General features: G+C 62.3%; 50 protein-coding genes, 1 tRNA gene and 2 pseudogenes (2 of these 53 running past the window's edge). 25 read left to right on the forward strand and 28 right to left on the reverse strand.

Annotation, left to right across the window (positions count from 1 at the left end; genetic code table 11):
* From pyrE to rpoZ, 3 genes are all read right to left on the reverse strand, one after another.
* Nucleotides 1-197, reverse strand: partial view of an orotate phosphoribosyltransferase gene (gene pyrE / locus X773_RS59145; protein WP_023677771.1) — the start only. 382 nt of this gene lie to the left of the window's left edge; 197 of the gene's 579 nt are visible here — the first part of the coding sequence; it begins with the start codon at nt 195-197; its stop codon lies off the left edge, out of view.
* Nucleotides 198-285: 88 nt separating this feature from the next.
* The gene (locus tag X773_RS59150) at nt 286-2,514 is read right to left on the reverse strand and encodes a bifunctional (p)ppGpp synthetase/guanosine-3',5'-bis(diphosphate) 3'-pyrophosphohydrolase (protein ID WP_023677772.1); all 2,229 of its coding nucleotides are present in this window, start codon (nt 2,512-2,514) and stop codon (nt 286-288) included.
* A gap of 111 nt (nt 2,515-2,625) precedes the next feature.
* The gene (gene rpoZ, locus X773_RS59155) at nt 2,626-3,027 is read right to left on the reverse strand and encodes a DNA-directed RNA polymerase subunit omega (protein ID WP_023677773.1); all 402 of its coding nucleotides are present in this window, start codon (nt 3,025-3,027) and stop codon (nt 2,626-2,628) included.
* A gap of 278 nt (nt 3,028-3,305) precedes the next feature.
* On the opposite strand from rpoZ, the gene X773_RS59160 reads away from it, so the two are divergent.
* Both X773_RS59160 and X773_RS59165 read left to right on the forward strand, forming a co-directional pair.
* Nucleotides 3,306-3,887, forward strand: a complete 582-nt coding sequence (locus tag X773_RS59160; protein ID WP_023677774.1) for an NYN domain-containing protein — start codon at nt 3,306-3,308, stop codon at nt 3,885-3,887.
* A complete protein-coding gene (locus X773_RS59165; RefSeq protein WP_245274739.1) occupies nt 3,884-4,561 on the forward strand; it encodes a uracil-DNA glycosylase in 678 nt (225 codons plus the stop codon). The genes X773_RS59160 and X773_RS59165 overlap by 4 nt, the downstream gene beginning before the upstream one ends.
* Before the next feature lie 30 nt (nt 4,562-4,591).
* Here the strand turns inward: X773_RS59165 and X773_RS59170 are convergent, their stop codons facing one another.
* The 4 genes from X773_RS59170 to dapA all read right to left on the reverse strand — a co-directional run bounded on the left by X773_RS59170 (nt 4,592) and on the right by dapA (nt 7,441).
* Nucleotides 4,592-5,113, reverse strand: coding sequence for a hypothetical protein (locus X773_RS59170; RefSeq protein ID WP_031212018.1), 522 nt, complete (start codon nt 5,111-5,113; stop codon nt 4,592-4,594).
* A 106-nt stretch (nt 5,114-5,219) separates the two neighbouring features.
* Entirely contained in the window at nt 5,220-5,948 is a 729-nt protein-coding gene (locus X773_RS59175; RefSeq protein WP_023677777.1) for a GH25 family lysozyme, read from the reverse strand.
* A 106-nt stretch (nt 5,949-6,054) separates the two neighbouring features.
* Entirely contained in the window at nt 6,055-6,534 is a 480-nt protein-coding gene (smpB, locus tag X773_RS59180) for an SsrA-binding protein SmpB (protein ID WP_023677778.1), read from the reverse strand.
* Nucleotides 6,535-6,559: 25 nt separating this feature from the next.
* Complete coding sequence (dapA, locus tag X773_RS59185; protein WP_023677779.1) at nt 6,560-7,441, reverse strand: 4-hydroxy-tetrahydrodipicolinate synthase; 882 nt, start codon at nt 7,439-7,441, stop codon at nt 6,560-6,562.
* A 327-nt stretch (nt 7,442-7,768) separates the two neighbouring features.
* Between dapA and X773_RS59190 the strand changes: the two genes are divergently transcribed.
* Nucleotides 7,769-9,808: a lytic transglycosylase domain-containing protein gene (locus tag X773_RS59190; RefSeq protein WP_023677781.1), complete on the forward strand. Its 2,040-nt coding sequence runs from the start codon at nt 7,769-7,771 to the stop codon at nt 9,806-9,808.
* 230 nt (nt 9,809-10,038) lie between these two features.
* Nucleotides 10,039-10,926: an alpha/beta hydrolase gene (locus tag X773_RS59195; RefSeq protein WP_023677782.1), complete on the forward strand. Its 888-nt coding sequence runs from the start codon at nt 10,039-10,041 to the stop codon at nt 10,924-10,926.
* A 271-nt stretch (nt 10,927-11,197) separates the two neighbouring features.
* On the opposite strand, the gene X773_RS59200 is transcribed toward X773_RS59195, so the two are convergent.
* The 4 genes from X773_RS59200 to X773_RS59215 all read right to left on the reverse strand — a co-directional run bounded on the left by X773_RS59200 (nt 11,198) and on the right by X773_RS59215 (nt 14,510).
* On the reverse strand, nt 11,198-12,259 hold the full coding sequence (locus tag X773_RS59200) for a site-specific integrase (RefSeq protein ID WP_023677783.1): 1,062 nt from the start codon (nt 12,257-12,259) through the stop codon (nt 11,198-11,200).
* 237 nt (nt 12,260-12,496) lie between these two features.
* Entirely contained in the window at nt 12,497-13,780 is a 1,284-nt protein-coding gene (locus X773_RS59205) for a porin (RefSeq protein WP_023677784.1), read from the reverse strand.
* Between the two features lie 134 nt (nt 13,781-13,914).
* Nucleotides 13,915-14,157, reverse strand: a complete 243-nt coding sequence (locus X773_RS59210) for a GIY-YIG nuclease family protein (protein WP_023677785.1) — start codon at nt 14,155-14,157, stop codon at nt 13,915-13,917.
* A gap of 262 nt (nt 14,158-14,419) precedes the next feature.
* A tRNA-Ser gene (locus tag X773_RS59215) sits at nt 14,420-14,510 on the reverse strand.
* Between the two features lie 449 nt (nt 14,511-14,959).
* Here X773_RS59215 and X773_RS59220 point away from each other — a divergent pair.
* Entirely contained in the window at nt 14,960-16,183 is a 1,224-nt protein-coding gene (locus tag X773_RS59220; protein ID WP_023677786.1) for a porin, read from the forward strand.
* Nucleotides 16,184-16,446: 263 nt separating this feature from the next.
* Here the strand turns inward: X773_RS59220 and X773_RS59225 are convergent, their stop codons facing one another.
* Both X773_RS59225 and X773_RS59230 read right to left on the reverse strand, forming a co-directional pair.
* Nucleotides 16,447-18,099, reverse strand: a complete 1,653-nt coding sequence (locus X773_RS59225; protein WP_023677787.1) for a sulfotransferase — start codon at nt 18,097-18,099, stop codon at nt 16,447-16,449.
* A gap of 80 nt (nt 18,100-18,179) precedes the next feature.
* The gene (locus X773_RS59230) at nt 18,180-19,832 is read right to left on the reverse strand and encodes a sulfotransferase (protein WP_023677788.1); all 1,653 of its coding nucleotides are present in this window, start codon (nt 19,830-19,832) and stop codon (nt 18,180-18,182) included.
* Nucleotides 19,833-19,953: 121 nt separating this feature from the next.
* Here X773_RS59230 and X773_RS59235 point away from each other — a divergent pair, with 121 nt between their 5' ends.
* Complete coding sequence (locus tag X773_RS59235; protein ID WP_023677789.1) at nt 19,954-21,060, forward strand: pyridoxal phosphate-dependent aminotransferase; 1,107 nt, start codon at nt 19,954-19,956, stop codon at nt 21,058-21,060.
* A 32-nt stretch (nt 21,061-21,092) separates the two neighbouring features.
* Here X773_RS59235 and X773_RS59240 read toward each other — a convergent pair whose 3' ends face one another.
* A complete protein-coding gene (locus tag X773_RS59240) occupies nt 21,093-21,593 on the reverse strand; it encodes a MarR family transcriptional regulator (protein ID WP_023677790.1) in 501 nt (166 codons plus the stop codon).
* A 199-nt stretch (nt 21,594-21,792) separates the two neighbouring features.
* Between X773_RS59240 and X773_RS59245 the strand changes: the two genes are divergently transcribed.
* The 10 genes and pseudogenes from X773_RS59245 (at nt 21,793) to X773_RS59295 (ending at nt 30,520) form a co-directional block, all read left to right on the forward strand.
* The gene (locus X773_RS59245; protein ID WP_023677791.1) at nt 21,793-22,071 is read left to right on the forward strand and encodes an acylphosphatase; all 279 of its coding nucleotides are present in this window, start codon (nt 21,793-21,795) and stop codon (nt 22,069-22,071) included.
* 150 nt (nt 22,072-22,221) lie between these two features.
* Complete coding sequence (locus X773_RS59250) at nt 22,222-22,884, forward strand: TetR/AcrR family transcriptional regulator (protein ID WP_023677792.1); 663 nt, start codon at nt 22,222-22,224, stop codon at nt 22,882-22,884.
* Nucleotides 22,885-22,932: 48 nt separating this feature from the next.
* Nucleotides 22,933-24,096: an isovaleryl-CoA dehydrogenase gene (locus X773_RS59255; protein ID WP_023677793.1), complete on the forward strand. Its 1,164-nt coding sequence runs from the start codon at nt 22,933-22,935 to the stop codon at nt 24,094-24,096.
* An 82-nt stretch (nt 24,097-24,178) separates the two neighbouring features.
* Nucleotides 24,179-24,571: an AbrB/MazE/SpoVT family DNA-binding domain-containing protein gene (locus X773_RS59260; RefSeq protein ID WP_023677794.1), complete on the forward strand. Its 393-nt coding sequence runs from the start codon at nt 24,179-24,181 to the stop codon at nt 24,569-24,571.
* Nucleotides 24,568-24,951 (forward strand): type II toxin-antitoxin system VapC family toxin, encoded by a 384-nt coding sequence (locus tag X773_RS59265; RefSeq protein ID WP_023677795.1) that lies wholly within the window; start codon nt 24,568-24,570, stop codon nt 24,949-24,951. The genes X773_RS59260 and X773_RS59265 overlap by 4 nt, the downstream gene beginning before the upstream one ends.
* Before the next feature lie 4 nt (nt 24,952-24,955).
* Nucleotides 24,956-26,568 (forward strand): annotated as a pseudogene (locus X773_RS59270) (carboxyl transferase domain-containing protein).
* Between the two features lies 1 nt (nt 26,569).
* Nucleotides 26,570-27,100 carry an O-acetyl-ADP-ribose deacetylase gene (locus tag X773_RS59275; RefSeq protein WP_023677796.1) on the forward strand — a complete coding sequence of 177 codons (531 nt, stop codon included), beginning with the start codon at nt 26,570-26,572 and terminating at the stop codon, nt 27,098-27,100.
* Nucleotides 27,101-27,621: 521 nt separating this feature from the next.
* The gene (locus X773_RS59285; RefSeq protein WP_245274740.1) at nt 27,622-28,002 is read left to right on the forward strand and encodes a hypothetical protein; all 381 of its coding nucleotides are present in this window, start codon (nt 27,622-27,624) and stop codon (nt 28,000-28,002) included.
* A gap of 43 nt (nt 28,003-28,045) precedes the next feature.
* Nucleotides 28,046-28,420, forward strand: coding sequence for a hypothetical protein (locus tag X773_RS59290; protein WP_023677798.1), 375 nt, complete (start codon nt 28,046-28,048; stop codon nt 28,418-28,420).
* 111 nt (nt 28,421-28,531) lie between these two features.
* Nucleotides 28,532-30,520 (forward strand): acetyl/propionyl/methylcrotonyl-CoA carboxylase subunit alpha, encoded by a 1,989-nt coding sequence (locus X773_RS59295; protein ID WP_023677799.1) that lies wholly within the window; start codon nt 28,532-28,534, stop codon nt 30,518-30,520.
* Between the two features lie 98 nt (nt 30,521-30,618).
* On the opposite strand, the gene X773_RS59300 is transcribed toward X773_RS59295, so the two are convergent.
* Nucleotides 30,619-31,740, reverse strand: a complete 1,122-nt coding sequence (locus X773_RS59300) for a branched-chain amino acid ABC transporter substrate-binding protein (RefSeq protein ID WP_023677800.1) — start codon at nt 31,738-31,740, stop codon at nt 30,619-30,621.
* A 379-nt stretch (nt 31,741-32,119) separates the two neighbouring features.
* The gene (locus X773_RS59305; protein WP_010915070.1) at nt 32,120-32,386 is read right to left on the reverse strand and encodes a sel1 repeat family protein; all 267 of its coding nucleotides are present in this window, start codon (nt 32,384-32,386) and stop codon (nt 32,120-32,122) included.
* Between the two features lie 455 nt (nt 32,387-32,841).
* On the opposite strand from X773_RS59305, the gene X773_RS59310 reads away from it, so the two are divergent.
* The 4 genes from X773_RS59310 (at nt 32,842) to X773_RS59320 (ending at nt 36,484) form a co-directional block, all read left to right on the forward strand.
* Entirely contained in the window at nt 32,842-33,186 is a 345-nt protein-coding gene (locus tag X773_RS59310; RefSeq protein WP_023677801.1) for a DUF2147 domain-containing protein, read from the forward strand.
* A gap of 210 nt (nt 33,187-33,396) precedes the next feature.
* On the forward strand, nt 33,397-33,549 hold the full coding sequence (locus X773_RS77390) for a hypothetical protein (RefSeq protein WP_023677802.1): 153 nt from the start codon (nt 33,397-33,399) through the stop codon (nt 33,547-33,549).
* Between the two features lie 314 nt (nt 33,550-33,863).
* Nucleotides 33,864-35,366 carry an AMP nucleosidase gene (locus tag X773_RS59315; RefSeq protein ID WP_023677804.1) on the forward strand — a complete coding sequence of 501 codons (1,503 nt, stop codon included), beginning with the start codon at nt 33,864-33,866 and terminating at the stop codon, nt 35,364-35,366.
* Between the two features lie 80 nt (nt 35,367-35,446).
* On the forward strand, nt 35,447-36,484 hold the full coding sequence (locus X773_RS59320; protein WP_031212023.1) for an endonuclease/exonuclease/phosphatase family protein: 1,038 nt from the start codon (nt 35,447-35,449) through the stop codon (nt 36,482-36,484).
* Between the two features lie 30 nt (nt 36,485-36,514).
* Here X773_RS59320 and X773_RS59325 read toward each other — a convergent pair whose 3' ends face one another.
* From X773_RS59325 to X773_RS77395, 3 genes are all read right to left on the reverse strand, one after another.
* Complete coding sequence (locus tag X773_RS59325) at nt 36,515-37,111, reverse strand: DUF922 domain-containing protein (RefSeq protein ID WP_023677806.1); 597 nt, start codon at nt 37,109-37,111, stop codon at nt 36,515-36,517.
* Nucleotides 37,112-37,222: 111 nt separating this feature from the next.
* Complete coding sequence (locus X773_RS59330; RefSeq protein WP_023677807.1) at nt 37,223-38,902, reverse strand: electron transfer flavoprotein-ubiquinone oxidoreductase; 1,680 nt, start codon at nt 38,900-38,902, stop codon at nt 37,223-37,225.
* A 106-nt stretch (nt 38,903-39,008) separates the two neighbouring features.
* Complete coding sequence (locus X773_RS77395; RefSeq protein WP_198023574.1) at nt 39,009-39,191, reverse strand: hypothetical protein; 183 nt, start codon at nt 39,189-39,191, stop codon at nt 39,009-39,011.
* Between X773_RS77395 and X773_RS59335 the strand changes: the two genes are divergently transcribed.
* The 3 genes from X773_RS59335 (at nt 39,142) to X773_RS59345 (ending at nt 41,626) form a co-directional block, all read left to right on the forward strand.
* Nucleotides 39,142-39,786 (forward strand): hypothetical protein, encoded by a 645-nt coding sequence (locus X773_RS59335; RefSeq protein ID WP_023677808.1) that lies wholly within the window; start codon nt 39,142-39,144, stop codon nt 39,784-39,786. The genes X773_RS77395 and X773_RS59335 overlap by 50 nt on opposite strands.
* A 37-nt stretch (nt 39,787-39,823) precedes the next feature.
* Entirely contained in the window at nt 39,824-40,705 is an 882-nt protein-coding gene (locus X773_RS59340; protein ID WP_023677809.1) for a uracil-DNA glycosylase, read from the forward strand.
* Between the two features lie 105 nt (nt 40,706-40,810).
* Entirely contained in the window at nt 40,811-41,626 is an 816-nt protein-coding gene (locus tag X773_RS59345; protein ID WP_023677810.1) for a helix-turn-helix transcriptional regulator, read from the forward strand.
* Here the strand turns inward: X773_RS59345 and X773_RS59350 are convergent, their stop codons facing one another.
* Both X773_RS59350 and X773_RS59355 read right to left on the reverse strand, forming a co-directional pair.
* Entirely contained in the window at nt 41,627-42,580 is a 954-nt protein-coding gene (locus X773_RS59350) for a DMT family transporter (protein WP_031212024.1), read from the reverse strand.
* A gap of 20 nt (nt 42,581-42,600) precedes the next feature.
* Nucleotides 42,601-42,825 (reverse strand): hypothetical protein, encoded by a 225-nt coding sequence (locus X773_RS59355; RefSeq protein WP_023677812.1) that lies wholly within the window; start codon nt 42,823-42,825, stop codon nt 42,601-42,603.
* Nucleotides 42,826-42,979: 154 nt separating this feature from the next.
* Between X773_RS59355 and pepN the strand changes: the two genes are divergently transcribed.
* Nucleotides 42,980-45,625: an aminopeptidase N gene (gene pepN / locus X773_RS59360; RefSeq protein WP_023677813.1), complete on the forward strand. Its 2,646-nt coding sequence runs from the start codon at nt 42,980-42,982 to the stop codon at nt 45,623-45,625.
* A 189-nt stretch (nt 45,626-45,814) separates the two neighbouring features.
* Nucleotides 45,815-48,139 (forward strand): PAS domain-containing sensor histidine kinase, encoded by a 2,325-nt coding sequence (locus X773_RS59365; RefSeq protein ID WP_023677814.1) that lies wholly within the window; start codon nt 45,815-45,817, stop codon nt 48,137-48,139.
* A 50-nt stretch (nt 48,140-48,189) separates the two neighbouring features.
* Here the strand turns inward: X773_RS59365 and X773_RS59370 are convergent, their stop codons facing one another.
* The 7 genes and pseudogenes from X773_RS59370 to X773_RS0138215 form a co-directional block, all read right to left on the reverse strand.
* Nucleotides 48,190-48,669, reverse strand: coding sequence for a hypothetical protein (locus tag X773_RS59370; protein WP_023677815.1), 480 nt, complete (start codon nt 48,667-48,669; stop codon nt 48,190-48,192).
* A gap of 144 nt (nt 48,670-48,813) precedes the next feature.
* Nucleotides 48,814-51,780 carry a bifunctional [glutamine synthetase] adenylyltransferase/[glutamine synthetase]-adenylyl-L-tyrosine phosphorylase gene (locus X773_RS59375; protein ID WP_198023572.1) on the reverse strand — a complete coding sequence of 989 codons (2,967 nt, stop codon included), beginning with the start codon at nt 51,778-51,780 and terminating at the stop codon, nt 48,814-48,816.
* On the reverse strand, nt 51,780-53,249 hold the full coding sequence (locus X773_RS59380; RefSeq protein WP_023677817.1) for an ATP-binding protein: 1,470 nt from the start codon (nt 53,247-53,249) through the stop codon (nt 51,780-51,782). The genes X773_RS59375 and X773_RS59380 overlap by 1 nt, the downstream gene beginning before the upstream one ends.
* Before the next feature lie 6 nt (nt 53,250-53,255).
* Entirely contained in the window at nt 53,256-53,930 is a 675-nt protein-coding gene (locus X773_RS59385) for a response regulator transcription factor (protein WP_023677818.1), read from the reverse strand.
* Nucleotides 53,931-54,329: 399 nt separating this feature from the next.
* On the reverse strand, nt 54,330-55,886 hold the full coding sequence (locus X773_RS59390) for a Do family serine endopeptidase (RefSeq protein WP_023677819.1): 1,557 nt from the start codon (nt 55,884-55,886) through the stop codon (nt 54,330-54,332).
* Nucleotides 55,887-56,002: 116 nt separating this feature from the next.
* On the reverse strand, nt 56,003-56,467 hold the full coding sequence (locus X773_RS78160; RefSeq protein WP_084641257.1) for a cytochrome c-type biogenesis protein: 465 nt from the start codon (nt 56,465-56,467) through the stop codon (nt 56,003-56,005).
* Nucleotides 56,468-56,587: 120 nt separating this feature from the next.
* Nucleotides 56,588-57,671: pseudogene (locus tag X773_RS0138215) on the reverse strand (heme lyase CcmF/NrfE family subunit) (its annotated part continues 854 nt past the right edge of the window); the annotation flags it as partial.

Here is a 57,671-nt window from a genome sequence, read left to right on the forward strand (position 1 = left end):
TAGTCGATTCTGCCGGGCACGCCAGTGCGGATCTTTTCGGCGAGCGCCTTGCACAAGCGCTCGGTCTTGTCGGCATGCATGAAAACGCGCGCCTTCTGCAGGAAGACCGGGCTGCGCAGGCCCGACGTCAGGATGAAATGCCCTTCGAGAACGGCGCCGGCCTCGCGGAAAATGCCCAGCACTTCATCGGTGTTCATCGTTCACTCCATGTCCATGGTGAATGGTGAATGGTAGTAGGGTAGTGAGAGCACCCTCTTTCACTATTCACTGTTCACTGTTCACTATTCACCCATTCACGCGCCTTGCATCGCTGACGCTCGAATTGTCCTTTAGCTGCGACAGCAGCCGGTTCAAGTGCTTGAGGTCCCACACTTCAAGATCGATCAGCATTTCGGTGAAATCGGGCGCGGTGCGCACCATCGACAGAGTGTGGATATTGGCGTCGTTGGATGCGACGACCTGTGCAATGTCGGCCAGCGAACCCGGCGCGTTGATGGCGGTGACCGAGACGCGCGCCGGGAACCGCTCCTTGGTGCGCTCGTCAATATCCCAGCGCACGTCGATCCAGCGCTCGGGCTGGTCGTCAAAGGCCTGCAGCGCCGGCGACTGGATCGGATAGATGGTGATACCGGTTCCCGGCTGCACGATGCCGACGATGCGATCGCCTGGCACTGCCCCTTCCGGCGCGAAGCGCACCGGCAGATCGCCGCGCACACCGCGGATCGGCACCGCGTCGTCGCGCGGCTGGTTCTTGTCCTTGCGTGCGGCGCGGCCCGGAATCTGGAACAGCATGCCGGCGGCGTTGCGGATCTTCGACCAGCCCTCCTCGCGCTGCTTGGGCGCGACCAGCGTGACACGCTCGTCCTTGTAGTCGGGAAACACCGCCTTCATGACATCGGTGGAGGCAAGTTCGCCTCGGCCGACCGCGGCCAGCACATCCTCGATGTCCTTGCGCGCCAGCCGGTGCAGCACCGGCTTCAGGCTTTCCTTGGTGAAGGTCTTGCCGGAGCGTTCGAAGGCGCGCTCCAGAATGCGGATACCGAGACCTGAATATTGCTTGCGAATGGCGTTCTTGGTGGCGCGGCGGATGGCCGAGCGTGCCTTGCCGGTAACGACCACCGATTCCCACGCCGCCGGCGGGACCTGCGCCTTCGAGCGGATGATCTCGACCTCGTCGCCGTTCTTCAGCTCCGTCATCAGCGGCATGATGCGGCCATTGACCTTGGCGCCGACGCAAGTGTCGCCGACGTCGGTGTGGACGGCATAGGCAAAGTCGATCGGCGTGGCGCCGCGCGGCAGCGCGATCAGCATGCCCTTCGGCGTGAAGCAGAATACCTGGTCCTGAAACAGTTCCAGCTTGGTGTTTTCGAGGAAGTCCTCGGGATTGTCGCCTTCGGCAAGCTGCTCGATGGTGCGCCGCAGCCAGGCATAGGCATTGGTTTCCTTCGAGATCGCATGGGCGGCACCATTCATCTTGCCACCGGTATCCTTATAGATCGAATGAGCCGCGACGCCGTATTCGGCGATCTTGTTCATTTGATAGGTGCGGATCTGCAATTCGACGCGCTGGCGCGACGGGCCGACGATGGTAGTGTGGATCGAGCGGTAGTCGTTCTGCTTCGGCGTCGAGATGTAATCCTTGAAGCGGCCGGGCACCATCGACCAGGTGGTGTGGATGGCGCCGAGCGCGCGGTAACAGTCCTCGACCGTCTCGACAACGACGCGGAAGCCGAAAATGTCGGACAGCTGCTCGAACGACAGCGCCTTGGCCTCCATCTTGCGGAATACCGACCACGGCTTCTTCTGCCGGCTCTTGACCTCGGCCTTGATCGAATATTTGTCGAACAGCGTGGAGAGCGCCTTCTCGATCTCCGACAGCACGCCCTTGTTGCGCTCGAAGATTTCGGCCAGCCGTGCGGTGACGGCGCGGTAGGCTTCCGGATTGATGAAGCGGAAGGCAATCTCCTCCAGCTCCTCGCGCATGCCTTGCATACCCATGCGGCCGGCCAGCGGCGCGTAGATGTCCATCGTCTCTTCGGCGATGCGCAGGCGCTTGGCTTCCGGCACATGGTCGAGCGTGCGCATATTGTGCAGGCGGTCGGCGAGCTTGACCAGAAGCACGCGCACGTCTTCCGAGATCGCCAGCAACAGCTTGCGCAGGTTCTCCGCCTGCTCGGCCTTCTTCGAGACGAGGTCGAGCTTCTTCAGCTTGGTCAGGCCCTCGACCAGCTTGCCCATTTCCGGGCCGAACAATTCGTCGATCTCGGCCCTGGTCGCCGTGGTGTCCTCGATCGTGTCGTGCAGCAAGGCAACGGCGATCGTCGCCTCGTCCATGTGCATTTCGGTGAGGATGGCGGCGACTTCGAGCGGATGCGAGAAATACGGGTCGCCGGAGGCGCGTTTCTGGTGGCCATGCTTCTGCATGGCGTAAACATAGGCCTTGTTGAGCAGCGCCTCGTTGACGTCAGGCTTGTAGCGCTGCACGCGCTCGACAAGCTCATACTGACGCATCATGGCCGGGATCTCGCAATGCTGAAATGAATCATGCGCCGCACTGGCGTACGGCGCATGTCATAGATAGCCACGAAACTGCCGACGCGAAAGTGTCGGCAGTTGTCGCTAAGATCAATAATCGTCGCTTTTTTCCGGCGGCACCAGGCCTTCGATGCCGGCCAACAGGTCTTCTTCGGTCATGCGATCGAAGGTGACGTTGTCCTCGGCGTCGTCGGCATCGGTGGCTGCAACGGCGCTGCCGGTCTGGTCGGCAATCGCCTCGCCATCGGCTTCCGGCTCATCGACCTCGACATGCTTCTGCAGCGAATGGATGAGATCTTCCTTGAGGTCGTCCGGCGACAGCGTCTCTTCGGCGATTTCGCGGAGCGCAACGACCGGGTTCTTGTCGTTGTCGCGCGGTACGGTGATCTGCGCGCCCTGGCTGATCTGACGGGCGCGGTGGCCGGCCAAGAGCACCAGCTCGAAGCGGTTGTCGACCTTGTCGATGCAATCTTCAACGGTTACGCGGGCCATGAGTTGCCCCTTTCATGCCTGGATTTGATGGAAAACAGGCGCGGTCCATAACCTGAACGCTGCCAAAATACAAGCTTTTATGGCGGTGCGCAGCTCTGACGCGGGCCGCCTGCGACGACACAGCGCCGATCACAATTGCTTGCGGTGCGGCATGGTGCCTTGGATTGCCGTAAAACTGGCGTTATCTCGAACGATGAAGGCCAACAGGTCTATTATCAGACCGGCCGATAGTCGCCACGCATTTAGACGACCGCTTATTTCGAAAAAGGACATTTTCCATGTTCGATCCTCGTGAAAAAATCGCTCTCTTTATCGACGGTGCCAATCTCTACGCCACCTCGCGCGCGCTGGGCTTTGACATCGATTACCGCAAACTTCTGGCGAGCTTCCAGAAACGCGGCTATCTGCTGCGCGCTTATTACTACACCGCGCTGGTCGAGGATCAGGAATACTCCTCGATACGGCCGCTGATCGACTGGCTCGACTATAACGGCTTCAAGGTGGTGACCAAACCGGCCAAGGAATTCACCGACTCGACCGGCCGGCGCAAGATTAAGGGCAATATGGATATCGAGCTGACCGTCGATGCGCTCGAGCTTGCCGATGTCGTCGACCATTATGTCATCTTTTCGGGCGACGGCGATTTCCGCACGCTGGTCGAGGCGCTGCAGCGGCGCGGGCGCAAGGTGTCGATCGTCTCGACCATGGCTTCGCAGCCGCCGATGATCTCCGACGATCTGCGCCGCCAGGCCGACCATTTCATCGACTTGATGACGCTTAAGAATGAAGTCGGCCGCGATCCGTCGGAGCGGCCGGTGCGCCGGCCCGAACCGGCCGAAGTCGACGAGGAAGACTATTGACGGTCGTTGCCTTGACCGCGCCCCTGGTCGTCTCCCCCGAACCCGATCGCGATTGCCCGCTCTGCCCGCGGTTGCACGACTTCATCGCCGAGTGGCGACGGCGCGAGCCGTCCTGGTTCAACGCGCCGGTGCCGACCTTTTTGCCGCCGGAAGGCGAGGATGCAGTGCGTCTGCTGATCGTCGGGCTGGCGCCTGGACTGCGCGGGGCGAACCGGACGGGGCGCCCCTTCACCGGCGATTTTGCCGGCGACCTGCTCTACAACACGCTGATCGCGCACGGCTTTGCGCGCGGCGAATTCAAAGCGCGACCGGATGACGGGCTGGAGCTTGTCGGTACGGCGATTACCAATGCGGTGCGCTGCGTGCCGCCGGACAACAAGCCGGTTGGCGCCGAGATAGCGACCTGCCGGACGTTCCTGGTGCCGACGATCGCGCGATTTCCAAATCTGCGCGCTGTGCTGGCGCTTGGCTCGATCGCGCACCAGTCGACCGTGCGGGCGCTCGGCCAGCGCGTTGCCGCCTATCCGTTCCGGCATGGTGGGCAGCAGCAGGCCAATGGCATCACGCTGTTTTCCAGCTATCATTGCTCGCGCTACAACACCAATACCGGCGTGTTGACGGAAGCGATGTTCGTCAACGTCTTCAGTCAGATAGAAGCTTTTCTGAAGACATAGAATCGGACGACGCCCGCCAGGGCACGAGCCCTAGATTCGGGCGATCGCGAACAACCAGGCCAGGAGATCCAGCGACCACAGAAACAGTGCAAGCTGCAGCGCGACGCGCAGGCGTTGGATGATCCGCCAATTGCTGGCCATGTCGGATTTGATGCGCAGCGCAAGCGCTCGGTGCATCCCGTCCAGGGTTGCGGGAGGGTGCTGATCAACGAAGTCCTGGAGCAGCTTCTCTGGATCGAAACGGAACGTATAGTTATAATACGGCCACACCATAATCGCGACCAGCAGCCCGATAAGAAAAAGCAATGTCAGCGCCAGCCAGTCCCAAGGCCCCACGCCATCCAGGAGCGCCCTGCCTCCGAGGAGAGAACTCGCGAACGCGGTTGCGAAGATCAGATTGCCGGCGCGCGTATTGAGACTTTCAACCACGCCCTGCTGGTGCTGGAGGCCACGCACCGCCTCCGCATAGACAAATGCCAGGCGGGGGTCGCCGCCGTCCGTCGCAGCAGGCGGGGCGTTGCTGTCATTGGTTGATGAAGGGCGCTCCGGCATCAAATGTACTTAGCACGGCGCCGCCTGCGATCTGAATAGCCACAAGGGAACGCTTCGTCGCTCTGTCTTCGTGCCATCGAGGGTGTTTTGGTGGACAGGAATAGCATCAATCCGACGCTGTCGCTTCAGGCGCTGCGGCAAACAATGCGGCCAGCGTCGCAGGTCCGCCCTGGAGAACATTCAGGTCGACGTCGCCGCTGATGCCGTCGACGCGGCCCCGGTTGTGGTACTGCCAGTAGATCCAGTCGTCATGGCCCGGCCGCAGCGCCAGCGAACGCAGCCAGCGCGGGCGGCCGGCTAGCTGCCCGGCATAGGCTTGTGCCGCCTCGTCGGTCACATAGAGGATCGCCGTCTTGCCGAACGCCGCCTCGACCGGGCTGAGGAAGGCGGAAAGCTCGGCGTTCAGCTGTTCGGGGGTTGGCCGCTGCGGGCAATTGCCGCCGAACTCGATGTCTACCACCGGCGGCAGCAAAGGCTGATCGCGCGGCACCGCCGAGATGAAGTTGCGTGCCTGATCGGCACCCGGCCTGCAGAAGGTGAAGAAATGATAGGCACCGACGGCAAGACCGGCGGCGCGGGCCGCGCGCAAATTGGCGGCGAAGGCATCGTCGACATGATCGCCGCCTTCCGTCGCCTTGATCACGGCGAAGGCGACATCGTCGGCGGCAACACGCCGCCAGTCGATCTGCAGCTGATGATGGGAGACGTCGATGCCCCTGACCGGATATTTGCCGCGGTCCGGAGAAAACGTCTGGAAGTAGGTATAGCCGCCGGCCAGAACGAGGCCCGCCACGAGCAGACCGGCCGCGCCCCATAAGACGATCCGGTTTTTCAAACGAGACCTATCCGTTTTGGTCCGCCCTGCCCGCCGCTATGGCTCCGGGCGTTGGTCGCTCGAAAAGCCAAATCGCTGGCTTTTCGTCCGCTTCGCGGATCGCTCCTCACCCTCGCTCCTTCAGCAGCCGGCCCTTCTCGCGCGACCAGTCGCGCTGCTTTTCGGTCTCGCGCTTGTCGTGCAGCTTCTTGCCGCGGCCAACGGCGAGCAGCAGCTTGGCACGGCCTTGGTCGTTGAAGTAGATCTTCAGCGGCACCAGCGTCATGCCTTCGCGGTCGACGCTTTGCGCCAGCTTGGCCATCTCGCGCTTGTTGAGCAGCAGTTTGCGGCGGCGGCGCGGCTCATGGTTGAAGCGGTTGGCCTGCAGATACTCCGGCAAATAGGAGTTGATCAGCCAGATCTCGCCGCCCTCGACCGAGGCGTAGCTGTCCTGGATGTTGGCCTGGCCCTGGCGCAGCGATTTCACTTCCGTACCGGTCAGCACCAGGCCGGCCTCGATCGTGTCGAGCACCTCATAGGAAAACCGCGCCTTGCGGTTTTCCGCAACGGTCTTGTTGTTGGGATCGGCTTTTCTGACGTGATTCATGATGCGGAGAGGTGGCGCCTCATCCCTAGTTTATCAAGCCGGCGTGCTTCATCGCCGCGTCGATCTTCTCGGCGGTCGACGGCTCGATCGTCATTAGCGGCGAGCGCAGCACGTTCTCGACCTTGCCCAGTTTCGACAGCGCATATTTCGCGCCGGAAACGCCGGGCTCCATGAAAATCGCCTTGTGCAGCGGCAACAGACGGTCCTGCAGGTCGAGCGCCTTGGCGCAGTCACCGGAAAGCGTTGCCTCCTGGAATTCAGCGCAAAGCCTGGGTGCGACATTTGCCGTCACCGAAATACAGCCGACGCCGCCATGCGCGTTGAAGCCGAGCGCCGAGGCGTCTTCGCCGGAGAGCTGGATGAAATCCTTGCCACAGGTGGCGCGCTGCTCCGAAACCCGCTCGACCTTGCCGGTGGCATCCTTGACGCCGACGATGTTCTTGAAGTCATGCACCAACTGGCCCATCGTCTCGGGGCTCATGTCGACCACCGAGCGCGGCGGAATGTTGTAGATGATGATCGGCAGGCCGGTTGCCTTGGCGACGGCGGCGAAATGCGCATAGAGGCCGCGCTGTGTCGGTCTGTTGTAATAGGGCGTGACGACAAGGGCCGCGTCGGCGCCCGCCTTCTCGGCATACTGGACTAGGCCGACCGCCTCTTCGGTGTTGTTGGAGCCGGCGCCGGCGACGACCGGAACCCGGCCCTTGGCGACCTCGATGCAAACCTTGACGACTTGGCGGTGCTCGTCATGCGACAGCGTCGGCGACTCGCCGGTGGTGCCGACCGGGACCACGCCCGTCGTGCCTTCGGCGATCTGCCAGGCGATGAACGCGCGAAAGGCTTTCTCGTCGAAACGGCCGCTCTTTTCGAACGGTGTGACGAGCGCGGTCAGCGAGCCTCTTAGCATGTCGTCCAACTCCTTGGGACTAGCGCATGACCCCGAAAATCGCAGTCGATTTCGGAAAGGGTTATGCGCCAAATTTAAATTGCTACATCGTCCTTTGCGCGTCTGAGAAGACGCGCGGCGCTGTAGGTGTTTGTCGTGCGCGCCTTCTAGCCGAAAGCGAAGCGGCGCACCATAGTCTCGACATTGTTGCGCGGCAAGCATTGCGCCAGCAATTGCAATTCGAACGACCTCGATAAGGTTTTCTTTACGGGCCCTTCATCACAGACGAATAGGCTGCAGTTCATCTGTGCCAGTGATAGCATCGAAGAATAGGAAATGACCAAATCCATGCCGACCAGGCGGCCCCATCTTTTCGCGCTTCTCGGCGCGATCGTTGTGCTGGTCCCCGGCGCGGCGATCGGCGGCAGCGTCGATGGGCAGGTCACGTCGGCGATCCCGATGACGGAGCCGCAGAACGATGCACTGCAGCAGTCCCCTTCGCCATCCGCCAGCGTCGCGGTGCTGAAGAGCGGTCTCGATGCGCTGGCGGCAAACGACATTCAGCGCGCGCGCCAGGTGCGTGAAGCGCTGCCGGCCAAATCGCTCGATCGGCACATCCTTGCCTGGGCGATTGCGCTCTATGGCGGCGACCAGGTGCCGAGCGGTGACATCGCCGATGCCGCGAAGATGCTGCCGAACTGGCCGGGCACGATCGCCTTGCGCAAGAACAGCGAGCGCGCGCTCTATCGCGAGAACCCCGCGCCACAGGTCGTGGTGCGGGCGTTCGACGGCAGCCAGCCGCTGACCTTCGAGGGCGTGGTGATCCTTGCGCGCTCCTATGTAGCGCTAGGCAATACCAAGGCGGCGCGCTCGGTGCTGTCGCCATTCTGGCGCACCGAAAAGCTCGAAGCCGGGGACGAGGCGGCGGTCATCCGCGAGTTCGGCGCGCTGATCCCGGCCGCCGACCATCGCTTCCGCATGGAGCGCATGTTTTATGCCGACCGGGTCGCTTCGGCGCTGCGCGTCGCCGGTCTCGCCGGCGCCCAGCAATTGGCCGACGCCTGGGCGGCGGTCAGCAAGGGCGACAAGAACGCGGCCAAGCTGCTGAAGGCGGTGCCGGCAGCGCAGCGGGCGGCCGGCTATCTCTTTGCCGAAGCCGAATATCTGCGCAAGCAACAGAAATTTTCCGACGCGGCCGCGCTGGTGATGAAGGCGCCGGGCGATCGTGACGCTCTGGTCGATGCGGACGCCTGGTGGGTCGAACGCCGGGTGCTGTCGCGCGAGCTGGTCGACCAGGGCGACATGAAGACCGCCTACAGAATAGTCGCCGCGCATGCCGCCGAAAGTCCCGCCAATGCCGCCGAGGCGGAATTCCATGCAGGCTGGTACGCGTTGCGCGGCCTCAACGACCCGAGCACCGCCGCCAAGCATTTTGCGCAAATCGCGGAGCTCGCCCAAGGGCCGATGTCGCTGTCGCGCGCCTATTACTGGCTCGGCCGTGCCGCCGAAGTCGGCGGGCCCGGCAATGCCAAGGATTTTTTCAGCCGTGCCGCCAGCTACGGCACGACCTTTTACGGCCAGCTCGCCGGCGAGCGTGTCGGCCGGAAGACCCTCAATATCGTCTACCCCCAGCCAAGTGCCGCCGACCGCCGGAATTTTGCCACCCGCGAGGCGGTCAGCGCCATCGAGCGGCTGCAGCAGGCAGGCTATGACCGCTATGCCGAAACCCTCTACCGCGACCTTGCCGGGCAGCTGAACAGCCCCGGCGAACTGGCGCTGCTTGCGGTGTTGGCGGAAAGACAAGGCAACCATTTCATGGCGCTGAAGGTCGGCAAGATCGCCGGCGCCCGCGGCATCGACGTAGGCGCGCTGTCGCATCCGCTCGGCGTCATTCCCGACACCGCCAACGTCTCCGGCTCGGGCAAGGCGCTGGCCTATGCGATTGCCCGGCAGGAAAGCGAGTTCAACATCGGCGCCGTCTCCAGCGCCGGCGCGCGCGGACTGCTGCAGCTGATGCCAGGCACGGCCAAGCAATTGGCGAAGAAGGCCGGCATGACTTTCTCGCAGGCGCGGCTGACCACCGATGCCGGCTACAATGCAACGCTGGGCGCCGCCTTTCTGGGCGAGCAGCTCGGCCGTTTCGACGGCTCCTACGTGCTGACCTTCGCCGGCTACAATGCCGGCCCCACCCGCGCCGCCCAGTGGGTGGCGAAATACGGCGATCCGCGCGGCAAGGACATCGATGCCATCGTCGACTGGATCGAGCGGATTCCCTATACGGAAACAAGAAGTTACGTCCAGCGCGTGATGGAGAACTACGAGGTCTACAAGATGCGTATCTCCGGCAAATACGACATTGTCGGGGATCTGGTGAACGGCCGGGGTTAGCCTTTCCTTCTCCCCCTGTGGGAGAAGGTGGCCGAGCGAAGCTCGGTCGGATGAGGGGTGCTCCAGCTTGGTTCCGACAGCGCTCCGTCCACCCCCCCAACCGTCTCGGCGCTAACGCGCCGATCCACCTTCTCCCACAAGGAGAGAAGGAAGAGCCCCCGATTTGACCGCCCCTGCCCTCGCCTGTAGCAGTCGCAAACGATCTGACAGCAGCACGGAATCGAGTGTACATGCCAAACGACGAAGGCTTCTCCGATTTCTTCTACGCCGCGCCGGACGGGCTGTCCCTGCACGCCCGCATCTACGGCGAAGCGAATTCCGGCCATTGGCCGGTCGTTTGCCTGCCCGGCCTGACCCGCAATTGCCGTGATTTCCACGAATTGGCGCTTTATCTGTCGACGCAGGCGAAGCGCAGGGTTGTCGCCTTCGATTATCGCGGGCGCGGGCAGTCCGCCTACGATGCCGATATCGGCCATTACAATATCGGCATCGAAGCCGGCGATATTCTCGCCGGGTTGGCAGCACTTGGCATCGAGGAGGCAGCCTTCATTGGGACGTCGCGCGGCGGACTGATCATCCATGTGCTCGGGGCGATGCGGCCGGCCGTGCTGAAGGCCATCGTCTTCAACGACATCGGCCCGGTGATCGAGTCGCAAGGTCTCGCCCGTATCCGCTCCTATCTCGACCTCGCGCCAAGGCCGAAGACGTACGCGGAGGTGGTCTGCGGCCTGCGCAGCACCCATAGCGGGGATTTTTCGGCGCTGACCGATGCGGATTGGGAGCGGATGGCGTCAGCCCTCTACCGCGAGACCGAGGAAGGGTTCTTGCCCGATTTCGATCCGAAACTGGTCGAGACGCTGGCGGGGCTCGATCCCAGCCGGCCGCTGCCCGATCTTTGGCCACAGTTCGACGCGCTGGTGGCCATCCCGATGCTCGTCATACGCGGCGCCAATTCGATGCTGCTGTCCGCCGAAACGCTCGAGCAGATGCGGACGCGCCATACCGATATCGAGACGATCACCGCCGACGGCCAGGGGCATGCACCGTTTTTGGAGTCCGGGATCCTGCCGGGCAGGATCGCTGGTTTTTTCGATCGAGCGGAGCGGCGGGGTGGTTAGAAGTAAAACTCAAGATCAAATAACCACCTTGAAAGCTTTACACGGACCCTATTTAGCGGTGACAGATTGTCGAAGTCGGTGCCCACGTTTCTTCCCTTCTCCCCCTGTGGGAGAAGGTGGATTGGCGCGTAGCGCCAAGACGGTTGAGGGGTGTTGGAAGAAATGAGGCGTTGGCGTTCCCTGGAACACCCCTCATCCGACCGAGCTGCGCTCGGCCACCTTCTCCCACAAGGGGAGAAGGGAGAGCCGTACGCGACCCAGATGGGCGACACTACCGGGATTTTGCTCTTTTCACCACGGTTTTCGGAGACTTTTCGCTCTTAGCCGGCTTATTCTTCTGCTCATCCATCGCTGAATGAGCAGACAAAGCGCTTGCGCCGCCACTGTCCGCGCCACTGCACCGCGGCGTCTCCAGCACGGTGACGCAGCCGTCGAGGTCGTTGGTGGCCAGATGGGCGTAGCGCATGGTCATCGACAGCGTCTGGTGACCGAGCCACATCTGCACACGCCTGATGTCGATGCCGCCCTGGACGAGACGCGAGGCACAAGTATGACGCAATATATGCGGCACGACCTGATCGTCGGCGCCAAGCCCGACCTCGGCCTTGGCATCGTTCCAGATGGCACGAAACTGCGCCTGGCTGAGCTTGGTGAACGGGCCTTTGGGCCGGCGGCCCTCGGTGGCCGGCAGCTTGATCACCTCTTTTACCCGCTCGGTCATCGGAATGGTGCGGCTGCGGCCGGACTTGGTGATCCAGAAACTGACGCGATGCTCCTGGATATCGTTCCAGATCAAACCCAGCGCTTCGCCGAGGCGGCAGCCGGTGTCGACGAGAAAGACGGAAAGCCGATAAGCGTCCTCGCTGCGGCTTTTGATGGCGGCGAACAACCGGGCCTCCTCGTCCCTTTCGAGGAAACGAATCCGTCCCGCCCGCTCCTTCTGGCGGCGGAACTCAGGCAGGCTGTGGATATCTCCCATCTTGTGAGCCTTGCGCAGCAGTTTGCTGAGGGCAGCCATCTTCCGGTTGATGGTTGCGTTGCTGTTGCCGCGCTGGCGCAAGGTGCCGATAAGATTGTCGAGGGTGCTTTGGTCAAAGGCGCTGAAACGCTCCCCAAGGAGGATCTCGTCTATTTCGCCGATGAAGGAGCTGACATTGTATTTATGCCGCCCGTCATCCCAAAGTATGTCCCGGTATGCTGAAAAAAGTTCTCCGATCCTGTGCGACTTTACTTCTCGTATCTTGTTGTAACTGTATTTTATCTTTGCAGTTTGAGAAGAAAACATCGAAAAATGATCAGAGGTTCCTCCCTCTTGAATCGCATCGTTCGTCATTATTCGCCACACCCCCGAGTGGATAGGCCTAGACCTACCTGCTTGGCGGTGCCCTTTCAAGAGTTTTAAGCGTTGCGGCCGATTTCATCCACCAGCGGCGGATCCCAACGACATCGTTCCACAACCCTGTTCAGCTACCGAACCCCCTTTTCCTTCTGTTTGCGACCAGTCGCGAAAACAAAACAGCCCGGGCGTTAAAGCGCCCGGGCTGGATTTCACTTGCCTTAAGTCCAGCCCTTAGAACGAGCGCTGGAAGCGGAGGAAGCCGCCAACGGCGTCTTTCTTGTTACCCGGGATGCCGGTCCAGTTGTATTCGTAGGGGCCCAGAACGCCGATGAGGCCGCCGTAGTTCTTCGTATCATGGTCATTGTGAGCATAGTCCACTTCGGCCGTGATCGTGAAGCCGGGAACGATGTCGTAGGCGATATTGGCCGCGACGCCAGCTTCCTTGGCTTCGTCATACGACGCCTGCAGGTTGAACGAGGTCTTCTCGTTGATGGTGTAGGTGCCACCACCCCAGACTGCCCAGTTGCCGCCCCACTGCTTGTANTTGAACGAGGTCTTCTCGTTGATGGTGTAGGTGCCACCACCCCAGACTGCCCAGTTGCCGCCCCACTGCTTGTAGAAGTTGCGCGGAGCGTTGTCGTCAGAGCCGTAGCCGGCCATCAGGAACAGCGACAGGTTCTGCATCGGGGTCACGTCGAGGCGAACCTTGGCAGACCATTCTTCCAGGCTGCTGTCATAGGCAGCAACACCGGAGATTGAGCCCCAGCCCTGCGTGTATTTGAGACCGCCAACTACATACGGAACAAAGCTATCGACCGAGTCGTGACCGAAATTGAAGGCAGTATTGTCGTCGTTAATCCAAAAACCTTCACCGGTTTCCAATGAAGCCACGGCTGAGAAGCCGTTGCCTGCATCGAAATAATACTGGACGACATTGGTGTCGAAGCCGCCATACGGAACGATCGTATCCTGGATGACGTTGCCGGCGTAGCCGGTGAACGTGTTGAAGGCTGTTTCGTCCTTACCGACGCGGAGACCGCCAAGCTGGATCCAGGCGAAGTTCAGCGAAACGCCTCTGCTGCCGAACTGAGAGCCGTCGACGCCCAGCCCGAGGTCGTGATAACCGGTTCCCCAGTTGAACCGGGTCTCGGTGTAGGTCTTCAAGGTGCCCATCTCGGTTTCCTGGCCGGTGTAGGTCCTCAGCGTGAAGCGGGCCTGCTTGTAGTAGCCGTCATTTTCGTTGATTTCGCCGTCCAGAAGATCCTTGCTGTCAAGGTATCGCGCGCCGTCGAACGAGCCAGCCTGGCCGACGCCGATGTCGTAGCGGACATAACCGCCGATGCGCAGGCAGATTTCGGTGCCGGGGATGTAGTAGTAGCCGGCGCCGTAGACGTCGCAAATCTTGACGTATTCAGCGGGTTCCGGCTCGGCGACGACGACGGCGTCGGCGGCGCGCGCACCGGAAACTGCGATCAGTGCCGCAGCGGAGCCGAGAAGAAGGCTCTTGATGTTCATTTTCTGACCTCCAGTCAGAATCGAACGAAAGAGCGGAATTGGCGCCGTGTGTTTCTGTCGTAAGTAGCTGAGATTGCGTTATTATTTGGGAAAACCGTTGATTTTTGCACGATCACGTGAGGAGCGGCAGATGGTCACCAGAGGCGTTTGCTGGCAAAAGCATGCCCGGAACCGGATTTGAGATAACGCTCGAATGATGTCGCTTTGGCTTGGTTCGAGAAGGCGATGCAGGTCACGATCCGCCATGGCAGGAATTTTGAGGTATGGCTGGATTTTCCGGCGTTATGCTCGGCGATCCGTCGCTTCAGGTCCGAGGTCACACCGATATAGCGCTCGCCTTCCGCAGTCTTGCTTTCCAGCAGATATACATACCACACGAACCGGCCCTCCCTCGCCAACGCATTGGAGTGCATCCTCCTTCGCTACGGCTTCGGAGGGCATCCCGCTTCGCGCGGAGAGGGGATTCGCTGGACTTGTCCTGCGAAGCGGCAGCGGGGGTTTTCGGGGCTAGCGGCCCTCCTTCGCTACGGCTTCGGAGGGCATCCTGCTTCGCGCGGAGAGGGATTCGCTGGACTTGTCCTGCGAAGCGCGCAGCGCGAAGCAGGATGGCCTGCCACCCGAAGCCCGCAGGGCGTAGGGTGGCGGAGAGGATGGGATTCGAACCCACGAGAAGCTTTTGACCTCTACTCCCTTAGCAGGGGAGCGCCTTCGACCACTCGGCCACCTCTCCGTTGCGCCGGTGGATAAAGAAAAGCGCCGGCACAATCAACAAGCTGGCGCTATTATCCTTGAAAAATCGACCCTTCGCCAAAGCGCCGCCCAGCGATGTGGCGATTCTGCGGCAATTCCCTTGCTCGCGACTCGGGCCATGGTCACATTTCGGGCCGACCATCGCCGGAATCCGCGGTTTGCAGCGGCTTGCGAAGGGCTGTTGGTTAACGGGAGCTTTCGGAGTGAGGCCAAATCGTGTCATTTGTGCAACAACGCCGGGGTATAGCGCCAACACAAACCTTTTGCCGGTACGATCGTGGTTGAACGCCGCCGTCTCATGGGTAATGTCGGGTTTGAAGGAGCGGCGCGGTGCGCATCTTTTTCGGTAGTGGGGATGGGGCAGGGAACGCTGTCCTTCAGCAAAGAATACCCAGACCCGTTTTTTAACTTTTGACTGGAGGTCAGAAAATGAACATCAAGAGCCTTCTTCTCGGCTCCGCTGCGGCACTGATCGCAGTTTCCGGTGCGCGCGCCGCCGACGCCGTCGTCGTCGCCGAGCCGGAACCCGCTGAATACGTCAAGATCTGCGACGTCTACGGCGCCGGCTACTTCTACATTCCCGGCACCGAAACCTGCCTGCGCATCGGCGGCTACGTCCGCTATGACATCGGCATCGGTGACGTCGGCTCGTTTGACGGTGCAAAGACTACCGATCAGCAGGACGGCGACTCGCAGGATACCTACTACAAACACGCCCGCTTCACGCTGAAGACCTGGACCGGCCAGGAAACCGAGCTCGGCACCTTGAAGACCTACACCGAGACCCGCTTCAACTGGGGTAACCACAACGATTACCTTGATGACAACTTCAATGGCGGTACGAGTGTTTCGCTGAACTTTGCCTGGGTCCAGCTCGGTGGTTTGCGCGTCGGTAAGGACGAATCGGCCTTCGATACCTTCATCGGCTACGCCGGCAACGTCATCCAGGATACGCTGGTCCCCTACGGCGGCTTCGACACCAACGTCGTTCAGTATTACTTCGATGCCGGAAACGGCTTCTCGGCCGTGGCTTCGTTGGAAACCGGGTCGGGCAGTGCCGCCACGGATCCTGGCATTTTCCAAGACAGCAACAGCGGCAATGATTCCATCGACAGCTATGTCCCGTATGTCGTCGGCGGTATCAAATACACGCAGGGCTGGGGCTCGATCACCGGTGTCGCCGCCTATGACAGCACCTGGGAAGAGTGGGCCGGCAAGGTTCGCGTCGACGTTACGCCGATACAGAACCTGACACTGTTCATCATGGCCGGCTACGGCTCTGACGACAACATCGACCGCAACTTCTACAAGCAGTGGGGCGGCAACTGGGCAGTCTGGGGTGGTGGCACCTACACCATCAACGAGANCCGCAACTTCTACAAGCAGTGGGGCGGCAACTGGGCAGTCTGGGGTGGTGGCACCTACACCATCAACGAGAAGACCTCGTTCAATCTCCAGGCCTCGGCTGACGACGACAAGAACTACGGCGTCGCTGCGAACATTGCCTACGATATCGTTCCCGGTCTCACGATCACTGCCGAAGTCGATTGGGCCCGCGACGGCCAGTTTGATAAAGCCTACGATCGCAACTGGACCAATGCCGACGACAAGGACAGCGTCGGCGGGATGCTCCGCTTCCAGCGCTCATTCTAACAGTCCGAGCTAGATTGAGATTGAACCCGGCGGGCAACCGCCGGGTTTTTCGTATCGGCGCGACGCAGCTGTCAACTCTCGATGCATAATGCAGGCTGCTGCTGAGCAGCCGATCGCAGGGCTGGTCGAATGCAATGCTCGCTCCGCACGCTTGTTCGTGCAAAAGAAAAACTTGGGCCGATCTGAAGAGCTGGCCTACCGGATCAATGTATCTCGACAGCAAGTCACGATCGACCTCGGCCGATCGGGCGCATCCTACTTGTTCAAATTTCAGCCAGATCGCCCAAGGCGTCAATCAGCGGCTGAATTGCGCTCTCATACTTTTTCCAGCGTTTGACGGACGAACTATAGATCGGCTGCCGGACCTGCCAGCGGCTGGGGGTATTGACCGATCCGCTCCTCTCGAAAAAGCGCAGGCAGGAATCGTCCCAAGGCAAGCCGAGATGATCGATGAGACGGCGCGATTGCGTCTCCTGATCCGCAACCAGCGTCTCATAGCGGCTTTCGAAAATACGTCCGGGAAAGACCTTGTCCCAGTGCCGCATCAAGCGATCATATTCGCGGTAGTACAACCCGAGCGTCTCAAGGTCGGCGTTGTAGCCGTGGTCCTTGGTGAAATGCAAGACGAAGCAGGAGACGCAATTGTCGATGGCATCGCGCCGGCAATGAATGATGCGTGCGTTGGGAAAGAGAATTCCAATCACGCCGATAAACTCGAAGTTGTGCGGCATCTTGTCGACGATGCGGGGCGCGGCAGGCGCGTGCTGGCGCAGATAAGACAGGTATTCTTCGGCCAGCGCCCTCGACTGATCCCTCGTCATCGACATAATCGAACTGCGCAGGTCCTCATCCGACAGTATTCTAAAGCCCATCGAGTTCGCGATTCGCCGCAGCTTCGTAAGCTCCCCGGCGCCATGGACATCCGGATGGCTCGCGCAGATCTGCTCGGTCAGCGTCGTCCCCGACCGGGGCATGCCCAGCACAAACACAGGCACTTCAGACGGACTGCCGTGGCCAGCCTTGGCTTCCAATAGTGACGGGCTGAATATCTCGATCATGGAATCGACGCTTCGGCGGTAGTACTCCAGGTCGAAATCGTGACCAGCGGCCTTTTTCGCCCTCTTGAAGTGATCTATCGCCTCTTCATAGCGCTGAAGATCGTTCAGCACTTTGCCTGCCGCGTGGTGGAGCTGCGATGCAGCAACGGGTTCGAGCCTGGGATTGGAGAGTTCGCGCAGGATAGAGTCGAGCTCGGCAGGTTTTTCGGTGAACTTTTGCGTGTCGACCAGGTAATTGTAGGCTGCCCCAACATCGACGCGACGTTCTATTGCCTGATCGAGATAGGCTCTGGCTTCGTCCATGCGGCCGAGGCTGGTGAGCGCACCAGCCAGACCAATCCGGACCATGGGATGGTCGCCGTTGATCTTTAGCGCCTTCTCGTAAAGGGGCAAAGCCATCTCGGCCTTGTCGAAGTTGACGTAGGCACGCGCCAGTCCGCAAAGCGCTTCCACCAGATCGGGTTTCAATTCGCAGGCGCGCTGCAGGTGCCTGATCGCAAGCAAGCTGTCGCCAAGCTTCAGACCGGCCTCTCCCAGGCTAAGGTGGAAATATGGATTCTGAGGCGTCTGGCTTACTGCCCGCGCAAAATATTTGAGAGCCAACTCGTCGTCGATACCGAGCCCCAACGTGCCGAGGATGTAGAGCGAAAGCGGGTGGTTGGGCGTGCGGGCGAGAACGCGACGGCATAATTCCTCCGCCTCCGGGAGCCGCTTGGCTTGCTGAAGTTCGAGCGCCTGTCGCAACAGCATGTCGTCGGCCTGCGCGCGCGACGGCGGTTTCGCTTTCGGCGGCTGCACGTTCGGCGCCGAACGGGACTTTATGTGTTTGGACCAAGCGGGCGGCAGTCGGTTGCTCATCATGTCTCGCTAGCAAAATGGTCCGGGAGAATCCAGCCTGGCCTGAAGGGCTGGCCTATCCTGTCGGGCGCCCTCCTTGTTCAAAGTTCGGCTAGGTCGCCCAAGGCGTCGATCAGCGGCTGGATCTTGCTCTCATAATTTTTCCAGTGCTTGATGGACGAGTTGTAGATCGGCTGCCGGACTTGCCAGCGACTGGCCGTGTTGACCGATCCGCCCTTCTCGAAGAAGCGCAGGCAGGCATCGTCCCAGGGCAATCCAAGATAATCGATCAGACGGCGCGATTGTGCCTCCTGATCCGCAACCAGCGTCTCGTAGCGACTTTCGAAGATGCGTCCCGGAAAAACCTTGTCCCAATGTCGCATCAGGCGATCGTATTCACGGTAGTACAGCCCGAGGGTCTGCAGGTCGGCGATGTAGCTGTGTCCCTTGGAGAAATTCTGGAAAAAACACGAGAGGCAATTGTCGATGGCGTTGCGGCGACAGTGAATAATCCGCGCGTTGGGAAAGAGGAGGCCTATGAGGCCTATCAATTCGAAATTCCGGGGCATCTTGTCGACTATGCGACGTGCGGTCGGCGCACGCTCACGAAGGTAGGACAGGTGCTCCTCGGCCAGGATTTTGGACAGGTCAGGGGTGATCGGCACTATCGATTGGCCCAAAGCCCGTGCCGAAAGCCTGGTGAGGCCGGTAGCATTTGCGGCTCGCCTTAGCTTTTTAAGTTCTCCTGCGCCGTGAACATCCGGGTGGCTCGCGCAAATCTGCTCGGTCAGGGTGGTCCCCGACCGGGGCATTCCCAATACAAACACGGGCACTTCCGATGGGCTTCCATGACCCGCCTTGGCAGCCACCATGTCCGGGTTGAAGAGCTCGATCGTAGAGTCGACCCAGCGGCGATAGGCTTCCAGATCAAACTTATAGCCTGCGGCCTGCTTGCCTTTCTTGAAATGATCTATCGCGTCGTCGTAGCGCCCAAGGTCGTTCAGCACCTTGCCGGCTGCGTGATGAAGTCTCATCGCACTTTCGGGGTCAAGCTTTGGGTAGCCCAGTTCGCGCAGGATGGACTTAAGTTCGGCCGGCTCTTCGGTGAATTTGCGCGTATGCACAAGCTCGTTATAGGCAGCGGGCATCGCGATGCGACGTTCGATCGCTTCTTTCAGATAGACTTCGGCTTCGTCCACGCGACCGAGACCGGTGAGTGCGCTGGCCAGTCCTGTCCGAACGCGAGGATGATCGCGGTTGATCTTGAGCGCTTTCTCGTAAACCGGGACAGCCATGTCAGCCTTGTCGAATTCGACGTAAGCGCGTCCCAACGCGCAAAGCGCTTCCAGCAAATCGGGCTTCAACTTCAATGCTTGCTGAATATGCCTGATTGCGGGCGAATATTCGCTGACTTTTAGATAAACTTCACCCAGACTAAGGTGATAAAAGGGGTTTTGAGGCTCCTCGCCGACGGCTCGGGCCAAATATCGCAGCGCGGTTTCATCGTCGAGCCCGATGAACAGCGTGCCCATGATATACAAAGCCAGGGGATGGTTGGGCGTGCGCTCCAGCACGCGGCGGCACAGTTCCTCAGCCTCGGCCAACCGCTTGGCCTGCTGCAAGCCATACGCCTGTCGCAGCAGCGCATCGTCGGCCTGCGCGCGCGACGGCGGTTTCGCCTTCGGCGGCTGCACTTTCGGTGCCGGGCGGGACTTTATGTGCTTGGACCAAGCGGGCGGCAGTCGGTTGCTCATCATGTCTCGCTAGCAAAATGATCCGGTAGAATCCAGCCTGACCGTTGCCGCTGGCCCTGGAACTTGCGCAGGCCCAGCCAGCAGGCTAGCAAGAAGGCCCCTTTTCGAACGAGCCTTTGCCATGCGCCCTCCCCTTACGCCACTTATCGCCGCGCTTCCTTCTACAGTGCCGTTTGTCGGCCCTGAGGCGCAGGAGCGCGACCGCGGCCGCGCCTTTCGCGCCCGTATCGGCGCCAACGAGAGCAGCTTTGGCCCTTCGCCGCGCGTCGTTGCCCGTATGGCCGAGATTGCCGGCGACATGTGGATGTACTGCGACCCTGACAATCACGATTTGAAGGTAGCCGTGGCCCGGCATCTCGGTGTCGGCGCCGAAAACGTCGTCGTCGGCGAAGGCATAGACGGGCTGCTCAGCCTGGTTGCGCGCATGTATGTGGCGCCGGGCGATGCGGTGGTGACCTCGCTCGGCGCCTATCCGACCTTCAACTTTCATGTTGCCGGCGTCGGCGGCCGGCTGGTCGCAGTGCCCTACGAGAACGATCGGGAAAACCTCGACGGCCTGCTGGCGGCAGTGGCCAGGGAAAAGGCGCCACTGGTCTACCTGTCCAATCCGGACAATCCGATGGGCAGCTGGTGGGAAGCCGCCGAGCTCAGCCGCTTCATCGAAGCCTTGCCGGAGACCACAATGCTGGTGCTCGACGAAGCCTATGGCGAATTAGGGCCAGCCTCAGCGCTGCCGCCGATCGATGTGGCGCGGCCGAACGTCATCCGCATGCGCACCTTCTCCAAGGCCTATGGGCTGGCCGGCATACGCTGCGGCTATGCGGTGGCCGAGGCCCAGGTGATTCGGGACTTTGAGAAGATCCGCAACCACTATGGCGTCAGCCGCATGGCGCAGATCGCCGGTGTCGAGGCGCTTGCCGATCAGGCCTGGCTGGATAGCGTGGTGGCGCGGGTCGCCGCCGGCCGCCGGCGTATCGCCGCAATAGCCGAAGCGAACGGGCTGAAGCCGCTGGCTTCGGCGACCAATTTCGTCACCATCGACTGCGGCCGCGACGGCGCTTTCGCACTGAAAGTGCTGCAGGCGCTGTTGTCACGCGACGTCTTCATCCGCAAGCCGATGGTGCCGGTTCTCGACCGCTGCATCCGGGTCAGTGTCGGCCTCGACCACGAGCTCGACATCTTTGCCGAGGAACTGCCTGGCGCACTGGCGGCAGCGCGGGGGAACTGAAGAGCGCAACGCCGGGATTCCAGTGCTGCCCGCTATTTCTCCCCGAGCAGGCGCATGACGCACTTCAAGGCGTCCGATAATTCGGCAGCCGCGTCATCGGCGAGGCCGGCCGTCAGCCGGGCGAGGTCGCGATCCGCCGCAGCCTGAAGCCTGGCGAGCTCAGCACTTCCGCGAGCGGTCAGCGACAGGATACGTCTGCGCCGATCGGCTGGGTCAGAGCGTGTCTCGGTCAGGCCAGCGGCGGCGAACCTCCTCAGGACGCGTGTGACATAGGCCGGATCGAGCCGGAGTTCGGCAGCGATTTCGGAGGCCGCCGGCCGGAGATCGAGGTGGAACGCCCGTGCAAGAAACCCTGCCTCACCGCCGCTATTGGCGACAGCGCGAGATCGGCCGCCCAATTCGAACAGCAGCCGCGCCTCGCCCAGCGTATAGGCGCTGTGCGTCAAGGTCAGGTCGAGCAGCCCGATCAGGCGCGTGTAGAAGCGATTGAAGCCACGTATCTCCGCGACAAGGGCATTCCGATCGGCCGGCATGTCGACCTCCTTCGGACGGACCGCTCCGTCAGGGCCATGATCGCCTATTATTTGACTTAGTCAATCATCGGTGGAGGCGCCACCCATCTCGCAGTGCGAAATCTGGCGGATAGCGACCGGAGAGAAACCTTCGATGCACGTTGCGCGGTTGAATTTTCGCGGCGATGCGCCAGACTCGACTCAAAGGATGGAGAGCGCGATGACCGATCGTACGGTGCAGGTACGCATATACGGCAAGGTGCAAGGCGTCAGCTACCGGGTTTGGGTGCGGCGCGAGGCGTCGGCGCTTGGCCTTGCCGGGTGGGTGCGCAACGAAGTTGACGGCTCGGTGACAGCCTTGATTGCAGGAACCGGGGCGGCGGTCTCGACGATGATCGAACGGTTTTGGCAAGGGCCGCCAGGGGCAGCGGTTTCAAAGGTCGATGTCGAAGAGATCGAGGCTCGCGACACGTCGGCCGATTTCAGGATTGTTGCCTAGCAAGGCATGGTCCTGCTCATTCGCTTCCATCGCACAAAATTCTCCAGGGTGCAGATAGAGCAAATCTGAAGCCATTGCCCTGCCCGGACATGCCTCGGTCCTTGAATTAATTGAACGTTTGTTTTATTATCCGCGAAAAGGCGGCTTGTCATGGCGCGTACGACCGGTTCCGACGGAGAGAAGACCGAAGCTGCGGTCCGCGAGGCGGCGGTCAGCCTGATTGCGCGTCTCGGCTACGAGGCGATGTCGATGCGCCAGCTGGCGGCCGAGGTCGGCGTCCAGGCAGCGGCGCTGTACCGCTACTTCCCGACCAAGCAGGACCTTCTGTTCATGCTGATGCGTGAGCATATGGAAGGCTTGATCGAGGCGTGGCGCGCAACACGCCCTGTCGGCGCCGATCCGGCAGCGCGGCTTGCCGCTTATGTCGAAAACCATATCGCTTTCCATATCGAACGCCGCCACTCCACCCATGTCTCGAACATGGAGCTGCGCAGCCTGTCGCATGAAAAACTCACGCAGATCCTGCGCATGCGCACGGCCTACGAGAAGGAGCTGCGCGCCATCCTGCGCGACGGCGTCGAAGCGGGGTTATTCAGCATCGAAGACACCGGGCTCACCGCCATGGCGCTGATCCAGATGATGACCGGCGTCATCGTCTGGTTTCGGCCGGGCGAACGGCTGTCGATCGCCGAAGTCACCGCTACATATCTAGCAATGACAATGCGCCTTGTTGGAGCAAAGAGCGATGGCGCGACGACGAGCCACGGCGCCGTGCGTCCATTCGAGCGCGCAACGGACGCTGCAGCACTTTGATTTCGCGCATGATCCCGATTTTCGCGGTCGTGCGCCGGGAGGAACGGCATGTACACGCATACGCTCAACTTCGGGCTTGACGAAGACATCGAGGCGCTGCGCGACCTGGTGCGGCGCTTCGCCCAGGAAAAGATCGCACCGATCGCCGCCGAGATCGACCGCTCGAACGAATTCCCGGCACATCTGTGGGCGGAGCTCGGCGGGCTCGGCCTGCTCGGCATCACCGCCGATCCCGATTTCGGCGGCAGCGGCATGGGCTACCTCGCCCATGTCGTGGCGATGGAGGAGATTTCGCGCGCCTCGGCCTCGGTCGGCCTCTCCTACGGCGCCCATTCCAACCTCTGCATCAACCAGATCAACCGCTGGGCAACGCAGGCGCAGAAGGAAAAATATCTGCCTTCGCTCTGCAGCGGCGAGAAGGTCGGCGCACTGGCGATGTCGGAATCGGGTGCCGGCTCCGATGTGGTGTCGCTGCGCCTGCGCGCCGAAAAGCGCAATGATCGCTATGTGCTCAACGGCACCAAAATGTGGATCACCAACGGGCCGGATGCCGAGACGCTGGTCGTCTACGCCAAGACCGATCCGGAACTCAATTCGCGCGGCATCACCGCTTTCATCGTCGAAAAAGCCTTTGCCGGTTTTTCCGTGGCGCAAAAGCTCGACAAGCTCGGCATGCGCGGCTCGAACACCGGCGAGCTGGTGTTCGAGAATGTCGAAGTGCCGTTCGACAATGTGCTGCACGAGGAAGGGCGCGGCGTCGAGGTGCTGATGTCGGGCCTCGACTACGAACGCGCCGTGCTGGCCGGCGGGCCGATCGGGCTGATGGCTGCGTGCCTCGACGTGGCGATCCCTTACGTGCATGAACGCAGGCAGTTCGGTCAGCCGATCGGCGAATTCCAGCTGGTGCAAGGCAAGCTCGCCGACATGTATGCGACGATGAACGCGGCGCGCGCCTACGTCTATGCCGTGGCCGCCGCTTGCGATCGCGGTGAGACGGCCCGCAAGGATGCTGCCGGCTGTATTCTCTTCGCCGCCGAAAAGGCAACGCTGATGGCGCTCGACGCCATCCAGCTTTTGGGCGGCAACGGCTACATCAACGACTACCCGACCGGCCGGCTTTTGCGCGACGCCAAGCTCTACGAGATCGGCGCCGGCACCAGCGAAATCCGTCGCTGGCTGATCGGGCGGGAAATCATGGTGGAGGGCGCCTGATGGCGTCTTTTTGAGATTTTGCCAGAAGCCGCACGATGTGGCACACTTCGGAATATGTGCCACAACACGGGCGAGACGGACCATGGCTGGCAAAACGGGAAAGTCCGGATTTGACGAAGATCCGCAGGCACGGTTCGATGCCGGCGCTCGCCAACCACAGCTTCGTGCTCCGGCGAAACGCGAGCGTGTCAAGCTTGGCGAGGGCGGGCGCTTCGTCATTCCTGCCGCGATGCGCGAGGAGATGGGCGTGAAGCCTGGCGAGGACATGATCCTTCATGTCGAAAACGGCGAGCTGCGGGTAAGATCGTGGCTGCAGAATCTGCGACGCGTCCAGGCCGAATTGTCAGCGTTGAAACAGCCCGGTGAAAGCGTCGTCGACGAATTTCTGAAAGAGCGACGGGAAGAGCAGCGTCGAAGCGACAAGCGTCTCGACCGGCTTCACGCCGAAGGGACAACGGGAAAGCGGGCGAAATGAAGCCCTACGTCATGGACAGTTCGGCGGCGCTCGCAATCCTGCTCAACGAGCAAGGTACCGATAATGCTTTGGGGTTCGCGCCGGACGCACAATGCAGTTCAGTCAATGCGGCCGAAATCATCGCCAAGCTGATCGACAAGGGACGCAGCATGGAACAGGCCGCGGACGACCTCGCCAGTCTCGGCATGCCGATCGCCGTTTTCGACGACGCGATGGGCATCGCCGCCGGGCAGCTTCGCCAATTGACGCGGCATCGCGGCTTGTCGCTGGGCGATCGGGCTTGCCTGGCGCTGGCAATTCGCGAGAATGCCATTGCCGTCACCGCTGATCGCGATTGGGGCGACCTCGATGTCGGCTGCAAGATCGAGCTGATCCGGTAGCGCCATGGCCCCCCTCACCTCTCAGATGTCGTCCGCCTCCGATGCCTTCCGCACCAATGCCGAGCGCATGCGGGCGCTGGTCGCCGATATTGCTGAAAAAGCCGCCGCCATCGNATCGAGCGCGGTGGCTCGGAAGAGGCGCGTGAGCGGCACGTCTCCCGCGGCAAGCTCCTGCCGCGGCAACGCCTAGCCCAATTGCTCGATACAGGCTCGCCCTTCCTCGAAATCGGCCAGTTCGCGGCATGGTCGATGTATGGCGAGGACATCCCTTCGGCCGGCCTCATCGCCGGCATCGGCCGCGTCGAAGGCACCGAAGTGATGGTCGTCGTCAATGACGCCACGGTGAAGGGCGGCACCTATTATCCACTGACGGTGAAGAAGCATCTGCGTGCACAGGAGATCGCATTGCAGAACAATCTGCCTTGCGTCTATCTGGTCGACAGCGGCGGCGCCAATCTGCCCAACCAGGACGAGGTGTTTCCCGACCGCGATCATTTCGGCCGCATCTTCTACAACCAGGCCAACATGTCGACCGCCGGCATTCCGCAGATCGCCTGCGTCATGGGTTCGTGCACGGCCGGCGGCGCCTATGTGCCTGCGATGTCGGACGAGACAATCATGGTGCGCAACCAGGCGACCATCTTTCTCGGCGGGCCGCCGCTGGTGAAGGCGGCCACCGGCGAGGACGTCACCGCCGAGGACCTCGGTGGCGCCGACGTGCACACAAGGCTTTCCGGCGTTGCCGACCACTATGCGCTCGACGACGAGCATGCGCTGGCCATATGCCGGCGTATCGTCAAAAACCTGAATCGGAACAAGACTGTAAGCCTTGCCTTACAGAAATCGATTCCGCCGCTTCACGATCCACATGAACTCTACGGCATCGTGCCGACGGATCTGCGCCAGCCCTACGACGTGCGCGAGGTAATCGCCCGCACCGTCGACGGCTCCGAGTTCGATGAGTTCAAGCAGAATTATGGCACCACGCTGGTCACCGGTTTCGCCCATCTCAGCGGCATGCCGGTCGGCATCATCGCCAACAATGGGGTGCTATTTTCGGAAAGCGCGCTGAAGGGCGCGCATTTCATCGAGCTGTGCTGCCAGCGCAAGATCCCGCTGATTTTCCTGCAGAACATCACCGGCTTCATGGTCGGGCGAAAATACGAGGCCGGCGGCATCGCCAAGGACGGCGCCAAGCTGGTCATGGCGGTCGCAACGGCCAAGGTGCCGAAGGTGACCGTGATCATCGGCGGCTCATTCGGCGCCGGCAATTACGGCATGTGCGGACGCGCCTATTCGCCACGCTTCCTGTGGATGTGGCCGAATGCCCGCATTTCGGTGATGGGCGGCGAGCAGGCGGCAACGGTGCTGGCCGTGGTCAAGCGCGAAGGCATCGAGCGCAAGGGCGGGGAATGGAGCGCCGAGGAGGAAGCGAAATTCAAGAAGCCGATCCTGATGAAGTACGAGCATGAAGGGCACCCGCTCTATTCGTCGGCAAGGCTCTGGGACGACGGCATCATCGACCCGGCCAAGACTCGCGAGGTGCTGGCGCTCAGCCTTTCGGCCGCGCTCAACGCCGAGATCGAGGAGACAAAATTCGGCGTGTTCAGGATGTGAGATGAGCGAAATCGGCCAGAGGATTCGCATTCAAACCGGCGACATCACGAAGCTGGCGGTCGATGCCATCGTCAACGCCGCCAATACCTCTCTTCTCGGAGGCGGCGGCGTCGACGGCGCTATCCACCGCGCGGCCGGCCCCGAGCTTGTGGCAGAATGCCGGACCTTGCATGGCTGCAAGGTCGGCGACGCAAAAATCACCAATGGCTACAGGCTGCCCGCGCGCTACATCATCCATACGGTCGGGCCGGTCTGGCAAGGCGGCAGCAAAGGAGAAGCCGAACTGCTCGCCTCCTGCTATCGCCGGTCGCTCGAAATCGCCGCCGCAAAGGACTGCCGGACGGTGGCGTTTCCTGCGATCTCGACCGGGGCCTACCGCTATCCGAAGGATCAGGCGACGCAAATTGCTGTCGGGACCGTGAGCGCCTTCATCGGCCAGAACATCGTTCCGGAAACCGTCATTTTCTGCTGCTTCGACGAGCCGACGGCCGAATTGTATCAGCGGGTCGTCGCTGCACTCGGCAGGGTGTGACCCTGCGCGGGAGACAACCCACCACATCTCCAGACTATTTTTTGCTTCTCGATCTGGCCAGACGAAAGAATCACGGCTATTGATCATCGCAAATACCAATGGGGATTGGGCGAAGATGAGGCGGCGGGTTTTTCAGAGAACAACTGTGCATTTACTTGCAGGGTTGCTTATATTAGTGACCCCTGGCATCGGCGCAGCGGAGTCGCTGGCGGGAAGCAAGGGCGAGACCCGTTTCTATCCCTATTTGCCGCAGAGCCCGAAGGATCCGTGTACCAGGGCCTACAAGGCCTATGTAGCGGCCGGCGGCCATTCAGCCTATGCAACCACTCCGTATTCCCGGGTGCGTTTTCTGTACATCATCTGCGGCTCGCGCTTGAATGCACCGTCACAGCAAGCTGCACCGAAGAATTGGCGTTGAAATCCTGTCAGGCCGCCCGCAACAGTTACAGAGTTACAACAGGCGGCGGCTGCGAAATCGCTGCCTCCAAGTAGGCGAATATATTTCAGTGTTTGGGGTTCAAATGGGTTTGGCAATGAAATCTTTATCAATCAAGCGAGCAACCATGTCGGTACTTGCACTGCTTGTGGCCTCTGCACCGAATGTCGGCGCCGCCGAATCGCTGGCGGGAAGCAAGGGCGACAGCCGCTTTCCGGTCTATTTTGCACCGGGTACAATCGGAGGCTGCGGCAAGAATTACAAGGACTATGTGGCGGCTGGCGGTCACTCGGCCTATGCGATGACGCCATTCAACTGGGCAACCGAATTCACTATTTGCGGTGCTTATCTGAATGCAACATCCCAGAAGGCTGCGGAGGCGCTGGCGTTGAAATCCTGCCAGTCCGCGCGCAGCAAGTACAAGGTCACGACTGCAGGGGCCTGCGCCATAGCTGCCTCCAAATAGACCGACACTCGTCGGCCTTCGACGTATTCAATGGGTGGGAAAAATGAAATCTATAAGCGTCAAACAAGCAGTCTTCTCGCTGATAACCGGGTTGCTTCTAATCTCGAGCCCCAATGTCGGCGCGGCGGAATCGCTGGCTGGAAGCAAGGGCGACGTCCGCTTCTACCCGTATTTTCCGGCGACCGCGGATCGGCCATGCACCAAGGCATATAAGGCCTATGTGGCGGCCAGCGGCCATTCAGCTTATGCGACCACTCCGTATTCCCGGGTGCGTTCGTTGTACATCCTGTGCGGCTCGCGCTTGAATGCGCCCTCGCAAAAGGCTGCCGAGGATATGGCGATGAAATCCTGCCAGGTCACCCGCGACCGTTACAGGGTCACGACCGGGGGAGCTTGCGAAATCGCGGCCTCAAAGTAGGCAGACCTCGCTTGCCTACCCTTTGACCGCCAGACTACAAAGCAGGGCATTGCCGCAGTTCGCGTGACGAGAATTCGCGCCGTTGGCGGCAGCTCTGCCTGTGGAGGCCCGATGTTCGCCAAGATCCTGATCGCCAACCGTGGCGAGATCGCCTGCCGGGTGATCCGCACGGCACGCAGGATGGGTGTGCGCAGCGTCGCCGTCTATTCCGACGCCGACGATCGCGCCTTGCATGTCGAAATGGCCGACGAAGCGGTGCATATCGGCGGCTCTCCCGCCAACGAAAGCTATCTGCGCGGCGACAAGATCATCGCGGCGGCCTTGGCCACAGGTGCCGAGGCCATCCATCCGGGCTACGGCTTTCTTTCGGAAAACCCTGATTTCGTCGACCAGGTGGTCGCGGCGGGGCTGATCTTCATTGGCCCGTCGGCGGCCTCGATCCGCGCCATGGGACTGAAGGACGCGGCCAAGCGGCTGATGGAAAAGGCCGGCGTGCCTGTCGTTCCGGGCTACCATGGCGAAGCGCAGGAGATCGTGTTGCTCGCCTCCAAGGCGCGCGAGATAGGCTACCCCGTACTGATCAAGGCGCGCGCCGGCGGCGGCGGCAAAGGCATGCGGCGCGTCGAGCATCCCGATGATTTTTCGGAAGCACTGTCGGGCGCGCGGCGCGAGGCGAAAGCCGCGTTCGGTGACGACCGCGTCTTGGTGGAAAAATATGTCGACAAGCCTCGCCACATCGAAGTGCAGGTGTTTGGTGACAATTTCGGCAACGCCGTGCATCTTCACGAACGTGACTGCTCGGCACAGCGCCGCCACCAGAAGGTGATCGAGGAGGCGCCTGCCCCGGGCATGACGCCGGCACTGCGCAAGGCGATGACCGAGGCGGCGGTGAAAGCCGCCAAGGCAATCCACTATTCCGGCGCCGGTACCATCGAGTTCATCGTCGATGCCTCGCAAGGTCTGAAGGCCGACCGTTTCTGGTTCATGGAAATGAACACCCGCCTGCAGGTCGAGCACCCCGTCACCGAAATGGTCACCGGCATCGACCTGGTCGAGTGGCAGTTGCGGGTAGCCTCCGGCGAAAAACTGCCGAAGACGCAGAGCGAGATCGCGCTCTCCGGCCACGCCTTCGAGGCGCGTATCTATGCCGAGGACGCGGCAAGAGGGTTTTTGCCGGCGACCGGCACCTTGCACCATTTGAAATTTCCGCAGCCGGCACCGGAGGGTGCGACCATGCGCATCGAAACCGGTGTGCGCGCCGGCGATGCGATTTCGCCGTTTTACGACCCGATGATCGCCAAGCTGATCATCCACGGCAAGGACAGACGGGCAGCGCTCACAGCGCTTGGCGCGGCGCTGTCGCAGACAGAAATCGCCGGCTCAACGGTCAACACTGGCTTTCTTGCCGCGCTGGCCGCTGATGCGGATTTTGCGGCGGGCGATGTCGATACCGGCTTGATCGCCAGGCATCAGCAGGCATTGACGGCGGTTCCGCCGCCGGGCGGTGAGACGATTGCCGCCGCGGCACTTGCCGCGTCCGGTGCGCGCGACTTGCCGTCCTCGGACGATCCCTGGTTGTCGCTGGCCGGCTATGCGCATTTCCACGCTGTAGTGCGGCGCATGCTGCTGAAGTTTGGCGAGCAGGAGATCGTCACGCGCGTGTCGGTGCGGCCGGACGGACGGTTCGAGGTGGCGCTGGATGCGCCCTATGACAGCGTCAATTCGTATGATCTTCGCGCCGCGCCTCGCCTCGCCCGCTGGCCGGGCCACGTCACGGTCTTCGATGGTGCAATCGGCTACGGTTTTGCCGTGCCGGATCCGCTGGCGCGAACCGACGAAGCCGCCGCCGCTTCCGGCAGCCTGCGCGCGCCAATGCCCGGCCTGGTCAAATTGGTGCGTGCAGCCAGAGGCGAGTCCGTGATCAAGGGCCAGCCGCTGCTGATCCTGGAGGCGATGAAGATGGAGCACACCATTGCCGCGCCCCATGACGGGGTTATCGCCGAGATTGCTGCCGAAGGCGCGCAGGTAACCGACGGCACCGTGCTGGTTCGCTTTGCCGAGGAACCTCAGTTGACTGCTGTTTCCCTATCCACAAAGTGATCTCGAACGCGTGACAAAGGCGTCGCCAAAAACAACATGGCCGGGTTTGACCCCGGCCATGTTCAATTACAGCAGCGCGTCTTGCGGCGCCGCGGCCATCACGGCTGGATCGGCGCGTATTTGCCGTCGTGCCACTGGTTGATGTCGTAGCTGGCGTTTTTGAGGTCGCCCTTCTCGTCGAAGGTGACTGACCCGACAACCGTGCTGATCGGCTGGCCGTTCTTCAACGCTTCGGCGACTTTTGCCGGATCGTCGCTGCCGGCGCGTTTGATGCCTTCGGCGAAGGCCTGGATCACCGCATAGGAAAACAGCGTGAAGCCCTCCGGCACGAAGCCGCCGGCCTTGATCTTGGCGATGGCTTCCTTGGCTTCGGGCTTCGCCTGCGGATCCGACGGGAAGACGAACATGGTGCCTTCGCCGGCCGGACCGGCAACCTGCCAGAATTCCGGCGAAGCGATCGAGTCCGGCATGATCAACTGGAACTTGAGGTTCTGCTCCGCCGACTGGCGCAGGATCAGGCCGGCTTCGGGGTGATAGCCGCCGAAATAGACGACGTCGGCTTTCAGCTCCTTGAGCTTGGTAACAAGAGCGGAATAGTCCTTCTCGCCGGCGTTGATGCCCTCGTAGAGGATCTCTTTGAGACCGTTCTGGTTCATCGTTGCCTTGACGGCATCGGCCACGCCCTGCCCATAGGCGCTCTTGTCGTGCATGATGACGACGTTCTTGCCGGCATATTTCTTGGCGATCCATGGACCGATGAAAGCGCCCTGCGCATCGTCGCGCGTATAGAGGCGCATGATCGTCGGCCAGCCGGCCTTCGCCGCTGCGTCGGTTAGTACCGGGTTCGAGGAAGCCGGACTCATCATCAGCGCACCGGCTTCGGCGTAGACGGCGGAGGCCGGGATGCTGGAGCCCGAGCAGGCGTGGCCATCGATGAACTTGACACCATTGGCGATGATGCGGTTGGCGACCGAAACCGCCTGCTTCGGATCGCACTGGTCGTCCTCGATGTCGAGCTTGATCTGGCGGCCGTCGACGCCGCCCGCCGCGTTGATCGCGTCGGCGGCGGCTTGCGCGCCCTGCTTGAACTGATCGCCGATGGTGGCAAGCTGACCGGTCATCGGTCCGACCACCGAAAAGGTGATGTCGTCGGCGAAGGCTACCGGCGCGGTCATCATTAGGCCAAATATGGCGGCGCTCAAAATACTGAATTTCTTCATGGTGACACAACTCCTCCACTCTCGCGCGACCATCCCGGCCGCGCCTCTTCCAGAGTGGCGGGAGAATTTCATCCTTCACCGGGGCTGTCTAGACGCATCGTCGGCACTCGATTGGGCCTGCAACACGCAGTCCCAAAGACAAAGCCGCGCCAGCCTTGTTCCGGCCGGTCGCGGCTTTTGCCATGAGCTTCCCAACGAATCGGTGCCAGGACCCGCTCGCCTTCCCTGTCTATTGCACAGCTTGCCGCCGTGTTCTTGATCTTGTTGGCTCAGCCGTCTTGCGCGGCCTTGATTGTTCGGGCCCGGCCCTCTGCGCGGCCTTGACCCGAAGCATCCCTGTTGTGAGGTCAGTACCCTTGTGAAGTCGATGCCGGCGAATTCAGTGCATCGTCATCCATTCGCGAGCTTCGCGCAGCGCCTTGGCGATCTCGACCTTCGACATGGCGGCAGACAATTCGGAGCGCAGTTCCGCGGCGCGGGCCGAACCCTTGATCGCGGCGATGTTGAACCATTTGTGGGCGGCGACGACATCGGTCTCGCAATCGCGGCCAGTCGCATACATCATGCCCAACTCGAAAAGAATATCGGCCTGGGCAGTTGCCCCCATGGCGCCGAAGCCGGCTTCAAGCATTTCAAAACGTGCCATTTCAAATCCCCTGTTCTGGCTCCCGAGAGCTGTCTCCGTCTGTCCCTCGGTGTCCTTGATTACCGTCGGGGGCGGCCGCTCTTTCGATGCTTTCGAGAATGCCCCGGAGGCTTGAATCCGTCGTTAAATGGCGTGCTTAATTTGAGGAAACCAAAGCTAAAACAAGAGGTAAACGCGAAAATTCGTTAAGGATACAAAGCCAGCAATCGCGCCGGTTTGCACAAGATTTGAAGAAAACTTGCGAGGCGCGGATCAAGACTCCGCTAACCACAGAAGACAAAGACGTGTGCGGCCCGTTTCATTTTTCGCCGGCGCGGCCGTTCGGGAGCGGGCAAAAACCCGCAACCCTTCGCGGCACCGCTTTTGTTTTTCCGGGAGCTGGACTAGCTTACGTTTGCGTAAGGGGCAGACATCCGGGACGGAGCCCAATTGGACTTACCTGAGGGAGGAAAGATATGTTTCGACAAGTGAGCCTGGCCCTCGCGGCCGCAATAATGATGACCGGCGCGGCGTGGGCCGATCCGATCGAAGGCAATTGGAAAACGCAAGCCGGATCGACTGCCGCCATTTCGGGTGGCGGCGGGGCATTTTCGATTACGCTCAAATCTGGCAAATTTGCCGGCAAGAACATCGGTTCACTGAAGGTTGCCGGCGACAACAAATATGCCGGCACCATAACCGACCCGGAAACCGACAAGACCTATTCGGGCAAGGCTTCGCTTTCCGGCAGTTCGCTCAAGATGAGCGGCTGCGTGCTCGGCGGGCTGATCTGCAAGAGCCAGACCTGGCACAAGCTCTGATCGTGCCCTTCCTGCCGGGGTGAGCGGGGCCAGTCGGCCCCGTTTTCATGTTATCGGTCTCGCAGCCATGGCGTCGCCATGGGTCGCTGCACTCAAAGCGGACCCTCTCAGAGATCATCAACCATTTTTGAACCGCAGATGAACGCCGGGATCAGAGCCGGTTCAGCCGGGGCAAGGCATTGTCATGCGTGTTGAAGGAGACACCGCGCAATGCTTGCCCGCCGCTTCACCATCGTCTGCCTGCTGATGAGCCTGTTCGGCATGTTGTTCGCCGTCCTTGTCGCCGAAGCCGGCCGGCCGTCCCGCTCCTGGGACGTCGCCAGTTCCTGCCGACTCGGTTGCTTGAACCATCTTCACCACTGAAACGACAAAGAGCTGAACCTTTAGAGAAAGCAAAACGCCAATGAACCGCTCGCCGCCAACACCCTCAAGACGCTTCGGCTGCTGCCGCGCGCGGCGCTCATCCTGACTGTTCTTTCGGTACCGGTACTGGCCGCGCCGACGATGCGCACCAATGCCGGCTCGACGATCGAGGCGCCTGCGTTGAGGAAGTCAGGCCTCGGCTTTGTGCTGCTGGTTAGCCTGCAGCGCGGTTAGCAGACCGAAAAACGCCGACAGCGCGTATTGAGGCCGCCTTACCCCCTCCCAACCGCGCGTCCAACTCTCTATATTGGGTCATGGAAAAGCGAATCTATCCCCAAGCCATTGAATCGGTGGTCACGCCGGAGCCGTTTGGCCGGCAGAGCTTCAACGACGCCAAGAAGGCCGTCGCGGCCCTACAGGTGCTTTACGACCGCAACACCAAGTTCCTGCGCGATTCATTTGCCGCGCTCGCCGCGGGCGGCGACAACAACAAACGTTACCGGGCTTTCTATCCGGAGATCGGCGTCACCACGAGTTCCTTCACGCAAATCGACTCGCGGCAGGCCTATGGCCACATGCCGACGCCGGGGCATTTCTCAACCACCGTCACCCAGCCTGCTCTTTTCGAAAGCTACCTCACCGAACAGCTTCGGCTGATCATGCGCAACCACGGCGTTCCCGTCACGGTTTCGGAATCGACCACTCCCATCCCGCTGCATTTCGCCTTCCTCGAAGGCACGCATGTCGACGGCACTGCTGCCGAGCGCATCAAACGGCCGATCCGTGACCTGTTCGACGTGCCGGATCTCGACGGCACCGACGACCAGATCGCCAACGGCACGTTCGAAGTGGCATTGGGCGAGGCACGGCCGCTGGCGCCGTTCACCGCGCAACGGATCGACTATTCGCTGCACCGGATGTCGCATTATACGGCGACTAGTCCCCAGCATTTCCAGAACTTCGTGCTGTTCACCAACTACCAGTTCTACATCGACGAATTCGTCGCCCGTGCACGCGAATTGATGGCCAATGGCGGTGACGGATATGTCGAGTTCGTCGAGCCGGGCAACATCGTGACCAAAGCAGGGGACGGCGCGCCCGGTGAGGGTGCTGCGCCGCCTCGCCTGCCGCAGATGCCGGCCTATCATCTGAAGAAGCCGAATCATGGCGGCATCACCATGGTCAATATCGGCGTTGGGCCTTCCAACGCCAAGACGATCACCGACCATATTGCGGTGCTCCGGCCGCATGCCTGGGTGATGCTCGGCCATTGCGCCGGCCTGCGCAACACGCAGGCGCTCGGGGATTATGTGCTGGCCCATGCCTATGTACGAGAAGATCATGTCCTCGACGACGATCTTCCGGTCTGGGTGCCGATCCCGCCGCTAGCCGAAATCCAGGTGGCTCTGCAGGAAGCGGTCGCCGAGGTCACCGGGCTTTCCGGATATGATCTCAAGCGCATCATGCGCACTGGCACCGTCGCCACTATCGACAACCGCAATTGGGAGCTGCGCGACCAGCGCGGGCCGGTCCAGCGGCTGTCGCAGTCACGGGCGATCGCGCTCGACATGGAATCGGCGACGATCGCCGCCAACGGCTTCCGCTTCCGGGTGCCCTATGGCACGCTGCTTTGCGTATCCGACAAGCCGCTGCATGGCGAATTGAAGTTGCCGGGCATGGCGACCGAGTTCTACAAGCGGCAAGTAGCGCAGCACCTGACCATCGGCATCAGGGCGATGGAGAAGCTGGCTGAAATGCCGATGGACCGACTGCATTCGCGCAAACTCAGGAGCTTTTCGGAAACTGCCTTCCAGTAAATGCCGAATCGCATGTGTCTGTCCAGGTCAGGACATTTCGTCATCTTGATTGAGCCGCACTTCTGCCGATAGACAAGGCGATGGCACGTGTTCGGGACATGACGGTTGCGCTGGCATTCGTCGCAATGCTTGCACTCTCGGCCGCGCTGGTGGCCGGGTTCTTCGGATCGCTGCATCCGGCCCTCGATTCCTTTGCTCATTTCCGCGTGCATTTTTCGGTGCTGATGGCGCTTTGCGCGCTGCCGCTGCTCACCACCTCGTTTCGCCTGCAGGCCGCGGCCGCATTGCTGTTTGCGATAGCCTCCTTTGCCACCACGTCGAATGCCTTGCCGCTTTCGCGGCTATGGCAGGTGCAGGCCGCCTACGAAGCCAAACCCGGTGACGAGCCAGTCTACCGCCTGCTGCAGATGAACCTCAGGTTCAACAATCCAACGCCTGAGAAGGTGCTGTCGCTGATCGGCCGGACCCAGCCTGATGTGATCACCCTCGACGAGGTGTCCGAGATATGGAAGGCAAAGCTTGGGCTGCTATCCGGCGCCTATCCCCACCGGATCCTCTGCCCATATCCCAATGGCGTGTTCGGCGTTGCGCTGCTGTCCAGACGACCGTTTGCCATAGGCACGGAGCCGCACTGCGACAGCCGCGGCGCGATGGCGATCGCCACGGTCGATTTCGGCGGAACCGACGTCGATGTCGCCGCCATCCACCTCACCTGGCCATGGCCGCACAACCAATCACGGCAGATTGGAGGGTTGTCTGGCGAAATCGCCTCGCTTGGCGAGACGTCAATCCTGGCAGGCGACTGCAACGCAGCGCCATGGAGCGCCGCCGTCCGGCGCGTCGCATCGCTTGGCAAGCTGACTGTAATGCCGTCGGTCGGGCCGACCTGGCTCTACAGAAGGCTGCCGGATTTCCTGCGCTTCGCCGGACTGCCGATCGACCAGGTTTTCAGCAAGGGCGCCATCGTTATCCGTTCGGCGTCGACCCTTGAGGACACCGGCTCAGACCATCTGCCGGTGCTGGTGGAGTTTTCGCTACGGTCGGATGAACAAAAGCCGCTCGACGAGCACCAGACGGCGACCGCGCTTGCGGCGCTGCCTGGCGGGACGCGAAGCTGAAAATCCGCAGTCCAATCTCGACCTGGCTTATTACTGGCCCACAAAAGCGCGGATGAGGTGCTCGACAGGGCCGCCGTCGCGATGCTCGTGCGCATCGAAGGCGATCTGCTTTGCCTCGTATTCGGCATAGATGGCATTGATCCGGCGCTTTGCCTCGCGACGTGCCTCGAAACAGTGCGGGTCATCACCGACTGTCAGCCCTCGAAGCGACTTTTCGGTGGCCCGCATCATCTGTCTGGCGATGCGGCCATGGGTCTCTTCATGGGCGCGGACGCCAGCGAAGAACCGCTTCCAGCGCTTCTGCAGCGCAGGCGACGTGGCTGAGACTAGTTTGGGATAGGTATAGAAGAGATTGAGCGTCCCGTTGGCCTGGCGCAGGCGGCAGACGCCGTTTTCCCGATGGGCGTCGAAGGTCCAATCATCGACGCTGTAGCCGGTCTGCGCGATGGCGTGGGTCATGAAGCCGTGCTTCGGCCCACTGCGATCCATGGCCTCGATCAGGGCCGCGCCGGTGGTTCCGGCAATGTTGTAAGTTCGTGTCTTGACCAGCACCTTAGTGCCGGCCAAGGCTGCAGGGGCGCACAATGCCCCGATCGCCACAACGCTCGTCAGAACTGCCAGGCGCATTTTTCCTTCCTCCCTGTCGCCGCAGAAAGGAAACACAGGCAGGCGGTTTATTCAACAATCCTACGGTTGCGCTGCTTCTCATCTTGTTTAGTCCGGAGCAAACCTTGTGACTTACATGTTCTGGTAGACCGGGCCCTCGCCGCCCTGTGGCGGCACCCAATTTATGTTCTGGTTCGGGTCCTTGATATCGCAGGTCTTGCAGTGCACGCAGTTCTGCGCGTTGATGACGAAGCGCACATCCTTGGCCGCAGGATCGGCGGCGGCATTGCCATCCTTGTCGACCCATTCGTAGACGCTGGCCGGGCAGTAACGCGTCGAGGGTCCCGCATAGACGTCATGCTCGGAGCGCTTCTGCAGGTCCATGTCGGCGACGAGCAGATGCACCGGCTCGTTCTCCTCGTGGTTGGTGTTGGACAGGAACACCGACGACAGCCGGTCGAAGGTCAGCACCCCGTCCGGCTTCGGGTAGGCGATCTTCTGGTGCGCGGCGGCCGGTTCCAGCGTCGCATAGTCGGCCCTGCCGTGCTTCATCGTGCCGAAGGGCGAGAAGCCGAACAGCGTGTTCAGCCACATGTCGAGGCCGCCAAGGCCGACGCCGACAATGGTGCCGAAGCGCGACCATAGCGGCTTGACGTTGCGCACTTTCTTCAGGTCCTTGCCGATATCGGTGGCACGCCAGGTGGCCTCGTAGGAGGCCAGCTCGTCATTGGTGCGGCCGGCGGCTATCGCATCACAGACATGCTCGGCCGCCAGCATTCCGGAGAGCACGGCATTGTGCGAGCCCTTGATGCGCGGCACGTTGACGAAGCCGGCCGCGCAGCCGATCAGCGCACCGCCGGGGAAGGACAGTTTCGGCACCGACTGCCAGCCGCCTTCGGTGATGGCGCGGGCACCATAGCCCAGCCGCTTGGCACCCTCGAAGGTGCCGCGGATCGCCGGATGGGTCTTGAAGCGCTGGAACTCGTCAAAGGGCGACAGATAGGGGTTCTTGTAGTTCAGGTGAACGACGAAGCCGACTGCCACCTGGTTGTCCTCGAGATGGTAGAGGAAGGAGCCGCCGCCGGTCTTCATATCGAGCGGCCAGCCGAAGGAATGCTGGACAAGGCCGGGCCGGTGGTTTTCCGGTTTGATCTGCCAGAGTTCCTTGAGGCCGATGCCGTATTTTCCGGGCTCACGACCGTCGGAAAGGTGGTGTTTGGCGATCAGTTGCTTGGCCAGCGAGCCGCGCGCGCCCTCGCCGATCAAGACATATTTGCCCATCAGCGCCATGCCCGGCGCAAAGCCCGGACCGTGCGTGCCGTCCTTCTCGACGCCCATGTCGCCGGTGACGACGCCGGTGACCGCACCGGCCTCGTTGTAGAGCAGGCCGACCGCGGCAAAGCCCGGATAGATCTCGACGCCCAGCGCCTCGGCCTTGGTCGCCAGCCAGCGGCAGACATTGCCGAGCGAGACGATATAGTTGCCGTGATTGTTCATCAGCGGCGGCATCAGGATATTGGGCAGACGGAACGAACCGGCGGGGCCGAGAACCAGGAAATGGTCGTCGGTGACCGGTGTCCTGAAGGGATGACCCTCCTCTTCGCGCCAGCCGGGCAGCAGCCGGTCGATGCCGATCGGATCGACGACGGCGCCGGACAGGATGTGCGCACCGACTTCGCCGCCCTTTTCCAGCACGACGACGGAAAGCTCGGGATTGACCTGCTTGAGACGGATCGCGGCGGCGAGGCCGGCCGGGCCGGCGCCGACGATGACCACGTCGAATTCCATGCTTTCGCGTTCGATATCGCTCATCGATCCCTCACTGGCTCGCTATTCCCGGCATCTTGCTGGCTCACGCGCTGCATAGCGCATCAAATAGCGACGGGAAACCGGCGCGGACGTGACAATACCGATTTCGTCAAAAAGTCGCGTCCTGCCGCACAGATTCGCGGTGACGAGCATCAATCTTCAATCCTATTCCGTTTGCACAGATATGTCGCACTGATGTTTTTAATTGTTCGACGGCTTGCTTATCGGCCATACTTCCCGCCATGCGCATATTCGGGCCGGCTGGCTTTTCATCGACGCGCTTTTTTTTCACGCCCGGCCGGTTTTGCCGTGCGGCGCTCTTGGCGCTTCTGCCACTGACGGCCCTCGATGCCCGTGCCGAGCAGCAACTGGTCTGGGCGACCGGCGCCTATTCCTTTTCCGACGAGCGCGGCGGTTTCCGCATCACCGGGGCTTCCGGCATCGGCACGAAGGAGGATCCGCTGGTCATCACCGAAGAGCTGAATTCAGCGACGCCGGTAACGCTGGCCATTCGCACAACAAGGCCGATCCAGCCGTTCGGCAAGGCGGGAGACTTCGCCAATGGTCTGATGTATATGCGCATCGACGTGCTCAACAATAGCGGCCAAGCCTGGGTCGAGTTCCAGTTCGAACTCCAGGAGATCCTCGACCAGCCGAGCGTGTTCGGCGACGGCCTGTCGTTCGACCAGCGCAACAAAACGCCCGAAAATATCTGGTCGAGCAGCTACGCCGATTTCGACCGCAATTTCGAACCGTATGACCGCCTGCTGTTCAAGAACGGCAAGATCGACCCGCTGAAGACCGCCAGCTTCTATTTCCTGATCACCGACTACACGCCGCGCTGGACGTTCTATCTGGTGCAGGATCCGCGCATACCGTCGAGCTGAACTTGCAAATTCAAGCTCCGCGGCCGAATGTGAAACCATGACTGCCGCCCCCCACACTAGCCGAGCCGATCTCGCCGAGCTGCTGGCCTTCTACGCCAGCGCCGGCGTCGACGAGGCACTTGAAGAACAGCCGATAAACAGGTTTGCAGAAGCCAGGCCGCCGGAGCGGGCGCCTGCGGCGGCCGCTCTGCCGGCCGGTGAAAATGCATCGCCTCATCGCTCGACGAGCGTGTCGCGCGCCGAAATGGGCGAGAGACCGAATACGGCACCGGCAGTGCGAACGTCCCCGGCCATGTCAACGGTGCCCGACGAGGCGCAGGCGGCATTGGCGCGGCAACTGGCGAGATCGGCGGCAAGCCTCGACGAGCTTCGCCAGCACATGGCGGCATTCGACGGCTGCAATCTTAAATTCACCGCCAAGAACCTGGTATTCGCCGACGGCAATCCGACTGCCGCGGTGATGCTGGTCGGCGAAGCGCCGGGCCGCGACGAGGACATAGAGGGCTTGCCGTTCGTCGGCCGCTCGGGCCGGCTGCTCGACCGCATGCTGGCCGCGATCGGTCTTGACCGGACATCTGCCTACATCGCCAACGTGATTCCCTGGCGGCCGCCGGGCAACCGCACGCCGACGCCGCACGAGACCGAGATCTGCCGGCCGTTCATCGAGCGGCAGATCGAACTGGTCAATCCGAAGGTGCTGGTCAATCTCGGCGGCCCGTCGGCAAAGACCCTGCTCAACACCTCCGAAGGCATATTGCGGCTGCGCGGCAACTGGCGCGTCCACACGACCCCGTCTGGCGTCGCCATTCCCGCCATGCCGACCCTGCATCCGGCCTATTTGTTGAGAACGCCGGCGCACAAGAAGCTGGCGTGGCGGGATTTCCTCGAAGTGAAGGCGAAGTTGCGGGCACTTGGGTAACGGTGCAGAACGCGTCTTCCGTCCTCCCCTTGCGAGGAAGGAAGGGCGGCATCATGACCTAGCAGGTAATTGAAATGCGCCCACTTCCGGCCTAGTCATCTCGTCATGACAGCAGCCCAGATTTCCGCCGGCAGTCTCATTCGCGAATGGCGTACACGCCGGAGCATGAGCCAGCTCGACCTTGCTATGGAGGCCGAGATCTCGCAGCGGCATCTGAGTTTCGTGGAAAGCGGCCGCGCCGCACCCTCGCGTGATATGGTGTTGCATCTGGCAGAGCAGCTCTCGATCCCGCTCAGGCAGCGCAACCAGCTGCTGCTGGCCGCCGGCTTTGCCCCGAGCTTCAGCGAACGACCACTTGACGATGCCTCGATGGCACCGGCGATGGCGGCGGTCGAGACCGTGCTCAAGGCGCACGAGCCGTTCCCGGCGCTTGCCGTGGACCGGCATTGGAACCTGGTGTCGGCGAACGCCGCCATCGGCCCGTTCCTCGCCAATGTCGCCGACGCCTCCCTGCTGAAGCCGCCGGTCAACGTGTTGCGCCTCAGCCTGCATCCCGGCGGCATCGCGCCGCGCATCGTCAACCTTGCGGAATGGCGGACGCATCTTCTGGAGCGGCTGAAGCGGCAGAACGACGCTGCCGCCGATCCGGTTCTGGTCGAGATCGAGCGCGAGCTTCGGGCCTATCCGTCCGGCCTTAAAAGCAGCCGGCCGGCGCCGGTCGAACCGAACGCGATTGTCCATCCGCTCAAGCTTGCCCATGGCGACGCGGTGCTGTCGTTCATCAGCACCATCACCGTGTTCGGCACGCCGCTCGACGTGACGCTGTCGGAGCTGGCGATCGAATCTTTTTTCCCCGCCGACGAGCAGACGCGGGCGGTGCTGATGCGGCTGGCGAAAGAGCGGACCGACGCAGCGGGCTGATCACCCTTCCGGCGCGACGGCCTTGCGGGTGCGGGTGCGTTCGAGACCCAGCTGGCGCTCGCGCCAGATGATGAAAATCCCCGCCGCAACCACGATCACGCCGCCGACCAGCATGTTGATCGTGGCGACGTCGCCAAAGACCAGATAGCCGACGACGACGCCGAGGATCATCGAAGTGTATTCGAAAGGTGCTACGACGGAAGCCTCGGCATGGCGATAGGCCGAGGTCATCAGGATCTGGCCAAGCCCGCCGCAAAAACCCGCGGCAATCAGAAGCCCCGCCTGTGCTGGCGTCAGCGCCTGCCAACCGAATGGCAGCGAAAGCAGCGCCATGACGCTCGCGGTTACCGAAAACCACAGCACGATGGTCGCCGTCCGCTCGCTCTGGACGAGGTTGCGAACCAGGAGCATGGCGATGGCCGAGATTGCCGCGGCTATGAGGGCGGCGATGACGCCAAGCACCTCCTGATCGCCAAGGGCAGCGCCCGAACTGAGCAGCGTCAGTTCCGGCCACGAGATGATCAGCACCCCGACCAGGCCGACGGCAACCGCACTCCAGCGATAGATGCGGATGGCTTCGCCGAGGAAGATCGAACTGAACACCACGACCAGCAGCGGCTGCGCGTAGTTCAGTGTGATCGCCTCCGGCAGCGGCAGCCGCGTCAGCGCGAAGAAGCCGAGCCCCATGGCACAGACACCGACGACGCCGCGCGCAATGTGGTTGAGCGGGCGCTTTGTCGAAAAGGCGGTTCCGAGTTTTCCCTGGAAGGCGAGGAAGGCGATGATCGGAAAAATGGCAAAGAAGGAGCGGAAGAAGACGATCTGGCCCGCCGGCACGGTGCCTGCCGCCTTGATGCAGGACGACATGCCGACGAAGACCGCCACCGATACGATCTTGAGCAAGATCCCGGTCAGCGTGCTGTGCTCGCCGGCAAGGTCGCCAGCTGCAAGCACTGGCAAATCCGGTCTGGCTGTCACGCCCCTTTTGCTTCCTCGATCGCCGCCCAGATGCACGCCGGCGTTGCCGGCATGTCGATATGCCTGATGCCGTAGGTGCGGTAGAGCGCGTCGGTCACCGCATGGAGCGCGGCAGGCGTCGACCCGATCGTACCCGCCTCCCGCGCGCCCTTGATGAAGGCCATATCCTCACGACGCAACACAAAGGCGCCCGTTCCGAATTTCGGCGTGACGACGGTCATGGAAGCCTCGCGATGATGCTTGGGAAATGATCGCCTGAAATAGACGTCGCTGCAGTTTTGTCGAGGGAACGTTTCGTGTAAAGAGCGCAGACTTCAAATTATTTGGACCAGCGGACCCGCCCGCCGCTCCCGGATCGACAGGAAAAATCAAGGAATGCGCACAGATACCGGCCAGGTCTTCAAGCTCGAAGACTATCGCCCCAGTGATTATCTCATTCCGGAAACCAGCCTGACTTTCCGCCTTTCGCCTGAAGCAACGCATGTGACCGCCGTGCTGACGGTCGAACGCCGCGACGGGATTGCGGCGTCGGTGCCACTGGTGCTGGATGGCGACGGGCTGACGCTCCGCAGCATTGCCATCGACGGCCAGGAGCCGAGCCCTGCGGATTTTCTCGTCACGCCCGATCAACTGACAATCATCAGCCCCCCTGCGACAAGGTGCTTCCAGCTGAGAATTGAAACCGTGTTGGCGCCGGCGCAGAACGAAGCGCTAATGGGCCTCTATCGCTCGAGCGACGTCTATTGCACGCAATGCGAGGCCGAAGGCTTTCGCCGCATCACTTATTTCCTCGACCGTCCCGACATCCTGTCGGTCTATACGGTCCGCATCGAAGCTCAGCGCCGTGAGGCGCCGCTGCTTTTGTCCAACGGCAACCCGGCCGATGGCGGCGAGCTTGCCGGCGGCTGGCACTATGCGGTCTGGCACGACCCCTTCCCCAAGCCGTCCTATTTGTTTGCGCTGGTGGCGGGCGACCTCGGCAAGATCTCGGACAGTCTCGTCACCCTGTCTGGCCGCAAGGTCGAGCTCGGAATCTATGTCGAACCGGGCAAGGAGAGGCTCGCCGGCTACGCCATGGACGCTTTGAAACGGTCAATGAAATGGGACGAGGAGGCATTCGGCCGCGAATACGACCTCGATGTCTTCAACATCGTCGCCGTGTCCGACTTCAATATGGGCGCAATGGAGAACAAGGGCCTCAACATCTTCAACGACAAGTACGTTCTTGCCGACCAGGAAACTGCGACCGACGCCGATTTCGCCAATATCGAAGCCATCATCGCGCATGAGTATTTCCACAATTGGACAGGTAACAGAATCACTTGCCGCGACTGGTTCCAGCTTTGCCTGAAGGAAGGGCTGACGGTTTTCCGCGACCACGAATTCTCGGCCGATCAGCGCTCGCGCGCCGTCAAGCGCATCGCCGAGGTGCGTACGCTGCGCGCCCATCAGTTTCCCGAGGACCAAGGGCCGCTGGCGCATCCGGTCCGGCCTCGCCGCTACCGCGAGATCAACAATTTCTACACGGCGACGGTCTACGAAAAAGGCTCGGAAGTCGTGCGCATGATCCATACCATCCTCGGCGCCGAGACGTTCCGCGCCGGCATGGACCTCTACTTCGAACGTCACGACGGCCAGGCGGCGACGATCGAAGACTTCATCAAAGTGTTCGAAGACGTCTCAGGTCGCGACCTGTCGCAGTTTTCGCTGTGGTATCATCAGGCCGGTACGCCGAACCTGACCGTCAGTTCGGCGTATAATCCGGCGGCGCGGGAATTCACGCTCGAAATCGAGCAGTCGGTGCCGCCAACACCGGCGGAAAGCCGAAAGCGGCTGATGCACATTCCGCTTGCCTTCGGCCTGGTTGGCGCCGGTGGCGAGGCGATAGCCCATAGCGGCGTCGAAGGGGCGAATGTCGAGGACGGTGTCATCCATATCCGCAAACGCCGCCATGTCGTCAGGTTTTCCGGGATTGTCGAGCGTCCGGCCATGTCGCTCAACCGCGGCTTTTCGGCGCCGGTGACACTTTCGGTCGAGCAGCGGCCCGACGACCAGTTTTTTCTGGCTGGCCACGACAGTGACGCCTTCTCGCGCTGGCAGTCGTTCAACACGCTTTTGACCGATGCGCTGATTGCCGGTTTCCGCCAGATCCTGGACCACAGGCCAACCGAGATCAGCGCCCGGCTGACCGAGCTTGCCGGCAAGACAGCCGGCGACGAAGCACTCGAACCCGCCTATCGGGCACTGGCCCTGGCGCTGCCCGGCGAGGCCGATATCGCCCGCGACATCGGCAAGAACATCGACCCCGACGCCATTTTCGCGGCGCGCGAGGCGCTGGCAGTTGCGATCGCCGAGGCCAACCGCGAGATATTCTCCAAACTTTACGATCGGCTCGCCGACAATGGCCCGTTCAGCCCGGACGCGGCCAGTGCCGGGCGGCGGGCTCTGCGCAATGTCCTGCTGGACTATCTCTCCTTGCTGCCGGGAGGTGCGGGACTCGCTGCCGGGCACTTCCAATCGGCGACCAACATGACGGATCGTGCCGCGGCGTTGACCGTTCTTGCGCACCGTCACCATGGCTCACCTGAGGCGACCATGGCACTGGCCGATTTCGAGGCGAAATATGGAACCGATCCGCTGGTCATGGACAAATGGTTCCAGACCCAGGCCAGCGTGCCCGGCCCGCAAACCGTGGACGCGGTGCGCGCCTTGACCAGCCACCCGGCGTTCTCGATGGCCAACCCGAACCGGGTACGGGCACTCATCGGTACGTTTTCCAGCGCCAACCAGACCGGCTTCCATCGCGCCGACGGCCAAGGCTACCGGCTTTTCGTCGAAACGGTGCTGCAGGTCGAAAAACGCAACCCGCAGGTGGCCGCCAGGCTGGCGACGGCGCTCAGGTCGTGGCGCTCGCTCGAACCGGTGCGGCAGGCCAAGGCAAGGGAGGCGTTGCTTTCGATCGCCAATACCGAGAAGCTGTCGGCCGATTTGCGAGACATCGTCGAGCGCACCCTGGCGTAAGCGACCTCCCGTTCTCCCCTTGTGGGAAAAAGGGAAGACCACCCGAAAACCCCATTATTTTAGTCGATTTTTAATCTTTTTTCGTCGCGCCTCTGGACAAGGCGAATCACCTTTGATTCTTTAGTGACGATTCGGAAGTGCGGCGTTGCCGGATCGTCAAGCGGGACAGAAAATCGGGGAGTGCCATTTATGGCGAAGGCGGACGCGTGGGGCGCGCCCGGTGGGACGGCGTTTGAGCGTCGCGAGGCGCGAAGCGACGGTCTCGCGGGCAATACGCGGCTCATCGCCGAACCTGCCTACCGACGGCTGCTGGCAGCCGAGCCGCTGTTGCGGCGATCGATCCCGGCCCTCATCATCATGTTTCTGTTGATCATCGCAGTACTGCGCTTTCTGTCGCTGATGAACGAGCGCGACGAGATCGAGCGCGACGCCAAGGCGATCCTTGCGCTGGCCGCCGGCCAACTGGCCAGTTCGATCGCCGACGCGACCATGGTTTCCGCGCCCGGCGCGATCCAGGACCTGCTGGAGAGCACCGGTCGTCAGGGCGCGATGGGCCGAAGCCACGTACTGGCGATCACCGATAGCGCCTTCAAGATCATTGCCGTATCGCCGCAGTCGATGCACTGGGAGGGGCGATCGCTCGATGGCGTCGTGCAGGGCGGGCAGCCGCTGTTCATGTTCGGTGACCGCGCCGGGGTAATGGAGGTCAACATCGGCGGACAGGACTGGTACGCGGCAGTGAGCCTGGCGAATGGCCGAAGGGGTGCCGCGGCAGCGTTCGTGCCGCAGGAGGCAGTTTTTGACGCCTGGCGCAAGACGGTCTCACTCAACGTCACGCTGTTCGTGCTGACGGCCGGCGTGCTGATCATCATCCTCTACGCCTATTTCGGCCAGGCGGCGCGCGCCCAGGCCGCCGATCGCATCTATCTCGAAGCCCACCAGCGCATCGACATGGCGCTGGTGCGCGGCCGCTGCGGCCTGTGGGATTGGGACATGGTGCGCGGCAAGATGTACTGGTCGCGCTCGATGTACGACATGCTGGGCTACGAGCCTTGTGACACGATGCTGTCGTTCGGCGAAGTCGATGAAATCATTCATCCCGAGGACGGCGATTTGTTCGAACTCGCCAACAGGATCGTCGCACGCGAGATCGACCATATCGACCAGGTGTTCCGGATGCGCCATGCCGACGGGCAATGGGTTTGGATGCGCGCAAGAGCACACGTTATCGACCCGGAAGCGCCGGAGATCCAGCTGATCGGCATCGCCGTCGACGTCACCGAGCAGCGGCATCTGGCGCTGCGCTCCGAAGCGGCGGACCTGCGCCTGAGGACGGCCATCGAAAACATCAACGAATCTTTCGTGCTGTGGGATTCGTCCGAGCGCCTGATCATGTGCAATTCCAAATACCAGCAGGACAACGGCCTGTTGGATCGCGACGTGATGCCGGGCGCTCCGCGCGCCGTTCTGGAGGAACGCATGCTGGCCTTCGCCTCGGAGCGGCGGCTTGCCAACACCAACGGACCGCAGGGAGGCGTGACCTTCGAGCGCCAGCTTGCCGACGGCCGCTGGCTGCAGGTGAACGAGTTGCGGACAAGGGACGGCGGTACCGTCTCTGTCGGCTCCGACATCACCCAGATCAAGCTGCACCAGGAGAAGCTGGTCGACAGCGAGCGCCGGCTGATGGCGACAATCCATGACCTCAGCCTTGCCCGCCGCGCGGAAGAAGAACGGGCTCGTGAGCTCGTCGAACTCAATCGCAAATACATGAAGGAAACCGAGCGCGCCGAAGCGGCAAACCGGGCCAAATCCGAATTCCTGGCCAACATGTCGCACGAGTTGCGGACCCCGCTCAACGCGATCATCGGCTTCTCGGAACTGATGGAACGGCGGCTGTTCGGGCCGCTCGGTTCGCCGCGCTACGAAGAGTATGCCACCGACATCAACGGCAGCGGCAAATATCTTCTCGGTGTGATCAATGACATCCTCGACATGTCGAAGATCGAGGCCGGCCAGTTCGCCCTGGATCAGGAAGAAATCGATCTCTGCCCGCTCATCAGGGAGACTGTTCGCGTCGTTTCTCTGCAGGCGGCGGAAAAGTCGATCACCGTCGAAACCCGCATCGCCGATTCGCTGACGCTGTTCGCCGACCGCAGGGCGATCAAGCAGATCCTCATCAACCTTCTGTCCAATGCGGTGAAGTTCACCGGGCAAGGCGGCCACATCTCGGTCAGAGCCCGCAGCATTTCCGCCGCGCTGATCCTGACGATCGAGGACAATGGCTGCGGCATCCCGAAGGCGGCGCTGAGCAAGCTCGGGCGGCCATTCGAACAGGTGCAAAACCAGTTCTCCAAGAGCCATGCCGGCTCCGGCCTCGGCCTCGCCATCTCGCGCTCGCTGGCCGAGCTTCAGGGCGGCGCGTTGAAGATCCGCTCGACCGAAAGCGTCGGCACGATCGTCTCGGTACGCATCCCGATCAAGAAAGCCGCGCAGGCGGTCAGGGCCGCTGCCTGAATGACAAAATAAGTCTCCGGCGGCTCGCACCGCCGGAGCGTTATCAATTCTCACTGCATGCCGTCAGTGCCATCATTGCCCTCGCCGTCCCATTGGCGGTGACCGCCGGGACCCTTCGGCAGTTCGTTCTTCTCGATTTTCCCGTCATTGTCACGGTCGAGCATGGCGAAGACCTTCTTCTGGCGGCTTGTGATGTCATCGGCGGTCAGCGTGCCGTCGCCCTTGGTGTCGTAACGGGCGATGATGCGCCTGGCCATCTGCTCGAAGCGTGCTTTCTCCAGCGCGTCGGCGAGCTGTGCCACGGTCAGCTTGCCGCCATTGTCAGCGACCATCTTCTTCAGCCGCGCGTTCATGGCGTCGGAGAACTGGTCGAAGGTGATGGTGCCGTCATTGTCGTTCATGACCTTGCCGAGGCGCATCATCATGCCGTCGCGCGGCCCGGCCCCGGAGTGCTCGTCTGCATAGGCAGCGGTGCCGACGGCGCCGGCCAGGGCTGCGAAAACGAGTGCAAGTCTGGTCGTCTTTCTCATGGTCTTCTCCTGTTGCGTCGTCACCCCCGATGCTAGAGCGGCGGACCTTCAATCCCCGCTCTATCTCTTTGATTGAACATCGGAACCTCCCAAAGCAGGTCGCAATTTTGGGCCCGATGCTCTCGCCCGTACGGCTGGTTGCCGTCACGGTTTTTTCGCACGAAGCAGAAGGTCGAAATCCTTTCTGACCTTCTGCGACGTCTCCCCGAGATGCGCTTCAAGCACCCCGAAATCTGGCAGGTCGGTGACGGCCAGAAGCAGATCCGAAAGCCCTGGCGGAACGTCGTCGCGTTCGAACGCGCCGGTGAGGCAAAGCCGTATCATCTGGGTCAGCGCCAGATAGAGCGAATAGGCATCCACCAGTTCCTGCCTGACCTGGGCGCTGGCGAAATCCGGCGCCAGGCGCGACAGGACCTCAGCCGTGCCGGTGGCCCTGCGGCCTGCCTCGATCTTTCCGGTGATCAGCGCAACCTGGGCAATGAATTCGAGATCGATGAGGCCGCCCGGGATCAGCTTGATGTCCCAGGGATCGCGCGGCGGCTTCTCCTTGTCGACCATGGCGCGCATCTCGGATGCCTCGGCCATCACCTTGGCTGGATCGCGCGGCAGAGCGAGCACTGCGGCAACCTCTCCCTCGACCTCGCGGCAGAGCTCGGCATCGCCGCCGATCGCGCGGGCGCGCGCCAGCGCCATGTGCTCCCATGTCCAGGCGTCCTGGCGCTGATACTTCTTGAAGGCGTCGACATGGGTGGCCACCGGCCCCTTGTTGCCGGACGGCCGCAGGCGAAGGTCGAGCTCGTAGAGCACGCCCTCGGCGGTCGGCGCGGAAACGGCGGCGATCAGCCGCTGTGTCAGCCGGCTGTAGTAATGCGACGGGGCAAGCGGCTTGTCGCCGTCGGACTCCTCCGCATCGGCGTCGTGATCGTAGAGCAGGATGAGGTCGACGTCGGAGCCCGCCGTCAGTTCGCGGCTGCCGAGCTTGCCCATGCCGAGCAGCGCGACCCGGCCGCCGGCAATATAGCCATGACGCAAAGCGAATTCCGCCATCACCGCCTGCAATGCCGCCTCGATGGTCAGGTCGGCGAGATCGGAAAAAGCGCGGCCGGCGCGCGGCGGGTCGATCGACCCGGCAAGCAGCCTGACGCCGATCAGGAATTTTTGCTCCGAAGCAAAGATGCGCAGCCGGTCGAGCACGTCTTCATAGGCTCTGTCGCCTTCGAGGAAGGCGGCAAGGCGCGCCGACAGATAGGCGCGGTTTGGCAGTTCGCTCAGCAGCGCCGGATCGAGCAGCCCATCGAAGACATGCGGCCGGCGCGTGATGATGGCGGCCAGCCGCGGTGCCGCGCCCATGATAGTCGCCATCAGCTTCAGCAAAGCCGGATTCGACTGCAGCAGCGAAAACAGCTGGATGCCGGCAGGCAGGCCGGCAAGGAATTCGTCGAAGCGGATCACTGCCTCGTCCGCCCGCCGCGTCTGGCCGAAGGCTTGCAGCAGCGCCGGCGTCAGTTCGGTCAGCCGCTCGCGCGCTTCCGCCGACCTGGTGACGCGGTAGCGGCCGAAGTGCCAGCCGCGGATAACCCGGCAGATGTCGCTCGGCCGCTGGAAGCCGAGCCGCTGCAAGGTCTGCAAGGTATCGGGATCGTCGACGTCGCCGGTAAAGACCAGATTGCCGATGCCGGCCGAAAGCTCCGGCGCGGTTTCGAACAGCGCTGCATAGTGGCGCTCGACCTGGTGCAGCGCCGCGCGGAACGTTTCGGCAAAGCCTGCCGCATCGGCAAAGCCCAGCATGCGGGCGACGCGCTCCAGCCCCTCTTCGTCCTCCGGCAGGATATGCGTCTGCTGGTCGGCAACCATCTGGATGGCATGTTCGACGCGGCGCAGGAACCAGTATTGCCTGGTGAGCGCATCGCGCGCGTCGGCGGTGATCCAGCCGCGGGCGGAGAGCTCGCCGAGCATCGACACGGTCTCGCGGCCGCGCAGTTCGGGAAAGCGGCCGCCGGCGATGAGCTGCTGGGTCTGGACGAAGAACTCGATCTCGCGGATGCCGCCGCGGCCGAGCTTCACGTTGTGGCCCTTGACCGCGACCTCGCCATGGCCCTTGTGGGCGTGGATCTGGCGCTTGATCGAATGGACGTCGGCAATCGCCGCATAGTCCATGTATTTGCGCCAGATATAGGGCTGCAGCTCCTTCAGGAACGCGGCGCCGGCGGCAACATCGCCGGCCACCGGGCGCGCCTTGATCATGGCGGCGCGCTCCCAGTTCTGGCCGCGCGCCTCATAGTAGCGCAGCGCCGCCTCGACCGGGATCGCCAGCGGCGTCGAGCCGGGGTCGGGACGAAGCCTGAGATCGGTGCGGAAGACATAACCATGCTCGGTGCGGTCCTGGAGAATGCGGACCAGCCGGCGGGTCAGGCGCGAAAACAGCTCGGTTGCATCGAGCGGATCGACGACAGCTGGCGCATCGGGGTCGAAGAAGACGACGAGGTCGATGTCGGAGGAAAAGTTCAGCTCATGCGCGCCGAGCTTGCCCATGCCGAGCAGAATCCAGCCCGAGCGTCGCGCCGGATTTTTGGCATCCGGCAATCGGAGCTTGCCTTGCTCATGCGCGTCGCGGAGCAGGAAATCGACAGCCGCACGGGTGCAGGCGTCGGCAAGGTCGCTCAGTCGCCGCACCGTCAGCGAGGTCTCGGCTTCGCCGGCGAGATCGGCCAAGGCGATCAGGAAATGCGCCTCCGCCTTGCATTGGCGCAGCTCCATCATCAGGCTGCTTTCGGAGACGGCCTGTACGCGTGCTGCCTTGTCGACCGCGGCGCCGATCGATGATAGCCGCGCCTCGATGGTCTCGTCGAAAAGCGCATCGAGTCTCCGCGGCCGGCGGCGCGCGGTATCGCGCAGGAACGGCGACAGGTCGAACACGGCGGCGAGGAAATCCTGGACGACCCCCTTGCCTGCCAAGAATTTCGCCAGTCGCGGCAGTTCTTTTTGCCGCGCGGCGTCGGCGATCTCCGACAATCCCTGCCTGGCGCGGCTTGCATCCAGCGGAACGAGCTTTATCGCCGGCTTCAACAGCCAGTCCGTTTCGAGGCGTCGCACTGCCATCCTCGCCACCATCAGCGATCCTCCCGCCCGGGAAAACTCATGACGACGGACAATCCGGGATTGCCGGGCAGAAGCTCAAGCCGTCCATTGTGGAACGTCACGATCGCCTTGGCGAGGCTCAAGCCAAGGCCGGAACCCGGCTGCGAGCGGCTCTTTTCCAGCCGCACGAAACGCTCGGTCACCCTGGCGCGGTCGACATCGTCGGGAATGCCCTGGCCGTTGTCGGAGACGGCGAGTCTGATCTCGCTACCGACACGCTCCAGCGTCACGCGAACCGTAGGCCTGGAGGTCGAGTCGGTCGAATATTTGATCGCGTTGTCGACGATGTTGGACAGCGCCTGGCCAATCAGCTCGCGATTGCCGTTGACGGCGAAGGAACCTTGCACCGAAGTTTCGAGCGTCACGCCCGCCTCCTCCGCTACCGGCTCGTAGAGTTCGACGACGTCGTGCACGGCAGCGGCCAGATCAACCCTGGTGGTGCTTTCCGAGGAATAGCCGGCTTCCAGTCGCGAGATCATCAGGATGGCGTTGAAGGTCTTTATCAGCTGATCGGATTCGGCGATCGTTCCTTCCAGCGCCTGCCGGTAGTCGCTGGTGTTGTGCTTGCCGGAAAGCGTCGCCTCGGCGCGATTGCGCAGCCTGGTCAGCGGCGTCTTCAGGTCGTGGGCGATGTTGTCGGAGACCTGCTTCAGGCCCTCGTTCAGCGTGGCGATCCTGGCCAGCATGGAATTGAGGTTTTCCGACAGCCGGTCGAACTCGTCGCCGGCGCCGGTGACCGGCAGCCGGCCGGAAAGATCGCCGCCCATGATGCGGCGGCTCGCCTCCGACACGCTGTCGATGCGCTTCAGCGCCGCGCGCCCGACGAAGAACCAGATCAGCAGCCCGCCGACGCCCATCATGCCGAGCGCCAGCATCAAGGCGCGGCGAATGACGGCGCGGAAGCGCTCCGGCTCGCCGAGGTCGCGGCCGACCAGCATGATCATCTGGTTGGGCAGGCGCAGCACCAGGGCAATGGCGTTGTGGCCTTTCTCGCCTTCGGCCTGAACTTCGCTCTGGGCGGGCTCGTTCGGGTCGGAGACCGGGTTGCGCTGCCGCTCGAGCTCGCCCTCACCGAAGCGGCGGTAGGAGAACGGTTCGATGGTCCAGCCCTCGGCCTCGATCACGCCCGGCTCCAGGCTCTGCACGTTGCCGGTCAGGATCTGGCCGTTGGCATCGGCGATCAGATAGAGATTGGCGCCGGGCTGGCGGGAGCGCTGCTCGACGACACGGACCAGCAGCGGCAAGCCGCCGCGCTGATAGGCGCGGGCGAGGCCGAGCACCTCGTCGTTGATCGTGTCCTGGGTCTGGCCGGTCAGCATGCGCGCCGAGAGCGAGGTCATGTACAAGACCAGCAACACCGCGCACAGCGCAAAAAGCAGAAGATAAAGCGCCGAAAGCCGCGCTGCCGTCGTCTTCATGATGGCCGGCACGGAAAGAGTCATGGGGTTCTAGCCGCTTTTCAGCATATAGCCGGCGCCGCGAACCGTGTGCAGGATCGGCTTGTCGAAGCCCTTCTCGATCTTGCCCCGCAGCCGCGAGATATGAACGTCGATGACGTTGGTCTGCGGATCGAAATGGTAGTCCCAGACATTCTCGAGCAGCATGGTGCGCGTCACCACCTGGCCGGCATGGCGCATCAAATATTCGAGCAGGCGGAACTCGCGGGGCTGAAGCGTTATCTCGCGCCCGGCGCGCCGCACCGAATGCGACAGCCGATCGAGTTCGAGATCGCCGACCCGGTAGACGGTGTCGGCTTCCCTGGCGCTGGCGCGGCGGTTCAGCACCTCGACGCGGGCGAGCAGCTCGGAAAAGGCGTAGGGCTTGGTCAGATAGTCGTCGCCGCCGGCGCGCAGACCGGTGACCCGGTCGTCGACTTCGCCGAGCGCCGACAGGATCAGCACGGGCGTCGTATTGCCTCTGGACCTGAGCCCGGCAATGACGGACAGGCCGTCGCGGCGCGGCATCATGCGATCAACGACCATGACGTCATAGTCGCCGGAATCAGCGAGCGCGAAGCCGGTTTCGCCGTCGCCGGCGACATGGGCGGTATGGCCGGCCTCGGCGAACGCCTTCTGCAGGTAGTCGGCTGCCTCGCGATCGTCTTCTATGACGAGAATCTTCATAGAACCGTTATACGCGATTTCGCTGGAAGATTGAGTGGCCGGCATATGCATCGTGGCCTTCTCCATGGCGTATCGCGAACAAAGTGATTCAGGGATACGCGGTAAGTCTTTGTTTTAGCATGTCGTAGCCTAAAACCGCTTCACGCCTTGAGCGGCATGTTCGAGCGGCAGCGGGCGATGGGAAGCCCGCTGCCGCTGGGGCGGAACACGATGACTGACTAACGTATTCAGGCCCCGTGCTTTCCCGTGCGGCGGCTCGGGGGTGTTGAAAACCGCCGCACCGGAAAAGTCGACCACTAGAGCGCCGCGCGTCCTCTTGGACGCGCAAAGGACGCTCTAGCACCTTGAATCGGCGCATGAGCCTTTCCGAAAACGGAATACGTGTTCGGGGTCATGCGCTCAGCCCTTGGCGACAGGCAGTGCGACGAAGCGGTTGCTGTCGTCGCGGGTGATCTGCATCAGCACCGCTTTGCGGCCGGACTTCACCGCGTCGGCCATCGCCTTGTCGACGTCGCCGGTGCCGTTTACTTCCGCCGAATTGACGGAGGTGATGACGTCGCCGGGCTGGATGCCGCGATCGGCGGCATCGCTGTCGGGGTCGACATCGGTCACCACAAGGCCCTTGCCATTGTCAGACTTGGTGACGGTCAGGCCGAGATCGGCGAGCGTGTCGGTCTTCGGCGCGGGGGCAGGCTGCTGGTCGGCCGAGGCCTGCTTGTCGCTCGACGGCAGCTTGCCGAGATCGACCTTAACCGCCTCGCTCTTGCCGTTGCGCCACACCGTGACATCGACAGATTTGCCGGGCGGGTAAGCGCCAATCAGGCGGGCGAGTTCCTTCGGCGAAGCAACGTCCTTGCCGTCCACCTGGGTGATCACGTCACCGGCGGTGATGCCGGCCTTCTTGCCGGGACCGTTGTCCTGCGCGCTGGCAACGAGCGCGCCCTTGCCGGACCCAAGGCCAAGCGACTCGGCGATTTCGGGGGTGACCGGCTGGATCTCGACACCGAGCCAGCCACGCTGCACGGTGCCGTTCTTCATCAGATCCTGCACGACCTGCTTGGCGGTCGAAGCGGGAATGTCGAAGGCAATGCCGACGCTGCCGCCCGAGGGCGAGAAGATCGCGGTGTTGATGCCGACAACCTGGCCGTTGAGGTTAAAGGTCGGGCCGCCCGAATTGCCGCGGTTCACCGAGGCGTCGATCTGGATGAAGTCGTCATAGGGACCGGCGCCGATATCGCGGCCGCGGGCCGAAACGATGCCTGCGGTAACCGTGCCGCCGAGGCCGAACGGATTGCCGACAGCCACCACCCAGTCGCCGACGCGAACCTTGGAATCATCGGCGAAGTCGACATAGGTGAACTTGTTGCCGTCATCGACCTTGAGCACGGCAAGATCGGTGCGCGGATCGGTGCCGATCAGCTTGGCGTCGAGTTCCTTGCCGTCATTGGTCACCACGGTGAAGGCGGTGCCCTCCTCGACGACATGGTTGTTGGTGACGAGATAGCCGTCATCGGAGATGAAGAAACCGGACCCTTGCGCCACCGGCCGCGGCTGGTCGTTGTTGCGGTCACGGTGTCCAAAACGGCGCATTCCGTTCGGGCCCTGATCGCCGCCTTGATCGCCAAAGCCGCGGAATTCGCGGAAGAACCGGCGCAGCTGCGGGTTGTCCGGAAGATTGCCTAAGCCGTCCTCGTCGTCCATCTGGCCGGAACCGTCATCGGCCGTCGACTGGATCTTGGCCTTGACGCGCACGCTGACGACCGCCGGCGAAACGCGCTCGACCACATCGGCGAAGCTCGGGACCTGCGGTGCCTCGACACGCACGGCGTCGGCCAGCACCGGGGCTGTCCCGGTGGCAACAGCACCAAAGCCGATCGCGCCGGCAATGGCCAGGGATGCGGCTGCGGCCAGAAGGCGTTTGCGGGTGCGTAGATATGAATTGGGGGCAACATTCATGGTTCTCGTATCCTCTTTTCAAGGGACGCCCCTTGATTGGCATCCTCGACAAAGGAAATAGAGAGCCGCACATTACGGCGCCATTTCCGGTACATGAAACTTTCGTAATGTATCGATCAATCGCGGCGGAGCATCTTGTCCAGCGCCGCCTGTTCCTCGGCAGTTAATGCAGCGGTCACCGTCGAACGACGCGAGCGGGCGGCCAGCAGGATGAATGTCCCGCCAACGAGCAGCAGAAGAACTGGCGTCCCCCAGAGCAAAACATTGCGCAGATTGAAGCGTGGCTTCAGCAGCACGAATTCGCCGTAGCGCGAAACGACATAGTCCATCACCTGCCGGTCGGTATCGCCGGCGACCAGGCGCTGGCGCACAAGGATGCGCAGATCGCGGGCGAGGTCGGCATCGGACTCGTCGATCGACTGGTTCTGGCAGACCATGCAGCGCAGGCCTTCCGACAAAGCGCGCGCCCTCGCCTCGAGTGCCGGGTCGGCGAGCACCTCGTCGGGCTTGACCGCCTGCGCGGCGCCGGCGAACAACAGCGCCAGCAGCAGGACCAGCGAGGCCAGCGTGACCCTTTTCATTGCGGGCTCGCCGATGGCACGCCGGCCGCAGCCTTGCGGCGCGACGGTGCGCCGACGCGCAGGCGGCGGTCGAGCAGCGACATCGCCGCGCCCGCCATCATCACCAGTCCGCCGCCCCNGTGCGCCGACGCGCAGGCGGCGGTCGAGCAGCGACATCGCCGCGCCCGCCATCATCACCAGTCCGCCGCCCCAGATCAGCGTCACCAGCGGCTTCCACCACAGACGAACGACCACAGAGCCATCGCTGCCCTCGTCGCCAAGCGAAAGATAGAGCTGGCTGAAGCCGATCGTCCTGATGCCGGATTCGGTTGTGGTCATCTGGCGCACCGGATATGAGCGCTTGGCCGAGGTGATCTCGCCTGCGACGCTACCGTCGGCGCCAAGCAGGGCGAAGCGGCCGCGATCCTCACTGTAGTTAGGCCCCTGGGCCGGGTAGAGCCCCTCGAAGCGCAGCTTGTGGCCGGACAGTTCGACGGTCTCGCCGGCATGCATCGCCAAGATTTTTTCGGTGCCGAAGCAAAGCGTGCCGACAATGCCGAGCGTTGTCAGCCCGAGGCCGAGATGCGCAAGCGCTGTGCCGAAGACCGAGCGCGGCAGGCCGGCGAAGCGCCTGAGCATGGTGGCGGGCGCGACGGTGCCGAAGCCGGATTTGACGGCGAGATCGGTGAGCGCGCCGCAGATCAGCCAGAAGGCAAGGCCGACACCGAGTGCCGCCAACACCGAAGCGCCATCGATGAACAGGGCCGTCACCAGCACGGCGAGCAGCGCCGCCGCGAAAGCCGCCATCAGGCGCTGGGCGACCGCGAAAATGTCACCGCGCTTCCAGGCGAGCAGCGGCCCGAACGGCACGACGACCAAGAGCGGCACCATCAGCGGGCCGAAGGTCAGGTTGAAGAACGGCGCGCCGACCGAAATCTTGTCGGCAGACAGGGCTTCGACGACGAGCGGGTAGAGCGTGCCGACCAGCACGGTGGCGGTGGCGGTGGTCAGGAACAGATTGTTCAGGACCAGCGCGCCTTCGCGCGAGATCGGGTGAAACAGGCCGCCGGCCGTCAGCCGGGAGGCGCGCAAGGCAAACAGCGCCAGCGAGCCGCCGATGAACAGCGTCAGGATGCAGAGGATGAACACGCCACGCGTCGGATCGGTGGCGAATGCGTGCACCGAGGTCAGCACGCCGGAACGCACCAGGAAGGTGCCGAGCAGC

This window comes from Mesorhizobium sp. LSJC280B00, assembly GCF_000502835.1.
Lineage (GTDB): Bacteria > Pseudomonadota > Alphaproteobacteria > Rhizobiales > Rhizobiaceae > Mesorhizobium.

Coding starts and splice junctions, on each gene's coding strand:
- X773_RS59285 (WP_245274740.1), top strand. CDS start 27,622: ATGGGTTTGGCAATGAAATCTTTATCAATCAAGCGAGCAACCATGTCG.
- X773_RS59235 (WP_023677789.1), top strand. CDS start 19,954: ATGCGCCCTCCCCTTACGCCACTTATCGCCGCGCTTCCTTCTACAGTG.
- X773_RS59290 (WP_023677798.1), top strand. CDS start 28,046: ATGAAATCTATAAGCGTCAAACAAGCAGTCTTCTCGCTGATAACCGGG.
- X773_RS59330 (WP_023677807.1), bottom strand. CDS start 38,902: ATGAGCGATATCGAACGCGAAAGCATGGAATTCGACGTGGTCATCGTC.
- X773_RS59260 (WP_023677794.1), top strand. CDS start 24,179: ATGGCTGGCAAAACGGGAAAGTCCGGATTTGACGAAGATCCGCAGGCA.
- rpoZ (WP_023677773.1), bottom strand. CDS start 3,027: ATGGCCCGCGTAACCGTTGAAGATTGCATCGACAAGGTCGACAACCGC.
- X773_RS59295 (WP_023677799.1), top strand. CDS start 28,532: ATGTTCGCCAAGATCCTGATCGCCAACCGTGGCGAGATCGCCTGCCGG.
- X773_RS59335 (WP_023677808.1), top strand. CDS start 39,142: ATGCGCATATTCGGGCCGGCTGGCTTTTCATCGACGCGCTTTTTTTTC.
- X773_RS77390 (WP_023677802.1), top strand. CDS start 33,397: ATGCTTGCCCGCCGCTTCACCATCGTCTGCCTGCTGATGAGCCTGTTC.
- X773_RS78160 (WP_084641257.1), bottom strand. CDS start 56,467: ATGAAAAGGGTCACGCTGGCCTCGCTGGTCCTGCTGCTGGCGCTGTTG.
- X773_RS59320 (WP_031212023.1), top strand. CDS start 35,447: ATGGCACGTGTTCGGGACATGACGGTTGCGCTGGCATTCGTCGCAATG.
- X773_RS59170 (WP_031212018.1), bottom strand. CDS start 5,113: ATGCCGGAGCGCCCTTCATCAACCAATGACAGCAACGCCCCGCCTGCT.
- X773_RS59380 (WP_023677817.1), bottom strand. CDS start 53,249: ATGACTCTTTCCGTGCCGGCCATCATGAAGACGACGGCAGCGCGGCTT.
- X773_RS59255 (WP_023677793.1), top strand. CDS start 22,933: ATGTACACGCATACGCTCAACTTCGGGCTTGACGAAGACATCGAGGCG.
- X773_RS59160 (WP_023677774.1), top strand. CDS start 3,306: ATGTTCGATCCTCGTGAAAAAATCGCTCTCTTTATCGACGGTGCCAAT.
- X773_RS59385 (WP_023677818.1), bottom strand. CDS start 53,930: ATGAAGATTCTCGTCATAGAAGACGATCGCGAGGCAGCCGACTACCTG.
- dapA (WP_023677779.1), bottom strand. CDS start 7,441: ATGCTAAGAGGCTCGCTGACCGCGCTCGTCACACCGTTCGAAAAGAGC.
- X773_RS59375 (WP_198023572.1), bottom strand. CDS start 51,780: ATGGTGGCGAGGATGGCAGTGCGACGCCTCGAAACGGACTGGCTGTTG.
- X773_RS59275 (WP_023677796.1), top strand. CDS start 26,570: ATGAGCGAAATCGGCCAGAGGATTCGCATTCAAACCGGCGACATCACG.
- X773_RS59355 (WP_023677812.1), bottom strand. CDS start 42,825: ATGACCGTCGTCACGCCGAAATTCGGAACGGGCGCCTTTGTGTTGCGT.
- X773_RS59150 (WP_023677772.1), bottom strand. CDS start 2,514: ATGATGCGTCAGTATGAGCTTGTCGAGCGCGTGCAGCGCTACAAGCCT.
- X773_RS59200 (WP_023677783.1), bottom strand. CDS start 12,259: ATGACGAACGATGCGATTCAAGAGGGAGGAACCTCTGATCATTTTTCG.
- X773_RS59240 (WP_023677790.1), bottom strand. CDS start 21,593: ATGCCGGCCGATCGGAATGCCCTTGTCGCGGAGATACGTGGCTTCAAT.
- X773_RS59230 (WP_023677788.1), bottom strand. CDS start 19,832: ATGAGCAACCGACTGCCGCCCGCTTGGTCCAAGCACATAAAGTCCCGC.
- X773_RS59315 (WP_023677804.1), top strand. CDS start 33,864: ATGGAAAAGCGAATCTATCCCCAAGCCATTGAATCGGTGGTCACGCCG.
- X773_RS59225 (WP_023677787.1), bottom strand. CDS start 18,099: ATGAGCAACCGACTGCCGCCCGCTTGGTCCAAACACATAAAGTCCCGT.
- pepN (WP_023677813.1), top strand. CDS start 42,980: ATGCGCACAGATACCGGCCAGGTCTTCAAGCTCGAAGACTATCGCCCC.
- smpB (WP_023677778.1), bottom strand. CDS start 6,534: ATGAATCACGTCAGAAAAGCCGATCCCAACAACAAGACCGTTGCGGAA.
- X773_RS59245 (WP_023677791.1), top strand. CDS start 21,793: ATGACCGATCGTACGGTGCAGGTACGCATATACGGCAAGGTGCAAGGC.
- X773_RS59325 (WP_023677806.1), bottom strand. CDS start 37,111: ATGCGCCTGGCAGTTCTGACGAGCGTTGTGGCGATCGGGGCATTGTGC.
- X773_RS59345 (WP_023677810.1), top strand. CDS start 40,811: ATGACAGCAGCCCAGATTTCCGCCGGCAGTCTCATTCGCGAATGGCGT.
- X773_RS59190 (WP_023677781.1), top strand. CDS start 7,769: ATGCCGACCAGGCGGCCCCATCTTTTCGCGCTTCTCGGCGCGATCGTT.
- X773_RS59195 (WP_023677782.1), top strand. CDS start 10,039: ATGCCAAACGACGAAGGCTTCTCCGATTTCTTCTACGCCGCGCCGGAC.
- X773_RS59310 (WP_023677801.1), top strand. CDS start 32,842: ATGTTTCGACAAGTGAGCCTGGCCCTCGCGGCCGCAATAATGATGACC.
- X773_RS59365 (WP_023677814.1), top strand. CDS start 45,815: ATGGCGAAGGCGGACGCGTGGGGCGCGCCCGGTGGGACGGCGTTTGAG.
- X773_RS59370 (WP_023677815.1), bottom strand. CDS start 48,669: ATGAGAAAGACGACCAGACTTGCACTCGTTTTCGCAGCCCTGGCCGGC.
- X773_RS59300 (WP_023677800.1), bottom strand. CDS start 31,740: ATGAAGAAATTCAGTATTTTGAGCGCCGCCATATTTGGCCTAATGATG.
- X773_RS59340 (WP_023677809.1), top strand. CDS start 39,824: ATGACTGCCGCCCCCCACACTAGCCGAGCCGATCTCGCCGAGCTGCTG.
- X773_RS59305 (WP_010915070.1), bottom strand. CDS start 32,386: ATGGCACGTTTTGAAATGCTTGAAGCCGGCTTCGGCGCCATGGGGGCA.
- X773_RS59390 (WP_023677819.1), bottom strand. CDS start 55,886: ATGAATGTTGCCCCCAATTCATATCTACGCACCCGCAAACGCCTTCTG.
- X773_RS59265 (WP_023677795.1), top strand. CDS start 24,568: ATGAAGCCCTACGTCATGGACAGTTCGGCGGCGCTCGCAATCCTGCTC.
- X773_RS59250 (WP_023677792.1), top strand. CDS start 22,222: ATGGCGCGTACGACCGGTTCCGACGGAGAGAAGACCGAAGCTGCGGTC.